The 53861-nt window shown below is 72.8% G+C and carries 41 protein-coding genes and 2 pseudogenes; 23 read left to right on the top strand and 20 right to left on the bottom strand.

What is annotated here, in order from left to right; all coding sequences use genetic code 11:
* The 4 genes from ABT381_RS12965 to ABT381_RS12950 form a co-directional block, all read right to left on the bottom strand.
* Positions 1–354: small ribosomal subunit Rsm22 family protein (locus ABT381_RS12965; protein ID WP_351592126.1), on the bottom strand; the 354-nt coding region annotated here is incomplete at its 3' end.
* A 66-nt stretch (positions 355–420) separates the two neighbouring features.
* On the bottom strand, positions 421–1071 hold the full coding sequence (locus ABT381_RS12960) for a hypothetical protein (RefSeq protein ID WP_351592123.1): 651 nt from the start codon (positions 1069–1071) through the stop codon (positions 421–423).
* Between the two features lie 119 nt (positions 1072–1190).
* A complete protein-coding gene (locus tag ABT381_RS12955) occupies positions 1191–2681 on the bottom strand; it encodes a sialate:H+ symport family MFS transporter (RefSeq protein WP_351592120.1) in 1491 nt (496 codons plus the stop codon).
* Complete coding sequence (locus ABT381_RS12950) at positions 2678–3637, bottom strand: dihydrodipicolinate synthase family protein (RefSeq protein ID WP_351592117.1); 960 nt, start codon at positions 3635–3637, stop codon at positions 2678–2680. The genes ABT381_RS12955 and ABT381_RS12950 overlap by 4 nt, the downstream gene beginning before the upstream one ends.
* A 188-nt stretch (positions 3638–3825) precedes the next feature.
* On the opposite strand from ABT381_RS12950, the gene ABT381_RS12945 reads away from it, so the two are divergent.
* From ABT381_RS12945 to ABT381_RS12915, 7 genes are all read left to right on the top strand, one after another.
* Positions 3826–4515: a FadR/GntR family transcriptional regulator gene (locus tag ABT381_RS12945; protein WP_351592114.1), complete on the top strand. Its 690-nt coding sequence runs from the start codon at positions 3826–3828 to the stop codon at positions 4513–4515.
* A 273-nt stretch (positions 4516–4788) separates the two neighbouring features.
* The gene (locus ABT381_RS12940; protein WP_351592111.1) at positions 4789–5892 is read left to right on the top strand and encodes a sialidase family protein; all 1104 of its coding nucleotides are present in this window, start codon (positions 4789–4791) and stop codon (positions 5890–5892) included.
* The gene (locus ABT381_RS12935) at positions 5889–7241 is read left to right on the top strand and encodes an ABC transporter substrate-binding protein (protein ID WP_351592108.1); all 1353 of its coding nucleotides are present in this window, start codon (positions 5889–5891) and stop codon (positions 7239–7241) included. Before ABT381_RS12940 ends, ABT381_RS12935 begins: the two co-directional genes overlap by 4 nt.
* Positions 7238–8155, top strand: coding sequence for a carbohydrate ABC transporter permease (locus ABT381_RS12930; RefSeq protein ID WP_351592105.1), 918 nt, complete (start codon positions 7238–7240; stop codon positions 8153–8155). Before ABT381_RS12935 ends, ABT381_RS12930 begins: the two co-directional genes overlap by 4 nt.
* Positions 8152–8997 carry a carbohydrate ABC transporter permease gene (locus ABT381_RS12925; protein WP_351592102.1) on the top strand — a complete coding sequence of 282 codons (846 nt, stop codon included), beginning with the start codon at positions 8152–8154 and terminating at the stop codon, positions 8995–8997. Before ABT381_RS12930 ends, ABT381_RS12925 begins: the two co-directional genes overlap by 4 nt.
* A gap of 58 nt (positions 8998–9055) precedes the next feature.
* The gene (npdG, locus tag ABT381_RS12920; RefSeq protein WP_351592099.1) at positions 9056–9796 is read left to right on the top strand and encodes an NADPH-dependent F420 reductase; all 741 of its coding nucleotides are present in this window, start codon (positions 9056–9058) and stop codon (positions 9794–9796) included.
* A gap of 101 nt (positions 9797–9897) precedes the next feature.
* Entirely contained in the window at positions 9898–10137 is a 240-nt protein-coding gene (locus tag ABT381_RS12915) for a hypothetical protein (protein ID WP_351592096.1), read from the top strand.
* On the opposite strand, the gene ABT381_RS12910 is transcribed toward ABT381_RS12915, so the two are convergent.
* Positions 10134–10922 (bottom strand): site-2 protease family protein, encoded by a 789-nt coding sequence (locus ABT381_RS12910; RefSeq protein ID WP_351592094.1) that lies wholly within the window; start codon positions 10920–10922, stop codon positions 10134–10136. The genes ABT381_RS12915 and ABT381_RS12910 overlap by 4 nt on opposite strands.
* Before the next feature lie 284 nt (positions 10923–11206).
* On the opposite strand from ABT381_RS12910, the gene ABT381_RS12905 reads away from it, so the two are divergent.
* Positions 11207–14677, top strand: coding sequence for an ATP-binding protein (locus ABT381_RS12905; protein ID WP_351592092.1), 3471 nt, complete (start codon positions 11207–11209; stop codon positions 14675–14677).
* A gap of 13 nt (positions 14678–14690) precedes the next feature.
* Here the strand turns inward: ABT381_RS12905 and ABT381_RS12900 are convergent, their stop codons facing one another.
* The 3 genes from ABT381_RS12900 to panB all read right to left on the bottom strand — a co-directional run bounded on the left by ABT381_RS12900 (position 14691) and on the right by panB (position 17607).
* Positions 14691–15521 (bottom strand): ABC transporter permease, encoded by an 831-nt coding sequence (locus ABT381_RS12900; protein ID WP_351592090.1) that lies wholly within the window; start codon positions 15519–15521, stop codon positions 14691–14693.
* Positions 15518–16546, bottom strand: a complete 1029-nt coding sequence (locus ABT381_RS12895; RefSeq protein ID WP_351592088.1) for an ATP-binding cassette domain-containing protein — start codon at positions 16544–16546, stop codon at positions 15518–15520. The genes ABT381_RS12900 and ABT381_RS12895 overlap by 4 nt, the downstream gene beginning before the upstream one ends.
* Before the next feature lie 191 nt (positions 16547–16737).
* On the bottom strand, positions 16738–17607 hold the full coding sequence (gene panB / locus ABT381_RS12890) for a 3-methyl-2-oxobutanoate hydroxymethyltransferase (protein WP_351592086.1): 870 nt from the start codon (positions 17605–17607) through the stop codon (positions 16738–16740).
* A 172-nt stretch (positions 17608–17779) separates the two neighbouring features.
* On the opposite strand from panB, the gene ABT381_RS12885 reads away from it, so the two are divergent.
* The 4 genes from ABT381_RS12885 to ABT381_RS12870 all read left to right on the top strand — a co-directional run bounded on the left by ABT381_RS12885 (position 17780) and on the right by ABT381_RS12870 (position 22849).
* On the top strand, positions 17780–19426 hold the full coding sequence (locus tag ABT381_RS12885) for an MFS transporter (RefSeq protein WP_351592084.1): 1647 nt from the start codon (positions 17780–17782) through the stop codon (positions 19424–19426).
* A 71-nt stretch (positions 19427–19497) separates the two neighbouring features.
* Complete coding sequence (locus ABT381_RS12880) at positions 19498–20184, top strand: TetR/AcrR family transcriptional regulator (RefSeq protein ID WP_467754053.1); 687 nt, start codon at positions 19498–19500, stop codon at positions 20182–20184.
* A gap of 303 nt (positions 20185–20487) precedes the next feature.
* Positions 20488–21408: an endonuclease/exonuclease/phosphatase family protein gene (locus ABT381_RS12875; protein WP_467754190.1), complete on the top strand. Its 921-nt coding sequence runs from the start codon at positions 20488–20490 to the stop codon at positions 21406–21408.
* A gap of 232 nt (positions 21409–21640) precedes the next feature.
* The gene (locus ABT381_RS12870; RefSeq protein ID WP_351592078.1) at positions 21641–22849 is read left to right on the top strand and encodes an MFS transporter; all 1209 of its coding nucleotides are present in this window, start codon (positions 21641–21643) and stop codon (positions 22847–22849) included.
* Between the two features lie 109 nt (positions 22850–22958).
* Here the strand turns inward: ABT381_RS12870 and ABT381_RS12865 are convergent, their stop codons facing one another.
* From ABT381_RS12865 to ABT381_RS12855, 3 genes are all read right to left on the bottom strand, one after another.
* Complete coding sequence (locus ABT381_RS12865) at positions 22959–23438, bottom strand: nuclear transport factor 2 family protein (protein WP_351592075.1); 480 nt, start codon at positions 23436–23438, stop codon at positions 22959–22961.
* Positions 23439–23508: 70 nt separating this feature from the next.
* Positions 23509–25260 carry an NAD+ synthase gene (locus tag ABT381_RS12860; RefSeq protein WP_351592072.1) on the bottom strand — a complete coding sequence of 584 codons (1752 nt, stop codon included), beginning with the start codon at positions 25258–25260 and terminating at the stop codon, positions 23509–23511.
* A 121-nt stretch (positions 25261–25381) separates the two neighbouring features.
* Positions 25382–26455, bottom strand: coding sequence for a trypsin-like serine peptidase (locus tag ABT381_RS12855; RefSeq protein WP_467754824.1), 1074 nt, complete (start codon positions 26453–26455; stop codon positions 25382–25384).
* 317 nt (positions 26456–26772) lie between these two features.
* On the opposite strand from ABT381_RS12855, the gene glnA2 reads away from it, so the two are divergent.
* Together glnA2 and ABT381_RS12845 are read left to right on the top strand one after the other, a co-directional pair.
* Complete coding sequence (gene glnA2, locus ABT381_RS12850) at positions 26773–28134, top strand: gamma-glutamylpolyamine synthetase GlnA2 (protein WP_030256929.1); 1362 nt, start codon at positions 26773–26775, stop codon at positions 28132–28134.
* Positions 28135–28153: 19 nt separating this feature from the next.
* On the top strand, positions 28154–31177 hold the full coding sequence (locus ABT381_RS12845; RefSeq protein WP_351592068.1) for a bifunctional [glutamine synthetase] adenylyltransferase/[glutamine synthetase]-adenylyl-L-tyrosine phosphorylase: 3024 nt from the start codon (positions 28154–28156) through the stop codon (positions 31175–31177).
* 6 nt (positions 31178–31183) lie between these two features.
* On the opposite strand, the gene ABT381_RS12840 is transcribed toward ABT381_RS12845, so the two are convergent.
* Positions 31184–31867 carry a TetR/AcrR family transcriptional regulator gene (locus ABT381_RS12840; RefSeq protein ID WP_351592065.1) on the bottom strand — a complete coding sequence of 228 codons (684 nt, stop codon included), beginning with the start codon at positions 31865–31867 and terminating at the stop codon, positions 31184–31186.
* 162 nt (positions 31868–32029) lie between these two features.
* On the opposite strand from ABT381_RS12840, the gene ABT381_RS12835 reads away from it, so the two are divergent.
* On the top strand, positions 32030–33508 hold the full coding sequence (locus ABT381_RS12835) for an APC family permease (RefSeq protein ID WP_351592062.1): 1479 nt from the start codon (positions 32030–32032) through the stop codon (positions 33506–33508).
* Between the two features lie 58 nt (positions 33509–33566).
* Complete coding sequence (locus tag ABT381_RS12830; protein ID WP_351592059.1) at positions 33567–35198, top strand: amidohydrolase; 1632 nt, start codon at positions 33567–33569, stop codon at positions 35196–35198.
* Positions 35199–35228: 30 nt separating this feature from the next.
* Here ABT381_RS12830 and ABT381_RS12825 read toward each other — a convergent pair whose 3' ends face one another.
* Genes ABT381_RS12825 through ABT381_RS12815 form a run of 3 tightly spaced genes read right to left on the bottom strand, consistent with a single transcriptional unit; the run spans position 35229 to position 38820 of the window.
* Positions 35229–36047: a phosphatase PAP2 family protein gene (locus tag ABT381_RS12825; protein ID WP_351592056.1), complete on the bottom strand. Its 819-nt coding sequence runs from the start codon at positions 36045–36047 to the stop codon at positions 35229–35231.
* 36 nt (positions 36048–36083) lie between these two features.
* Entirely contained in the window at positions 36084–37205 is a 1122-nt protein-coding gene (locus ABT381_RS12820) for a LacI family DNA-binding transcriptional regulator (RefSeq protein ID WP_351592053.1), read from the bottom strand.
* Positions 37186–38820 carry a glycoside hydrolase family 13 protein gene (locus ABT381_RS12815; protein WP_351592050.1) on the bottom strand — a complete coding sequence of 545 codons (1635 nt, stop codon included), beginning with the start codon at positions 38818–38820 and terminating at the stop codon, positions 37186–37188. The genes ABT381_RS12820 and ABT381_RS12815 overlap by 20 nt, the downstream gene beginning before the upstream one ends.
* A 228-nt stretch (positions 38821–39048) precedes the next feature.
* Between ABT381_RS12815 and ABT381_RS12810 the strand changes: the two genes are divergently transcribed.
* From ABT381_RS12810 to pulA, 7 genes and pseudogenes are all read left to right on the top strand, one after another.
* Positions 39049–40317: an extracellular solute-binding protein gene (locus ABT381_RS12810; RefSeq protein ID WP_351592047.1), complete on the top strand. Its 1269-nt coding sequence runs from the start codon at positions 39049–39051 to the stop codon at positions 40315–40317.
* Positions 40318–40415: 98 nt separating this feature from the next.
* On the top strand, positions 40416–41294 hold the full coding sequence (locus ABT381_RS12805; protein ID WP_351592132.1) for a carbohydrate ABC transporter permease: 879 nt from the start codon (positions 40416–40418) through the stop codon (positions 41292–41294).
* 2 nt (positions 41295–41296) lie between these two features.
* Positions 41297–42127, top strand: coding sequence for a sugar ABC transporter permease (locus ABT381_RS12800; RefSeq protein ID WP_351592044.1), 831 nt, complete (start codon positions 41297–41299; stop codon positions 42125–42127).
* Position 42128: 1 nt separating this feature from the next.
* Positions 42129–43745 (top strand): glycoside hydrolase family 13 protein, encoded by a 1617-nt coding sequence (locus ABT381_RS12795; protein WP_351592041.1) that lies wholly within the window; start codon positions 42129–42131, stop codon positions 43743–43745.
* Positions 43730–44800, top strand: a complete 1071-nt coding sequence (locus ABT381_RS12790; protein WP_467754823.1) for a LacI family DNA-binding transcriptional regulator — start codon at positions 43730–43732, stop codon at positions 44798–44800. The genes ABT381_RS12795 and ABT381_RS12790 overlap by 16 nt, the downstream gene beginning before the upstream one ends.
* 169 nt (positions 44801–44969) lie before the next feature.
* A pseudogene (locus ABT381_RS12785) lies at positions 44970–46349 on the top strand (alpha-amylase); the annotation flags it as partial.
* Between the two features lie 28 nt (positions 46350–46377).
* Positions 46378–49026, top strand: coding sequence for a pullulanase-type alpha-1,6-glucosidase (pulA, locus tag ABT381_RS12780; RefSeq protein WP_351592032.1), 2649 nt, complete (start codon positions 46378–46380; stop codon positions 49024–49026).
* A 19-nt stretch (positions 49027–49045) separates the two neighbouring features.
* Here the strand turns inward: pulA and ABT381_RS12775 are convergent, their stop codons facing one another.
* The 5 genes and pseudogenes from ABT381_RS12775 to ABT381_RS12755 all read right to left on the bottom strand — a co-directional run.
* On the bottom strand, positions 49046–49942 hold the full coding sequence (locus ABT381_RS12775; protein WP_351592129.1) for a PP2C family protein-serine/threonine phosphatase: 897 nt from the start codon (positions 49940–49942) through the stop codon (positions 49046–49048).
* Positions 49943–50106: 164 nt separating this feature from the next.
* Positions 50107–50805, bottom strand: coding sequence for a TetR/AcrR family transcriptional regulator (locus ABT381_RS12770; RefSeq protein WP_351592029.1), 699 nt, complete (start codon positions 50803–50805; stop codon positions 50107–50109).
* A 97-nt stretch (positions 50806–50902) separates the two neighbouring features.
* Positions 50903–51982, bottom strand: a complete 1080-nt coding sequence (locus ABT381_RS12765; RefSeq protein ID WP_351592026.1) for a PDR/VanB family oxidoreductase — start codon at positions 51980–51982, stop codon at positions 50903–50905.
* A gap of 1 nt (position 51983) precedes the next feature.
* Entirely contained in the window at positions 51984–52901 is a 918-nt protein-coding gene (locus ABT381_RS12760) for a metal-dependent hydrolase (RefSeq protein WP_351592023.1), read from the bottom strand.
* A gap of 118 nt (positions 52902–53019) precedes the next feature.
* Positions 53020–53861 (bottom strand): annotated as a pseudogene (locus tag ABT381_RS12755) (hypothetical protein); the annotation flags it as partial.

Raw genomic sequence — 53861 nt, 5'->3', positions numbered from 1 at the left:
TCGGTCGGCGCCCCCCCGCCGGCGGGGCTTCTTACACCCACCACACCCGCCGGGGCGCCCCCCCCCCCCCCGGCCCCCCGCGCCCGTACCGCCGCCGATGTCGAGGTGCGTGCCCGGCGCCCAGCCGGGCAGCCGCTCGCCGGCCGCGGCCAGCGCGGACCGTACGGCCTCGAACGTCGCAGGCATCCTGTACGCGGCGTACGCGGCGACGTCGGCGCGGTCCCTGAGCACCGGGGCGTCCGTCGGCGTGCGCCCGCGGTAGTTGGCGATCAGCCGCTCGACGGCGGCCGTGGCCTGCTTCGGCGGCAGCCCGTCGAGGACCCCGGCCAGGGCCCCGCGCAGTTCTTCGTGCATTCGAGCAATTCTACGGGGACCCGGCCGGACGCCCGGCGCGCACAGCACATGACGGAGGCTCGCAGGTCACCAGCGCGGCGGCGGAGGCGCCGTCAGCTGGTCGGCCAGCCGGGACAGCCGGTCGCGGAAGCGCCGGTGGCGGCGCGGCGCGGGCAGGCTGTTCTCGCCGGCCGCCGCGCTGACCAGGTGCTGCACGGTGTCCAGGTCCAGATCAGCGGCGGACGGGCCGGCCGGCCCGTCCACCGCGAGCTCCGCCGGCACCGCCGGTCCCGGCACCGTCAGCGCGTCGTGCGCCAGCGCCTCAAGATCCCGGTCGCCCGCGTCCAGCGCCAGCACCGTCGCGCCGTTCCGCCGGGCGTCGTGCACCCGCTCCAGCAGGCGGGGCCCCGGCGCGTCCGGCGCCACGACCAGCAGCGTCTCGCCCCGCCGCGCCGTCTCCAGCCGCCCGAGGCCCACCGAGAGGTGCGCCGGGACGCCCAGTGGGACGCGGTGCCGCACCAGCGTCGGCGAGAGCTCCGGCAGGCCCGACCACGCGGCCTCGTCGTCGAGGTGCGCCGCCAGATGCCACGGTTCGTACTCCGCGCTGCCGACCAGCAGCAGCCCGCCGCCGTGCGGTGCCACGGACGCGCGCAGCGACCCGGCGAAGCGGCGGGTGGCCTGGACCCATTCGGTACCGGCGAGGACTTCGCGCAGCAGCGCGACGCGTACGGCATCCATGGCTCCGCATCCTGCCGCCGCCCGCCCGCCGCCGGAGCGCCCTTCGAACGCCGTCACTCGTACGAGTCATGGCTGTTCGGTGCGCTGTCGCGAGCCCGGCATGATCCGTAAGACACCCCCTACGCCTCCTGCTGCACGCGCGCGGTACCCGGCCCCGCACCCGCCACCGCCGACTCCTCGCCGGCCAGGTGGTCGCTGGGCGCTTCCGGGTCCAGCAGCCGGTTCAGCCGGGCCGGCACGTCGAAGCCGACCAGCAGCACGACCAGGACCGTGCCGGCGAAGGTGAGCAGCGCCAGCGAGCTGCCCAGCGACCGGCCCTCGGCCAGGCTCGCGCCCAGTACCGGCGCCACCGCGCCGCCCAGCGCCCCCACGTTGTACGTGAAGCCCAGGCTTGCGGCGCGGTTCTCGGTGGGGAAGTGGCCGCCGATGTACCGCGGCAGCAGCCCGGAGATGCCGAAGCTGAGGGCCTGCAGGACGAACAGCAGGACGCCGAGCAGCAGCAGGCTGTTCCCCGCGGCGAAGACCGGGAAGACGAAGACCAGCGAGGCGAGCAGGGTGCACGCGTACGCCTTCTGCGTGCCGATCCGGTCGCCGACGAAGCCCGCCAGCCAGCAGCCCGCCATGGTGCCGAACCCGGCGAAGAACAGCACGTTGGTGACCTGGCCGGGGGAGTAGTGCAGCTCGGTCTTCAGGTACGTCGGCAGCAGCGCCTGGATGGGCCAGGTGTACAGGAAGGCGACGAAGACCGTCACGATCAGCGAGAGGTACAGCAGCCAGCCGCGGCGGCCGCCGAGCTGGACCGCGAGCGCGGCCAGGGTGACGCCCGAGAGGACGGAGAGGAGCGGTACCGCGCCCGCGCCCACCGGCGTGAAGACGCCGAAGAGGGACAGCGTGGCCACGACCGTCAGCACGGTGTTGACCGTCGCGCGCAGCGGTGTGGCGAACAGCGGCCGGAAGGGATTCGGCTTCGTCTCCCGCTCGGCGACCGCCGCGCTCCACTCCTCGGCCTCCGGCAGCGACCGCCGCACCCACAGCGCGATCACGATCGGGGCCAGCCCGATGTAGAACATCCAGCGCCAGCCGAGCGCGGGCACGACCCACTTGTAGCACTCGGCGGCCAGCACCGAGCCCATGGAGAAGCCGGAGATCAGGAAGCCGCTCGCCCGGCTGCGGACCCGGGCCGGCCAGCTCTCCAGCACGTACGTGGCGCTGGCGCTGTACTCGCCGGCCATGCCCATGCCGATCAGCAGCCGGGCCACGAAGAGGCTGGTGTAGTCCCACGCGAAGCCGCAGGCGAAGGTGCCGAGGGAGTAGAGCAGGATGCTCGCCACCATCGACGCCTTGCGGCCGAAGCGGTCGCCGAGCGCGCCGAGGACAGCGCCGCCGAGCCAGCGGGTGATGAACGCGCCGGAGATCAGGCTCGCGCCCTGCACCGTGCTCAGGTCGAACTCGGCGCTGATCTCGGTCAGCACGAGCGTGATCAGCACGAAGTCGAAGCCGTCGAGGACGTAGCCGATCCAGGCGGCGAAGAACGACTTCCACTGGGTCGGGCTCACCTCCCGGTACCAGGGGAGGGCGGCCTTGCGCGCCGGGCGCGCGGCGCCGGTCAACGGACCGGCTCCAGGCCCGCGGCGGTCAGCCGGCGGGCGACCTCGGCCACCGACTCGGCGCCCAGCGGGAGCTGCGGCGCCGCGGTGGCCGGGTGGTCGATGACGCCGAGCAGGTGCAGCGCGGCCTTGAAGGAGCCCAGCGCCGAGGAGCTGCGGCCCATCTCCGCCTCCGGCCCCGCGTCGACGATGCCGAAGAGCGCGACCAGCCGCTCCTGCTCGGCCGCTGCCGCCGCCCAGTCGCCCGCGCGGCAGGCGTCGTACAGGCGGACGTAGGCGGCCGGGTCGACGTTGCCGATGCCCGGGACCACGCCGTCGACCCCGGCGAGCAGTGCCGCGTCCACGGTCAGCTCGGAGCCGGTGAGGACCGCGAAGTCGGGAGCCGGGCCGGTGCGGCGGCCGGCCCTGCCGCCCAGCTCCACGAGGAGGCGGCGCAGCCCGCCCTCGTCGCCGCTGCTGTCCTTGAGCCCGGCCAGCGTGCCGTCCTCGGCCAGCTCCCGCACCAGCGCGCCGGGGAGCTTGCTGTGCACGGAGACCGGGATGTCGTACGCGAAGAGCGGCAGGTCCACGGCGGCCCGGAGCGCGCGGAAGTGCCCGGCGATCTCCTTGGGGTGCGTACGGGTGTAGAAGGGCGCGGTGGCCACGAGCGCGTCGGCGCCCAGTGCCTTCGCCGTACGGGCGTGGTCGAGCACCCGGGCGGTCGTGGTGTCGATGACGCCCGCCAGCACCGGCACCCGGCCGTCCGCCGCCTTGACGACGGCCTCCAGCGCGGTGGCCCGCTGCGCGTCGGTGAGGTAGGCGACCTCGCTGGTGGAGCCGAGGGCGAAGAGGCCGTGCACCCCGCCGCCGACCAAGTGCTCCACCAGCCGCCCGAGCGAGCCGGTGTCGACCTCGCCGTGCGGGTCGAGGGGGGTGCAGACCGGCGGTACGACGCCGTGCAGCGGGGTGGGCAGAGCCATGCGGTACTCCAGCGGTGTGGTGCGGGCCGGTCACGGGACTGCCGCCGATCGAGTGACGGGCGGTGGTCGGACGTGGGACATGGGATGTCCGATGTCTGGGTCACAATAGACCCGGCCCGGAGCGGTCGGTCAAGAGGTCGCCGGCCGGATCACCCGGATCCACCCCGGCGAGACGGAGAGGCAGACACATGGCGCGCGGCACGATGTCCGAGGACGTCCAGGCGCAGATCAAGCGGCTCATCCTGCGGCGGAAGCTGGTGCCCGGCGACCCGCTGCCCACCGAGGCCGAGCTGGTCGAGCTGCTCGACGTCAGCCGGAACTCGGTCCGCGAGGCGCTCAAGGCGCTGCAGGCCATGCGCATCGTCGAGATCCGGCACGGCTTCGGCACGTACGTCGGGACGCTCACCCTCGACCCCTTCGTGGAGGGCATCGCCTTCCGGGCCGCGGTCCGCCACCACCAGGGCGAGGCCAGCCTGTACGAGCTGATGGAGGTCCGCGAGGCGCTGGAGGCCGGGCTCGTCGGGGCGGTCGCGCGCAGCCTGCCGGCCGAGGACCTGGACGTACTGCGGGGCCTGGTCGACCGGATGGAGAAGGAGGCGGCGGCCGGCCGGGTGGAGAGCGGCACCGACCGCGCCTTCCACCTCGCGCTGTACCGCTCGCTCGGCAACCACCTGCTCAGCGAGGTGCTGGACGCCTTCTGGGACGCGCTGCGCCGGGTCCGCAAGGACCTGGACGACAGCAGCCAGGAACCGGAGGTGACGTGGCGTCAGCACGCGGAGATCGTCACCGCGCTGGAGACCGGCGACGGCGACCGCGCGGTCGAGGCGATGCACCGGCACTTCGACGGCATCCGGGAGCGGCTGAAGGGCGTCGCGTAGCGGCCGGTGGGGAGGTCGCGTGACGGACGGCGGGGCGGCCGTGAGGGCTGGCGGGGCAGCCGTGTAACGGGCCAGTGTCCGGCCCGCTCCAGAAGGTCCGCCACGCCCGTACGCCTTGCGTACAGCCGCAGTTCACCCGCAGTTCCGCTGTCTGTGGCATTCGCGCGAGGCGGGCGACACGGGCCATGTCGGGTGCCTTGACGCCCCGTTGGGCGCTCCCTATGGTCACCGCAGGACAAGGGACGTCCTACGTCTGGTCGTTAGGGGCTGCCCGTGGCGTACGAGACTTCGCAACCCTTCCGCGCCGGGACCGGCGGCTACGCCAGTTACCGCATCCCGGCCGCGGTCGTGACCCGGGCCGGCACCCTGCTGGCCTTCGCCGAGGGCCGCGTCGCCTCGTCGTCCGACACCGGCGACATCGACCTCGTCCTGCGGCGCTCCACCGACGGCGGCCGTACCTGGGGCCCACTGACCGTCGTCGACGGCAACGGCACCGGCACGGCCGGCAACCCGGCCCCCGTCGTCCTGCACACCGGCCCGCACCGCGGCCGCACGGTCCTCGTCCACGTACGCAACGCGGGCACCGCCACCGAGAGCGCCATCCTGCGGGGCGAGGTATCCGCCGCCGACGGCCGCCGCGTGTGGCTCCAGTACAGCGACGACGACGGGCTGACCTGGAGCACCCCGCGCGAGATCACCGCCCAGGCCAAACGCGCCGGCTGGCGGTGGTACGCCACCACCCCCGGCCACGCCCTCCAGATCCGCGAAGGCCCGTATGCCGGCCGGCTGGTGGTGCCCGCCAACCACTCCATCGCGCCCACCGTGCCCGGCGACACCGGTGCCGAGGGCCGCTACAACGGCGGCCACGTGCTGCTCAGCGACGACTCCGGCGCGACCTGGCGGATCGGCTACACCGACTCCAACCCCAACGGCTACATCAACACCAACGAGACCACCGCCGCCGAACTCCCCGGCGGCCGCCTCTACTTCAACGCCCGCAACGACTCCGACGCGCCCGGCACCCGCGTCGACGCCTACTCCGCCGACGGCGGCGCCCACCTGGAGAAGCCCTTCCGGGCCCAGGCCGGGCTCGCCGCGCCGGTCGTCCAGGGCAGCGTGCTGCACCTCGGCGCCCCGGACGTGCTGCTCTTCTCGGCCCCCGCCGACCGCGCCGCACGCGCCCTGATGACCGTGCGCGCCAGCCGCGACCGCGGCCTGACCTGGCAGAACGCCCACACCGTCAGCGGCCTCCCGGCCGCCTACTCCGACCTCGTCCGCATCGACCCCGACACCGTCGGACTGCTCTACGAAACCGGCGACTTCAGCGCCTACTCGACGATCACCTTCCGCCGCATCCCCGTGGAGGAGCTGGCATGAGGACGTACGACACGAGCCCCCTGAGTGGTGCGCGCCGCAGAACCGTGTTGGGCGGTGCCGCGGCCGTTGCCGCCGGCTTCGCGCTTGCCGGTTGCGGTGACGGTGCCGAGGACAAGAATGCCGCGCCCAAGGAGCGCAAGAAGGGGCAGAAGATCACCCTCACCTTCTGGTCCTGGGTGCCCGGCATCGACAAGCCCGTCGACCTGTGGAACAGCAAGAATCCCGAGGTCCAGGTCAAGGTCGAGAAGGTGTCGGCCGTCAACGGCGCCCAGTACGCCAAGATGCACGCCGCCATCAAGGCGGGCAACCCGCCCGACCTCGGCCAGATCGAATTCCCCGTCGTGCCGAGCTTCCTGCTGGACAACGGGCTGCTGGACCTGACCACCGTCGGCGGCGAGCGGTACAAGAGCAGGTTCGTCGGCTGGCAGTGGCAGCAGTCCGTCTTCGGCAAGGGCGTCTACGCCATCCCGCAGGCGTCCGGCCCGATGGGCCTCTTCGTCCGCCAGGACCTCTTCGACAAGTGGGACATCGAGCCGCCCGCCACCTGGGACGAGTACGAGGTCGCTGCCAAGAAGATCCGCACGAAGGGCGCCTGGATCGAGACCTTCGCGCCCACCAACGGCAACCGCTTCGCCGGGTACGCCTGGCAGGCCGGCGCCCGCTGGTACGCCGCCGACGGCGACACCTGGACCGTCCACCTCGACGACGACCCCACCCGCAAGGTCGCCGACTACTGGGAGGGCCTGGTCAAGCGGAAGCTGGTCAAGACCATCCCGGACCGGCAGAACGCCTGGTACAAGGACATCCAGACCGGCGCCATCCCCGCCTGGCTCGGCGCCAGCTGGGGCGACGCGCTGCTGGTCGGCAACGCGCCGGACACCAAGGGCAAGTGGCGCGCCGTGCCGCTGCCGCAGTGGACCAAGGGCGCGGACGCGCAGGCCAACTGGGGCGGCTCCACGACTGCCGTGTTCGCCGGCGCGACCTATCCCAAGGACGCCCTCGACTTCGCCGTCTGGCTCAACACCGACCCCGAGGCGATCGGGCTGCTCATCGACGGCGGCTACGGCTTCCCCAGCGCGAAGACCGGCTACGAGACCACCGACCTCGACGTCCACAAGGGCTTCTTCGGCGGGCAGGCGTACAGCACGGTCTTCAAGGAGGCCGGCGACCACGTCGACACCAGCTGGCAGTGGGGCCCCGGCGTCGACACCCTCTACCAGCGCCTGGGCGACGCCTTCACCGAGGCGCTGAGCAGCGGCGACTCCTTCCGCTCGGTGCTGAAGAAGGTCCAGGCGCAGACGGTGAGCGACCTCAAGGGCAAGGGCCTGAAGGTGGAGAGCGGCGGGTGAGACGGCCGACCCGTACGGAAGCCCGCAACGCGCGCGCCGCCGCGGGCTTCCTGCTGCCCTTCCTCGCCCTCTTCCTGCTCTGCTTCATCGTGCCCATCGCGTACGCGATCTGGCAGAGCCTGCACAGGACCGAGCGCACCGGGCCGCTCGGCCTCGGCGGCGCCGAACACGAGGTCTTCGCCGGACTGGCCAACTACGCCCAGGCGCTCTCCGACGACCGCTTCCTCGCCGGCTTCGGCCGGGTGCTGCTCTTCGGCGCCGTACAGATCCCGCTCATGATCATTCTGGCGACCGCCCTCGCGCTGCTCCTGGAGAGTGCGAGCGCCCGCTGGGTGACCTTCTTCCGCAGCGCGTTCTTCCTGCCGTACGGCGTGCCCGGCGTGATCGCCTCGATCCTGTGGGGCTTCCTCTATGTCCCCGGGATCAGCCCGCTGGTGAAGATGGCCCAGGAGGTCGGCTGGGACGTGGACTTCCTCTCCCGCGGCACGGTCCTGTGGTCCATCGCCAACATCGTCACCTGGCAGTTCACCGGGTACAACATGCTCGTCCTGATCTCCCAGCTCAAGGCCGTGCCACAGGAGCTGTACGAGGCCGCGCGCATCGACGGCGCGAACGCGCGCCAGGTAGCCCTGCACATCAAGATCCCGCTGATCCGCCCGGCCCTCGTCCTGACCTGCGTCTTCTCCATCATCGGCACGCTCCAGCTGTTCGCCGAGCCGATGGTGCTGCGGCCGCTCGCCTCCTCCATCGACTCCGGTTACACGCCCAACCTGCACGCCTACAGCGAGGCGTTCGTCGGCAACAACCAGCACCTCGCGGCGGCCGAGGCGGTCCTGCTCGCGCTGGTCGCGTGTGTCCTCTCCTTCGGCTTCCTGCGGCTGGTCGGACAGCGCGGAAAGGAGGACGGCCGGTGACCCCCTCGGCGCTCCGCTACCGCATCCTCACCTGCTCCCTGCTGACCGTCGCCGCCGTCTACTTCCTCGTACCGGTGTACTGGCTCGTGGTCTCCGCCACGAAGAGCAGCGGCGACCTCTTCGGCAGCTTCGGCTTCTGGTTCGCGAACCCGCGGCCGCTCCAGTACCTCGGCGACGTCCTGACCTACGACCACGGCATCTACGTCCGCTGGTTCGCCAACTCCCTGCTGTACGCGGGCGTCGGCGCGCTCGCCGCGACGCTGCTGTCCGCGGCGGCCGGCTACGCGCTCGCGAAGTTCCCCTTCCCGGGGCGGGAAGGGATCTTCAACGTCATCCTGGCGGGCGTGCTGATCCCCGGCACCGCCCTCGCCCTGCCGCTGTACTTCCTCTTCAGCGGCTTCGGGATGTCCAACACCTACTGGGCGGTGCTGATCCCCAGCGTGGTCAGCCCCTTCGGCGTCTACCTGTGCCGGATCTACGTGGCCGCCGCCGTGCCCGACTCGCTGCTGGAGGCGGCCCGGATCGACGGCGCGGGGGAGTGGCGGATCTTCTCCGGCCTCGGGCTGCGGCTGATGATCCCCGCGCTGGTCACCGTCTTCCTGTTCCAGTTCGTGCACATCTGGAACAACTACTTCCTGCCGCTGGTGATGCTCTCCGACTCCGACCTGTACCCGATCCAGCTGGGCCTGACCTCCTGGACGGGCTACGCCGACCGGCAGCCGGAGCTGTACCAGTACACCGTCGGCGGCGCGTTCCTCTCCGTACTGCCGCTGATGATCCTGATGACCGTGCTGCAGCGGTACTGGCGTACGGGGCTCACCGAGGGCAGCGTGAAGGCGTGATCACCGGCACGCCGCGCCCGGCTGCCCGGGCCGCACCAGGCGTGCCAGTATCGCTGGCATGACTACTCCTGACGATGCGAAGCCCGCGACTCCCGTGAATGTCGCGACCGAAGCCAAGAAGGCGCTCAAGCGGGACCCTTGGGACCTGCCGGATGTCGCCGGCCTGGTCGTCGGCGTGCTCGGCGGCACCGGTGACCAGGGCCGCGGCCTGGCGTACCGGTTCGCCAGGGCGGGCCAGAAGGTGATCATCGGCTCGCGCGCGGCGGAGCGGGCGCAGGCCGCGGCGGACGAGCTCGGCCTCGGCGTCGAGGGTGCGGACAACGCGGAGTGCGCGCGCCGCTCCGACGTCGTGATCGTGGCGGTCCCGTGGGAGGGTCACGCCAAGACCCTCGAAGCGCTGCGCGAGGAGCTGGCCGGCAAGCTCGTCGTCGACTGCGTCAACCCGCTCGGTTTCGACAAGAAGGGCGCGTTCGCGCTGAAGCCCGAGGAGGGCAGCGCGGCCGAGCAGGCCGCCGCGCTGCTCCCGGAGTCGCGCGTCACGGCCGCCTTCCACCACCTCTCGGCGGTGCTCCTCCAGGACCCGTCGGTCGAGAAGATCGACACGGATGTGATGGTGCTGGGCGAGAAGCGGGCCGACACGGATGTGGTGCAGGCGCTGGCCGGCCGCATCTCCGGCATGCGCGGCGTCTTCGCCGGCCGGCTGCGCAACGCGCACCAGGTCGAGTCCCTGGTCGCCAACCTGATCTCGGTCAACCGGCGGTACAAGGCACACGCGGGGCTGCGCACCACGGACGTGTGAGCTCCGGCCGGGGCGAGCGGCGGGCCGGAGTCGGGCGGAGCGGGGCATGGGGGACACTGGAGGGGACCGCATACGCAGTACCCCGACAGGAGCCCCCTCCCATGCCCGCCCTGCCCCCGTCCGGCCCGGCCCGGCGCCTCGCCGTCTTCGCCCTCGTCGTCTGCGTCCTGGCGGTCGTCGCGGCCGTCGTCTCCTTCGTGGCGGGCAACCTCATCGGCATCGCCTGGGTCCTGGTGGCCGGCGTCTCCAGCAACATGGCGTGGTTCTACCTGCGCCGGGCCAAGCTGGAGCGGGAGGCCGCGCAGGCGGCGGACGGGGCCCCGGAGGGCTCGCCCCGCTAGAACAGCTGCGGCTCGCCCCGCCAGAAGCGGAAGAGCTCCTGCCCGAGGTAGCTGTCGATCTGGGAGACGCCCAGCACCCGCAGGACGGCGTCCACCGCCTCGAAGAACACCTGGTTCACGCCCGGCGCCCAGAGCAGTCCGAAGACCGCGAGCAGGCCGAACGGCGCGAACGGCTCCACCTGCCGCCGCAGCTTGTGCGACAGCCACGGCTCGATCACGCCGTACCCGTCCAGCCCCGGCACCGGGACGAAGTTCAGGATCGCGGCCGTCACCTGCAGCAGCGCGAGGAACGCGAGCGCGTACCGGAACGGCTTCGGCACGCCGTCCATCGCGCCCAGCCAGAACGGCGCGGTGACCACGGCCGCGAACAGGATGTTCGTCAGCGGGCCCGCCGCCGAGATCAGGCTGTGCCGCCAGCGGCCCCTGATCCGGCCGCGCTCGATGAACACCGCGCCGCCCGGCAGGCCGATCCCGCCCAGGATCACGAAGATCACCGGCAGCACGATGCTGAGCAGCGCGTGCGTGTACTTGAGCGGGTTGAGCGTCAGATAGCCCTTCGCGCCGATCGAGATGTCGCCGCTGTGCAGCGCCGTACGGGCGTGTGCGTACTCGTGCAGGCACAGCGAGACGATCCACCCCGAGACCACGAACAGGAACACGGCGACGCCGGTGTTCTCGGCGAGCTGGTCCGTCCACACGTACCAGCCCGACGCCGCCATGACGGCGACGAGCGCGAGGAAGACGGGACTGACGCGCCGGTCCGCGCGCCGTACTGCGGTGGTCATCGTGCGGTGCTCCTGAGGGGTGGGCGGGTCGTGCGGGGCGGGTCGTGCGAGAGGGGTCGTGCGCGGAGGGGTGCGGTCGTGCGTGAGGTCGTCTGTGGGCGGGCGGCGGATCGTACACCGGAAAACGAGGAGCGTATGCCGGTGGTTCCAGGCAGTCTGGACCCGTGTGCGTGCCCGTACCCCTCGGGAAGACGAGAATGTCCGGGACGGGGGCGACGGGGGAACGAGTGGGGACAGTGGTGGGGGACGGGCGGGGCGTGCGGGACGTGGACGACAATGGGCCGGTGCGCTACGGAATCCTCGGGACGACCCAGGCACGCCAGGACGACGGGACCGACGTCGCCCTCGGCGGTGCCCGCCTGCGCGCACTCCTCGCCGCCCTCGCGCGCACGCCGGGGCGCCCCCGTACCCCCGACACGCTGATCGCGGAGGTCTGGGGGCCGGATGCGGAGCCGCGGGACGCGGGCGGCGCGCTCCAGGCGCTCGTCGGACGGCTGCGGCGGGCCCTCGGCCATGCCGCGGTCGTCTCCGTGACCGGCGGTTACTACCTGGCCGCCGACCCCGACGACGTCGACCTGCACCGCTTCGAGCGGCTGGCGGGCGAGGGCGAGCGGGCGCTGGCGGACGGCGACCCGGCGAAGGCCGCCGCGCTGCTGGACGACGCGCTCGCGCTGTGGCGCGGGCCCGCCCTCGCCGACCTCCCGGACGCGGTCGCCGAGGCGGCCGGGGCCGAACGGCTGCGCCTGGACGCGCGGCGCACCCGCCTCGCCGCCGATCTCGCGCTCGGCCGCGCGGAGGAGGCGCTGCCCGCGCTCACCGCGCTGTGCCGCCGCCATCCCCTCGACGAGCCGCTCCACCTCCTGCGGCTGCGCGCCCTGCGCGCCACGGACCGCACGGCCGAGGCGCTGGACGCGTACGCGGCCCTCAGCGCCGACCTCGCCGACCGCCTCGGCACGGACCCGTCACCGCCGCTGCGCGCCTTGCACGCGGAGCTGTTGGAGGCGGCGTCCGGGACGGCGTCCGGAGCGGCTGCCGGTACCGGTACCGGTACGGCTTCCGGCGCCCGCGTGGAGCCCGGCGGCGTCGCCGGCGGGTGGCGGCCGGCCGGGAATCTTCGGGCGCGGCTGACCTCGTTCGTCGGGCGTGAGGCGGAGCTGGGCGCGCTCCGCGCCGACCTGGCCGCGCACCGCCTCGTGACGCTGCTCGGGCCCGGCGGTGCCGGGAAGACGCGGCTGTCGCAGGAGGGCGCGGAGGCCGCGGCGGCCGGCGCGCCCGGGGCCTGGCCGGACGGCGTGTGGTTCGCGGAGCTGGGCCCCGTCGCGGACCCCGGCACGGTGCCGGAAGCCGTACTCACCGCGCTCGGCGCCCGCGAGACCGTGGTCCGCGGCAGCGCGGCCGAGGGGCTGCGCGCTGCCGCCGACCCGCTGGCCTTCGACCCGCTCGCGCAGCTCGCCGAGCACTGCGCGGGCCGCCGGATGCTGCTCGTACTGGACAACTGCGAGCACGTCGTCGACGCGGCGGCCCGGCTCGCGGAACGGCTGCTGGCCGAGTGCCCGGGCGTGAGCGTGCTGGCCACCAGCCGGGAGCCGCTCGCCGTACCGGGTGAGCTGGTCCGGCCGGTGGAGCCGCTGCCCGACCCCGTCGCACTGCGGCTGCTGGCCGACCGGGGCGCCGCGGCCCGGCCCGGCTTCCGCATCGAGGACGACCCGGAGGCGTGCGCCGAGATCTGCCGCCGGCTGGACGGCCTGCCGCTGGCCGTCGAACTGGCCGCCGCCCGGCTCCGCTCGCTCGCGCCGCGTCAGCTCGCGGACCGCCTGGACGACCGCTTCCGGCTGCTGACCAGCGGCAGCCGTACCGTACTCCCGCGCCAGCAGACCCTGCGCGCGGTCGTCGACTGGTCCTGGGACCTGCTCGACGCGCCCGAGCGCGCGGTCCTCCGCCGCCTCTCCGTCTTCTCCGGCGGCACGGACCTCACCGCCGCGGAATCGGTCTGCGCGGACGCCCCGGAGAACACGCCCGGCCTCCAGGAGCCGATCGGCGCCGGCCTCCAGGAGCCGATCGGCGTCGGCCTCCAGGAGCCGGCCGGCGCCCGGAACACGGGCCGGGCCGCCGGGTCCGCCGGACTCGTCGCCCCCGGCGACATCGCCCCGCTGCTCGGGTCGCTTGTCGACAAGTCGCTCGTCGTGGCCGTGCCGTCGGCCGGTGGCGAGATGCGGTACCGGCTGCTGGAGACCGTGCGGGAGTACGCCGGGGAGCGGCTGGACGAGGCGGGGGAGCGGGCCGCCGCCGAGCGCCGCCACCTCGTGGCCTACCGCGAGCTCGCCCGCGCCGCCGACCCCCTGCTCCGCGGCCCCGAGCAGCGCCACTGGCTGGACCGGCTGGAGCGGGAGCACGACAACCTCCGCACCGCCCTGCGCCGCGCCGTCGCCGCGCGCGACGAGCACGAGGCGCTCTGCCTCGTGCTGTCCCTGCAGTGGTTCTGGACGCTGCGCGACCACCGCGGCGACGCCCGTACCTGGTCGACGGCGGCCGCCGCGCTCGGCCCGAACCCCTTCCTGCCGCCGGTCACCCCGGCCCCGCCGCTGTCCGCCCGGCCGATCGACGCCCCGCCCCCGATGCCGCCCGAGCAGTTCCTCGAAGCCCGCCGGGAGGTCCGGCTGGTCGCGCTGGCCAGCGTGGACAGCGACATGCAGGCGCTGCAGCGCTTCGAACAGCAGGAGGAGCTGCGGGGCATCGTCAGCGCCTACCGCGGCGGGCTGCCGCAGACCTGCCGCGTGCCGGGCGTGCTGTGGTTCTACGCCGTCATGCTGACCGGCTGCTTCGTCGACCTGGTCGGCATGGTCGACGAGACCGTGCGCGGCTGCCGGGAGTTCGGTTACGACTGGGAGCTGGCGTTCATCCTCCAGCTGCGGGCGAGAATCCAGAACGACCGGCCCGGCGGCCTGGATCAGGCGAGCCGCGACGCCGACGAGGCGCTGGAGATCTTCCGCAGGCTCGGCGACGCCTGGGGAGTCGCCGAGGCGCTGGCCGGGCGCGGCGAGACCCACGAGGGGCACGGCGCGTACGGCCCGGCCGCCGACGACTACCGCGCCGCGATGCGGTACGCGGCGGAGCTCGGCGCGCACGGCCAGCTCCCGCTGCTCAAGACCCGGCTGGGCGGTGTACTGATCGAGGCGGGCGACGTCGAACAGGGCGAGCGGCTGCTGCACGAGGTGCTGGCCGAAGGGCGGCACAACCGCGACGCCGTGCCGTTCGCCCGCGTCCAGCTGGCCACCTGGCTGACGACGGCCGGCCGGATCGGCGAGGCCCGGCACCATCTCCAGCTCGTGCGGGAGGAGTTCGACGAACGGTCGGCGCCGGAGATGTTCCTCGGCATGGTCGAGGGGGCGCTGGCCGCGCTGGACGTGGAGGAGGGGCGGTACGACGGTGTACTGGCGGCCGTGCGCGGGGCCGTCGCCAAGATGCGCTCCCCGCTCACCCACGCCGTCGCCCCCGACCTGCCGCTGTCCCAACTGCTCGTCGCGGCCCGGGTGCTGGCCCTGACCGGCGGCCCGGACGGCGCCACGGACGGGGCCCGGCTGCTGGGCGCCTTCGACACCCTGCGCGCGCCCCGGCAGCACGCGCAGCGCATCACCCGCACCTCCCGCGAGGCGGCCGAGGAGGCCGTACGCGCCGTCCTCGGCGCGGCGGACTACGCGTCCGCCCACGCCGAGGGCGCCGCCCTCCCCCTCGACGAGGCCCTCGACCTCATCTGACATCCCCCTCGCGTCAGGTCTTCGACCGGAACTTCCGGACCGCCAGCGGCATCGTGACGGCCGTGATGCCTATCGCCCAGGCCAGCGTGATCAGGGTCGGATGGGCCACCGGGCCCTGGCCGCCCAGCAGGCCGCGGGCCGCGTCGGCGAGGTTGGAGAGGGGGTTGACCTTCGTGAACGCCTCCAGCCAGCCGGGCATCGACGTGGGCGGCGTGAAGATCGACGAGCCGAACTGCAGCGGCATCAGCACCAGCATCGCCATGCCCTGTACGGCCTGCGGCGTCTTCACCGTCAGCCCCAGCAGGACGAAGATCCACATCAGTGCCGCGCCGAACACGGTCGACAGCGCGATCGCCCCGACGAACTCCAGCGCCGACCCCTTGATCTGCAGGCCGAGCAGGAAGCCCATGCCCAGCAGGATCGCGGTGGCGATCAGCATCCGGCCGATCTCGACGACGATCTTGGCTATGAGGACCGAGGACCGCGCGATGGGCATCGTGCGGAAGCGGTCCATCACGCCCTTGCGGAAGTCCTCGTTGACGCCCGTGCCGACCGCCATGGCGATGTTCATGCCCATCATGGCCATCATGCCGGGGACCAGATACTGGACGTACTGCTGCTGATTGCCCTTGCCGGCGATGGCGCCGCCGAAGACGTACACGAACAGCAGGATGAAGATGACGGGCATCAGCAGGACGTCGAACATCGACTCCGGGTCCTGCTTGATCTGCAGGGCGTTGCGCCGGACCAGCGCGCCGATGTGGCGGAAATTGGCCCGCAGGCCGATCCGGCCCTCGGCGGCCCCGGGCTTCGCGGCCGGCGCCGTGATCGTTGCGGCGCTCATGCCGCGACCTCCTCGTACTGGGCGGCCGCCGGCTCGGCGGCCGTGTCGGCCTCGGACGTCTTCTGGCCGGTGATGGCCAGGAAGACCTCGTCCAGGCTGGGCAGATGGGTGTTGATGCCGGCGAGCGCGAAGCCGCGCTCGCCGAGGACGTTGACCACCGCGGTCAGCTGCTCGTCGCTGACGATCGGGACGTTCACCACGCCGTCCTCGTGGTCCGCCGTGGCGCCCGCCATGCCGTCCAGGCCGGCCTGCGCGATCACGCCGACCATGCGGTCCAGCTCGCCGCGGACCGCCGGGCGGATCTGCAGCGTGCGCCCGCCGACCTTGGCCTTCAGCTCGTCCACCCGGCCCTCGGCGATCACCCGGCCGCGGTCGACGACGGTCAGCTCGTCGGCCAGCCGCTCGGCCTCTTCCATGTACTGCGTGGTCAGCAGCACCGTCGCGCCCTCGCGGACCATGTGGTTGACCTCGTCCCAGACCTCGTTGCGCGTGCGCGGGTCGAGGCCGGTCGTGGGCTCGTCCAGATACAGCACCGCGGGGCGGCCGATCATCGAGGCGGCCAGGTCGAGGCGGCGGCGCATGCCGCCCGAGTACTTGCCCGCGGGGCGCTTGGCGGCCTCGGTGAGCGAGAACCGCTCCAGCAGCTCGTCCGCGCGCGCCCGGGCGTCCTTGCGGGAGAGGTCGAGCAGCCGCCCGATCATGTAGAGGTTCTCCCGGCCGGAGAGCTTCTCGTCGACGGAGGCGTACTGCCCCGTCAGGCCGATCGTGCGGCGCAGCGCGCGCGGCTGGCGCACGACGTCGTACCCGGCCACGATCGCCGTGCCGGCGTCGGGGACGAGGAGCGTGGACAGGCAGCGCACGAGCGTGGTCTTGCCCGCGCCGTTCGGCCCGAGCACGCCCATGACCGTGCCTTCCCGCACGTCCAGGTCCACTCCGTCGACGGCCTTGACATCGCCGAAGTGCTTGACCAGGCCACGGACTTGGACGGCCGCGCGGCCGTCGGCGGAGTGTGTCTTCTGCGTCATGGATCCACAGTGACAGGCACCACTGACAACGCCCCGACAGAGCACCGACAGCGCAGGTCGGGCGCCGATGGGCCACCGACAGACCGCCGACACGGATCGCCGACGCGGCTCGCCGGCAGGCCGCCGGCGCGGATCGCCGCCGGACATGCGCGAGGCGCTGCCGGACCACCGGCAGCGCCTCGCGGGGATCCTCAGTGGAAGGTGTGCTCCTCCGCCGGGAACGTGCCGCCCACGACCTCCTCGGCGAACGCCTGCGCCGCGCCGCCCAGCGCCTCGCGCAGCTGCGCGTACTGCTTCACGAAGCGCGGCACCCGGCCCTTGGTGAGCCCTGCCATGTCCGTCCAGACCAGGACCTGCGCGTCGCACTCCAGGCCCGCGCCGATGCCGACGGTGGGGATGTGCAGCGAGCGGGTGACCTCGGCGGCCAGCTCGGCCGGTACCGCCTCCAGGACCACGGAGAACGCGCCCGCGTCCTGCACCGCCTTGGCGTCCCGCAGCAGCTGCTGGGCCGCCTCCTCGCCGCGGCCCTGCACGGGGTAGCCGCCGAAGGCGTTGACGGACTGCGGGGTCAGCCCGATGTGGGCCATGACCGGGATGCCGGCGTCGACCAGCAGCTTGATCTGCTCCGCCGAGCGCTCGCCGCCCTCCAGCTTCACCGCGCCCACGCCGGCCTCCTTGACCAGCCGGGTGGCGTTGCGGAGCGCCTGGACGGGGCCTTCCTGGTACGTGCCGAAGGGCAGGTCGGCGACGACGAGGGCGCGCTTCGTGCCGCGTACGACGGCGGCGGACAGCAGCGTCATCTCGTCCATGGTGACCGGGACGGTCGACTCGTACCCCAGGTGGCAGTTGCCCATGGAGTCGCCGACGAGCAGGACGGGGATGCCCGCCTCGTCGAAGACGGACGCGGTCATCGCGTCGTACGCGGTGAGCATGGGCCACTTGTCGCCGCGGGCCTTGGCGGAGGCGATGTCGCGGACGGTGACACGGCGGGATCCCGTGCCGCCGTACAAGGACTTTTCGGTACTTTTCGCAGGACTCTGCGCAGGCGAAAGCTGCGTCATGACGACGGCTCCTTGTTCATCATCTCGAGGCGCCCTGACGGCGTCCCCGGACTCACCACCCATGCTGACACGCCCGCGCGCGGCGACGGAAGAGGGCCGGGCCGTGATGCGTGCTCAGTACAATCAACGATACGGAACGGTGCCGTATCGAAAAGGGCGTACGCTGGTTCGTATGGCACGTTCATCCGATTCTTCGCCCGGTGCGGGCATAGGCGCCGCGCCGGCCGGCGCGCGGCACGTCTCCGAGGCCGTCCACCGCCGCCGGTGGGCGATCCTCGCCGTGCTGATGCTCAGCCTGCTGATCGTCGTGCTGGACAACTCGATCCTGAACGTGGCGATGAAGACGATCGCCACCCCGGCCCCGACCGGCCTCGGCGCCAGTCAGAGCCAGCTGGAGTGGGCGATCAACTCCTACACGCTGGTCTTCGCGGGCCTGCTGTTCACCGCCGGTCTGCTCGGCGACCGGCTGGGCCGCAAGAAGGTCCTGTTGACCGGCCTGGTGGTCTTCGGCCTCGGTTCCGTACTGGCCGCGATCTCCGGCTCGCCCGGCCAGCTCATCGCCTTCCGCGCCGTGATGGGCCTGGGCGGCGCGCTGGTCATGCCGGCCACCCTCGCCATCCTCATGAACGTCTTCGAGCGCGACGAGCAGCCGAAGGCCATCGGCATCTGGGCCGGCGGCGTCGGCCTGGCCATCGCGATCGGCCCGATCGCCGGCGGGCTGCTCCTGGCCCACTTCTGGTGGGGCTCGGTCTTCCTGGTCAACGTGCCGATCGTGCTGATCGCGCTGGCCGCGATGGTGCTCCTGGTACCGGACAGCAGGGATCCCCGGCCCGGCAGGCTGGACCCGGTGGGCGTGCTGCTGTCCGTCGTCGGCCTCGTGCTCCTGGTGTACGGCATCATCAAGGGCGGCCAGCTCGCCGACTTCACCGACCCGCAGGTGCTCGGTACGGTCCTCGCCGGGCTGCTCGTACTGGCCGGCTTCGTCCTGTACGAGAAGCGCATCGATCATCCCTCGATCGACATCAGTTACTTCCGCAAGCCCGCCTTCTCCGCCGCCGTCGCCGCGATCGCGCTGGTCTTCTTCGCGCTGATGGGCGTCACGTTCTTCATGGTGTTCTACATCCAGAGCGTGCGCGGCTACACCCCGCTCCAGGCCGGCCTGCTGATCCTGCCGCTGGCCGCCGCCCAGATGATCTTCGCGCCGCGGGCCCGGCACGTCGTCGACCGCTTCGGAGCGAAGGCCGTCTGCACGGTCGGCATGCTGCTGGTCGCCGTCACGATGTCCGGCTTCCTCCTCATGGACACCGACACCCCGATCTTCGTGCTGGAGGTGCTCTTCTTCCTCCAGGGCACGGGCATGGCGCACATCATGCCGCCGGTCACGGTCTCGATCATGCAGTCCCTGCCGCGCGAGAAGGCCGGCTCCGGCTCGGCGCTGAACAACACGTTCCGGCAGGTCGGCGGCACGCTCGGGGTCGCCGTGCTGGGCTCGCTGCTGTCCGCGAGCTACCGCGACGGCATCCAGGGCACGCTGGACTCCGTACCGGGCCTGCCGGCGGGCGCGCGGCACGCGGCGGGCGAGTCCATCGAGGCCACGCTCGGCGTCGCGGAGAAGCTGGGGCCCGCGGGCCGGCAGCTGGCCGCCGCCGCCAACGACGCGTTCGTGCACGCCATGCACGTCACCGCGCTCGGCTCCGCCACGGTCGCCGTCGTCGGCGCGCTGGTCGTCGGGTTCTTCCTGCCCGGGAAGGCGGCCGACCGGGCTGCCGGCCAGGGCCGGGAGACGTCGCGAGAGACTTCTCCCGCGGGGAAGCCGTAGCGGCCGACGGCACTCCTGACGGCACTCCTGACGGCACTCCTGGCAGTACGGAACGAGAGGCGGGCCGGCGCGTGACCAGCGGAAAACGGAACGGGACGGCGGCCGGCGGGGGCGAGCCCCCCTGTGCAGCGGCGGCCACCCGCAGGCCCGGGCGGCCGCGCAACGAAGCGCTGGAGTCCACGATCATCGAGAGCGTGCTGGACCTGCTGGAGCGCGACGTCCCGCTCGCCGACCTGTCGATGGAGCGCATCGCCAAGGAGGCGGGCGTGGGCAAGGCCACGGTGTACCGGCGCTGGTCCGGCAAGGCCGGGCTGATGCTCGACGTGATGCGCTCGCTGGAGGAGGAGAATCCCGAGCTGCCCGGGGAGTCGGTCCGCGACGACCTGGTACTGCTGCTGGAGTTCCTGCGCCGGCGCGGCCTGGCCAAGCGCAACTCCGCCCTGCTGCGGACGGTGATCACCCAGGTCAAGGCGCAGCCCGAGCTCTGGCGCGAGTACCACGACACGGTCGTGCGGGCGCGCCGCGACGCGCTGCTGGCCGTCCTGCGGCGCGGCATCGCGGGCGGCGAGATACGCGCCGACTGCGACGTCGACGTCCTGGCCGACCTCTTCGTGGCGCCGATGCTCTCCCGGGCGCTGCTGCACGAGTGGCAGGAACTGCCCGAGGGCCTCGCCGAGCAGATCGTCGACACGGTCCTGGACGGCGTCCGGCCGCGTACACCCGACGTTGCGGGCCGTTCGGGGTGGCGGGCAGAATGATCTTCCCGCCGCCCGAATCCGACCGCTCGATGAGCGGTTCATGCCCGTTCTGTCACAGCACCTGTCGGCGCGGGCGCCGGCGGAACCCTGGCCATCCGCGCTTCGTCCCCTGAGGGGACAGCACAGGCTGAGCATCGCCTATGGTCAAGGCCCTAGGGTCGGGGGCCAGGCGGGGCGCACGAGCACGGCAGTGAGGGCATCGGGATGACGCAGGCGTACATGTCGGAGGCGGGGCGGGGCGCGGGCCCCGACGGGACCGGCCGCCGGACGGGCCGCCTGACCGGGTGGTGGCAGCGCGAGGGCATGTGGCGGCGCGGCCTCCTGCTCGCCGTACTGGCCGTGGCGCTGGGCCTGCTGATGGTGCTGCACGCCGACGTGCCGAACTCCATCGGCAATCTCGGCAGCCTGCTGGAGACGTTCCTGCCGTGGGTGGGCCTCGGCATCCCGCTGCTGCTCGTCGCCGCGCTGCTGCGCCGCTCGGCGACCGCGCTGATCGCGCTCGTGCTGCCGGCGGTCGTCTGGGCCAACCTCTTCGGCGGCCAGCTCACCGACAAGTCCGGCGCCACCGGCAATCTGACGGTCGCCACGCACAACGTCGACGCGGCCAATCCCGACCCGGCCGGCACCGCCCGGAAGGTCGCGGCCTCCGGGGCCGACGTGATCGCGCTGGAGGAGCTGACCGCCAAGGCGCTGCCCGCGTACCGCGCGGCGCTGGCGAAGCAGTATCCGTACCGCACGATCGAGGGCACGGTCGGCGTGTGGAGCAAGTACCCCCTCTCCGACGCCCGCCCGGTGGACATCAAGATGGGCTGGACGCGGGCGCTGCGCGCCACGGTGACCGCCCCCGACGGGCAGCGGGTCGCGGTCTACGCGGCGCACCTGCCCTCGGTACGGGTGAAGGTCAAGGCCGGGTTCACCGCGAACCAGCGGGACAACAGCGCCGAGGCGCTGGGCGAGGCCATCGCGGACGAGCCGCTGTCCAAGGTCGTGCTGCTGGGCGATCTGAACGGCACGATGAACGACCGGTCGCTGGCGCCGGTCACCTCGCAGCTGCGGTCGGCGCAGGGCGCGGCCGGTGACGGGTTCGGCTTCAGCTGGCCGGCCGCGTTCCCGATGGCCCGGATCGACCAGATCATGGTCAAGGGCGTGGACCCGACCACCGCGTGGACGCTGTCGTCCACCGGCAGCGACCATCTCCCACTGGCGGCGTCCTTCAAGGTCTGAGCGAGGAGGACGCAGGGGCCGTACGGCGGCGGGGCGGGGTCACGGAAGGTGGCCCCGCCCCGCCGCGTTTCCCTCATTTTCCCCTCATCGGGCCCAGGACTTCCGCCCGTAACGTCCCGTTCGCGCGGCGGAATGAATTTCCTGAGAGACTTTGTTCCCGTAGAGAACTTAAGGCTGTCCCTGTCTCCGCGCGCCACTACGGGCGCGCCCCTTTGATCCTGAAAGGTCACTCATGCCCTTGGCTCTGCTCGCGCTCGCGATCTCGGCCTTCGGTATCGGCACCACTGAGTTCGTGATGATGGGCCTGCTGCCCAACGTCGCGAACGACCTGGGCACCAGCGTGCCCACCGCCGGCTACCTCGTCTCCGCCTACGCCCTCGGCGTCGTCATCGGCGCCCCGCTGCTGACCGCGCTCGGCTCGCGCATCCCCCGCAAGCGGATGCTGCTGCTGATGATGGCGGTCTTCACGGCCGGCAACCTCGCGTCCGCGCTCGCCCCGAACTTCGGCATGCTCATCGCGGGCCGGCTGCTGGCCGGTCTGCCGCACGGCGCGTTCTTCGGTGTCGGGGCGGTCGTCGCCGCCCGGCTGGTCAAGGAAGGCCGGCAGGCCCGCGCGGTCGCCACGATGTTCCTCGGCCTGACCATCGCCAACATCGTCGGCGTGCCCGCCGCGACCCTGCTCGGCCAGCACCTCGGCTGGCGCGCGACCTTCCTGGTCGTCGCCGCCATCGGGCTGGTCGCCATGGCCTCGCTGGCCAAGCTCGTCCCGTACGTGCCGCGCGACGAGCAGAACGGCGTGAGGCAGGAGATCCGGGCGCTGGGCAACCGCCAGGTACTGCTCGGCCTGCTCACCGCGGTCTTCGGCTTCGCGGGCGTCTTCGCCGTCTACAGCTACCTCGCGTCGATGATGACCAAGGTCACCGGCTTCACCGAGTCGACCGTCCCGGTGGTGCTCGCCCTCTTCGGCATCGGCATGACCCTCGGCGCGCTCGCCGCGGGCCCGCTGACCGACCGGGCGCTGCGCCCGACCCTGTACGGCTCGCTCGGCGCGCTGGCCGTCACGCTCGTCGTCTTCGACTTCACCGTGCATGTGAAGTGGGCGGCCCTGGTCACCGTCGTCGTCCTGGGCGCGGTCGGCTTCATGACCACCACGCCCCTGCAGATGCTGGTCATGCGCAAGGCCGAGCACGCCCCGACGCTCGCCTCCGCCTCCAACCACTCCGCGTTCAACCTCGCGAACGCGGGCGGTGCCTGGCTCGGCGGCGTCGCGATCGCCGCGCACTGGGGCTGGACCTCCCCGACCCTCGTCGGCGCGGTCCTCGCGGTCGTCGGCCTCGCCATCGCGGTGACGGCCGGTGTCATGGACCGCGACCCCGGCCGCTCCCGCATCATCGCCACCAGCGACGACAAGGCCCGCCACGAACCTGCCCGGCTCGGCTGAGCACCGCGGTTCCGACGGCCCGGCCGGCGGGGCGCCCCCGTGGCGTCCCGCCGGCCGTTCCCGTTTCCGCGGCGCGTCCCGCTTCCGGCGGCCGGATGACCGTGCCGGGTCATCGGGGCAGTACCGGCTCCACGCCCTCGGGGAGGACCGGGGGCTGCCCCGTGGTCCAGATCGCCTCGACGGCCATCCGGGAGATCCGCCAGCCATCCGCCGTGCGGCGCAGGCGGGCCTCCCAGCGGCCGCCGACCGTGAACAGGGGGTCGGCCCCAGGGCCGCGCCGCTCCAGGGTGGCGGGGTGGTGCACGTGGGTCATCAGCGCGTTCCAGGACGCGGTGGCCTCCTCCGACGCGGCGTCGGCGTCGACGAGGACATCGGCGGAGACGTGCTGGGTGCGCGCGAACCGCCCGATCGCCTCCTCGGTGTGTCGCACCACGTCGGCGCCCTCGGCCGTACCGATGGGCGTCACCGTACGGACGTCGTCCGTGACGTAGGAGCGGGCCCACCCCGCGTCGAACTTGCGCTCGTCCAGGGCGCGGAAGAAGCGGCTGACGAGCAGGGAGATCTCGGCGTGGTCCTGTGATGTGGTCATGACCCGAGCCTGCTGCCTCAAGCGCACTTGAGGTCAAGCGCCGGTACCAGGAGGGCTCAAGCAGCGGCGCTCACCCCTCCCGCCACCGGTTGGTGGTCGGGAGGCGGCGGTCCTTGCCGAAGCCCTTTGCGGAGATCTTGGTGCCCGGCGGGTACTGGCGGCGCTTGTACTCGGCGGTGTCGACGAGCCGGAGGACGCGCGTGACCAGCTCCGGGTCGAAGCCGCGCGCGATGATCTCCGCGTGGCCGAGATCGCGGTCGACGTAGAGGTCCAGGATGGCGTCGAGGGTGGGGTAGTCGGGGAGGGAGTCGGTGTCGACCTGGCCCGGGCGCAGCTCCGCGCTGGGCGGCTTGGTGATCGAGTTCTCCGGGATGGGCGGGGTCTCGCCGCGGGCGACGGCCGCCCGGTTGCGCCAGTTCGCGAGCTGGAAGACGACCGTCTTGTAGACGTCCTTGATCGGGCCGAACGCGCCCACGGAGTCGCCGTAGAGCGTGGAATAGCCGCACGCCAGCTCGGACTTGTTGCCGGGGGCGAGGACCAGGTGGCCCTCCTGGTTGGAGATCGCCATCAGCGTCGTGCCGCGGATGCGGGACTGGAGGTTCTCCTCGGCCAGCCCCGTGAGCGGGAGGGCTCCCATGTACGCGTCGAACATCGGCCCGATGGGGACCGTGCGGTAGTGCAGTCCGGTGCGGTGGGCCAGTTCGGCGGCGTCGTCCTTGGAGTGCCCGGAGGAGTACCGGGACGGCATGGAGACGCCGTGCACGTGCTCCGGGCCGAGCGCGTCCACGGCGAGCGCCGCGACCAGCGCCGAGTCGATGCCCCCGGAGAGGCCGATCACCACGCTGCTGAAATTGTTCTTGGTGATGTACGCCCGCAGGCCCATCACCAGCGCGCCGTAGATCTCCTCGGAGGCGTCCAGCCGGGGCGCCTCGGCGGGCAGCGGCAGCGGGTCGTAGGCCGGGAGCGGGCTGTCGGAGAGGGTGACGTGGTCGACGCGCAGGCCGTCGTCGACGGTGCCGGACGGCGGCTCGGGCGCCGCGGCCGGCAGCTCCAGATCGAGGAGGAGGCACCGCTCGGTGAACTGCGGGGCGCGGGTGAGCACCTCGCCCGCCGCGTCCACCACGATCGAGTCGCCGTCGAAGACCAGGTCGTCCTGGCCGCCGGTCATCGCCAGATACGCCGTCGTACAGCCGGCCTCCTGGGCGCGCTTGCGCACCAGCTCCAGCCGGGTGTCGTCCTTGTCCCGCTCGTACGGGGAGGCGTTGATGGACAGCAGCAGCCCGGCACCGGCGGTACGGGCCGCGGGCACCCGGCCGCCGTCCTGCCACAGGTCCTCGCAGATGGCGAGGGCGATGTCGACGCCGTGCAGCCGGACGACGGGGAGCGTGTCGCCGGGCACGAAGTAGCGGTACTCGTCGAAGACGCCGTAGTTGGGCAGGTGGTGCTTGGCGAAGGTGAGCGCGACCCGGCCGCGGTGCAGCACGGCCGCGGCGTTCTGCGGGGCACCGGCGGGCCGCCCGTACAGCGGCTGGGCCCGGTCGCAGCGGTCCAGATAGCCGGTGACGACGGCGGTCTCGCCGAGGCCCTCGTCGGCCAGCCGGGCGGCCAGGGCGCGCAGCGCGCTACGGCTCGCCTCGACGAAGGAGGGCCGCAGCGCGAGGTCCTCGACGGGGTAGCCGGTCAGCGCCATCTCGGGGAACGCCGCCAGATGCGCGCCCTGCCCGGCTGCCTCCCGGGTACGGCGCACGATCGTCTCGGCGTTCCGGGCGATGTCGCCCACACAGAAATCGGTCTGATGCAGAGCGAGGCGAAGTTGAGGCACGCGGCCGAGTGTAATCGTCGTACTGACGTTATGTGGGGCGGTCGTGTTCCGGGGGTGTTGCCGGGGCGGGTCCCGGGTCTGTGCCGCCGGTTTCGGGGCCCGCCCCGCCGCTGCGGAGGGCTCAGCTCCCCTGCGCCCGGTTGTACAGCTCCTTCGCGTCGTCGCCGAAGTACGGACCGAACATCGTGTTGGGCAGGAAGGTGTAGCCGAAGCTGTTCACCGAGGACTGCAGCCCGGTGCCGGTGGCCTCGTCGAACTGGGTGAACCACGGCCCGCCGCTGGAGCCGCCGGTCATGTTGCAGGCCAGCCCGTGGTCCTTGGAGAAGGTCGGGTCCTTGATGGTGGTGCCGCTGCAGTAGATGAGCTTGCTGCCGTCGTAGGGGGCCGCGGCCGGGTAGCCGAACGCGTACATCTTCTTGAGGTAGCCGGTGTTGAAGGCGACGCCCTGGCCGCCGACCTCGTCGGTGAGGCGCTTGCCGTCCACGGGGGCGACGACCGCGGCGCCGACGTCGTAATTGATGTCCTCGCTCGCGGTCCACTGCGGGGTGGAGAGGGTCTTGGTCGCGGCCCACTTGCCGTGCGGTGCCTGGCCGTCCTTGTAGCCGGGCACGAAGACCCAGTTGGTGTGCCAGGCGCCCTCCAGCTTCACGCAGTGCCCCGCGGTGAGGACCGTACTGCCGTTCTTGCTGTTCACCGCGTCACCGGAGCAGGACGCCTGGCGGCCCTTGTACGTGAAGAAGACCCGGCCGGTGGTACTGGTGACCTTGCCGCCGCCGGTCCACGGGCCGCCGGCCTGCGGGAAGGACGTCACGGCGGGTAATGGCAGGGACGGGGGCACGGCCGCCTTCTTGCCGCGCGGCACGGCGTGCGCGGGCGGGCCGGACGCCGCGCGGGCGGCCGCGGCGGTGAGCTTCTTCCGGGCGCCGGACAGCAGATCGAGCGGCTTCGCCGCGCGCATACGGTCCGCCGTCCAGAAGGCGGCCGCTTTCTTCGCGTTCTGCGCGGCGGAGGTGCCGGGCGGTTCGGCGGCGCCGGCCGCGGGGGCCTGCAGCGCCGTGGCGCAGAGGGTGCCGGCGGCGAGCAGCGCCGCGGCGGTGATCCGGGCGGACGCCCGGCCGGATATCGCGGCGCCGGACGTGCGGGAGCGGTGGCGCCGGCCGGTGCCGGTGCCGGTGCCCTGGACGGTGTGTCTCACGCGTACCCCCTGATGCGATGGTCCCGCGGGTGCGCGGACCACGACGTACGGACCGCCGGCCGGCGGCCCGGAGCGGAGCGGATGTACAGCGATGTGCAGAGGCAGCGTCCCACCGCCCGGACACCGCTGTCAGGGGCGCGTCAAGGGTTTGGCCGGAACCGCCGGGGAACGCGAAACCCCGTACGGCCCCCGGGCCTGCCCGAAGGGGCCGCGACAACGTAATGTGACGGTAACCCCCGCACGCGATACTGGCGTGCCGCGCCCCGCTCAGGGCGATGGGCGTGGACAGGCCGTTCGACCTGCAAGGATTGGTGAACATGGACAAGCAGCAGGAGTTCGTGCTCCGCACGCTGGAGGAGCGCGACATCCGCTTCGTACGGCTGTGGTTCACCGATGTGCTCGGCTTCCTGAAGTCCGTTGCGGTGGCCCCCGCCGAGCTGGAGCAGGCCTTCGACGAGGGCATCGGCTTCGACGGCTCGGCGATCGAGGGCTTCGCGCGGGTCTACGAGTCCGACATGATCGCCAAGCCCGACCCCGGCACCTTCCAGATCCTGCCGTGGCGCGCCGAGGCCCCCGGCACCGCCCGGATGTTCTGCGACATCCTCATGCCGGACGGCTCCCCGTCCTACGCCGACCCGCGCTACGTCCTCAAGCGCATTCTGGCCAAGACCTCCGACCTCGGGTTCACCTTCTACACCCACCCCGAGATCGAGTTCTTCCTGCTGAAGGACAAGCCGGTGGACGGCGGCCGGCCCACCCCCGCCGACTCCTCCGGCTACTTCGACCACACCCCGCAGAACGTCGGCATGGACTTCCGGCGCCAGGCGATCACGATGCTGGAGTCCATGGGCATCTCGGTGGAGTTCAGCCACCACGAGGGTGCGCCGGGGCAGCAGGAGATCGACCTGCGCTACGCCGACGCGCTCTCGACCGCCGACAACATCATGACCTTCCGCCTGGTCATGAAGCAGGTCGCGCTGGAGCAGGGCGTGCAGGCGACCTTCATGCCGAAGCCGTTCTCGGAGTTCCCCGGCTCCGGCATGCACACCCACCTCTCGCTCTTCGAGGGCGACCGCAACGCCTTCCACGAGTCGGGCGCCGAGTACCAGCTCTCCAAGGTCGGCCGGTCCTTCATCGCGGGCCTGCTGCGGCACGCGGCGGAGACCTCCGCGATCACCAACCAGTGGGTGAATTCCTACAAGCGGATCTGGGGCGGCGCCAACCGCCCGGCGGGCGCCGGCGGCGAGGCCCCCTCGTACATCTGCTGGGGCCACAACAACCGCTCCGCGCTGATCCGGGTCCCCATGTACAAGCCCGGCAAGATGGGCTCGACGCGGGTCGAGGTGCGCTCCATCGACTCCGGCGCCAACCCGTACCTGACGTACGCGGTGCTGCTGGCCGCCGGGCTCAAGGGCATCGAGGAGGGGTACGAACTCCCCGCCGGCGCCGACGACGACGTGTGGGCCCTGTCGGATGCCGAGCGGCGCGCGATGGGCATCGAGCCGCTGCCGCAGAACCTCGGCGAGGCCATCTCCCTCATGGAGCGCAGCGAACTGCTCGCGGAGACCCTGGGCGAGCACGTCTTCGACTTCTTCCTCCGCAACAAGAAGCAGGAGTGGGAGGAGTACAGGTCGGAGGTCACCGCCTTCGAGCTGCGCAAGATGCTGCCTGTGCTCTGACCCGAGAGGCCCCCGCCCGATGGCACTTCCCGCTCCGCAGGGACGGCGGAGCAGCACGTTCACCCGGCTGCTGCGGTACGGATTCACCGATCCGCAGGCGGCCGGGCGGCTGCTGGACGCCCCCGCACTGTCCTCCGTACGGTCCGACTCGGTGCTCCTCGAAGCGCTCGGGGCCACCGCCGACCCGGACCAGGCACTCGTGAGCCTGGTCCGGCTGGCCGAGGCGCAGCCGGAGGAGGACCAGCAGCGGCTGCTGTCCACGCTGGTCACCGCCAAGCCGCTGCGGGACCGGCTGCTGGGCGTGCTGGGGGCCTCGGAGGCGCTCGGCGACCACCTCGTGCGGCACCCCAGGGACTGGGAGTCGCTGGCCACCTACGAGTCGGCCGACCTGCACCCCACCACCCCGGAGTTCGAGCAGGCGCTCGCCGAGGGCGTCTGGGGCGAGCGGGGCGCCGGGCTGTCCCGGGAGGACGCGCTGCGGGCCGCGTACCGGCGCGCGCTGCTGGGCATCGCGGCGCGTGACGTGTGCGGCACGATCGACGTGGCGCAGACCGCGGCGGAGCTGGCGGACCTGGCCACCGCCACGCTGCGGGCCGCGCTGGAGATCGCCTCCGAGGAGCAGCCGGGGGACGCGGCCGTCAGCCGGCTCGCCGTCATCGGCATGGGCAAGTGCGGCGGCCACGAGCTGAACTACGTCTCCGACGTGGACGTCATCTTCGTCGCCGAGCCCAAGGACGGCGTCGAGGAGGCCCCGGCGCTGCAGGCCGCGACCCGGCTCGCCGCCCGCATGATGCGGGTCTGCTCCGACGTCACGCCCGAGGGCACGATCTGGCCCGTCGACGCCAACCTCCGCCCCGAGGGCCGCAACGGCCCGCTCGTCCGGAGCCTGAGCAGTCACCTCGCGTACTACCAACGCTGGGCCAAGACCTGGGAGTTCCAGGCGCTGCTGAAGGCCCGCACGGTGGCCGGCGACCCCGTCCTCGGGCAGGAGTACGTCGACGCCGTCACCCCGCTGGTCTGGCAGGCCGCCGAGCGCGAGAACTTCATCGTCGACGTCCGCCAGATGCGCCGCCGGGTCGTCGCCAACATCCCCGCCGGGCAGGTCGACCGCGAGCTCAAGCTCGGCCCGGGCGGCCTGCGGGACGTCGAATTCGCCGTGCAGCTCCTGCAGTTGGTGCACGGCCGCAGCGACGCCACGCTGCGCAGCGCCACCACCCTGGACGCGCTGAAGGCGCTCGCCGCCGGCGGGTACGTCGGCCGCCAGGACGCCACCGCGCTGGACGCCGCGTACCGCTTCCTGCGCACGCTGGAACACCGCATCCAGCTGTACAAGCTGCGCCGCACGCACCTGATGCCCGAGGACGAGCACGACCTGCGCCGGCTCGCCCGCTCGCTCGGCATGCGCACCGAGCCGGTCGACACCCTCCGCAAGGAGTGGAAGTGGCACGCGCGCGAGGTGCGCCGGCTGCACGAGAAGCTGTTCTACCGCCCGCTGCTGGACGCCGTCGCCGTCCTGGAGCCGGGCGAGATCCGGCTCTCCGCGAAGGCCGCCGGGCAGCGTCTGGAAGCGCTCGGCTACGAGGACCCGGTGGGCGCGCTGCGCCACCTGGAGGCGCTGGCCTCCGGCGTCTCCCGCAAGGCCGCCATCCAGCGCACCCTGATGCCGGTGCTGCTGGGCTGGTTCGCCGACTCCGCCGACCCGGACGCCGGGCTGCTGGGTTTCCGCAAGGTCTCCGACGCGCTCGGCAAGACGCCCTGGTACCTCCGGCTGCTGCGCGACGAGGGCGCGGCCGCCGAGAACCTCGCCCGGGTGCTGTCGGCCGGCCGGCTCGCCCCCGACCTGCTGCTGCGTGCCCCCGAGGCGGTCGCGCTGCTCGGCGCGCCGGACGGCCTCAAGCCGCGCGCCCGTGCCGCGCTGGAGCAGGAGGTGCTGGCCGCGGTCGGCCGCGCGGACGGCGCGGAGCAGGCGGTGGCGGCGGCCCGCGGGGTGCGCCGCCGCGAGCTGTTCCGCACCGCGGCCGCCGACCTGATCGGCGCGTACGGCACGGAGGCCAGTCCCGCCGAGGAGGACCACGGGCAGGCCGTGGACGCGGTCGGCTCGGCGCTGACCGACCTGAACGCCGCGACGGTCGCGGGCGCGCTGCGGGCCGCGGTGCGCGAGCGGTGGGGCGACACGCTGCCGACCCGCTTCGCGGTGATCGGCATGGGCCGCTTCGGCGGCCACGAGCTGAACTACGGCTCGGACGCGGACGTGCTGTTCGTGCACGAGCCGCGCGAGGGGGCCGACGAGCAGGAGGCCGCCAAGGCCGCGTTCGGGGTGGCCAACGAGATGCGCCGGCTGCTTCAGCTGCCCTCCTCCGACCCGCCGCTGGTGATCGACGCGGACCTGCGCCCCGAGGGCAAGACCGGCCCGCTGGTCCGGTCGCTCGCCTCCTACGCCGCGTACTACCGCCGCTGGGCGCTGACCTGGGAGTCCCAGGCGCTGCTGCGCGCCGAGCCGGTCGCGGGCGACGCGGAGGTCGGGCGGCGGTTCACCGAGCTGGTGGACCCGCTGCGGTATCCGCGCGCGGGGCTGGGCGAGGACGCGGTACGCGAGATCCGCCGGCTCAAGGCGCGGATGGAGTCCGAGCGGCTGCCGCGCGGCGCCGACCCGACGATGCACACGAAGCTGGGGCGCGGCGGCCTCAGCGACGTGGAGTGGACGGTACAGCTGCTCCAGCTGCGGCACGGCCACGAAGAGCCGGCGCTGCGGACGACCCGGACCCGCCCGGCGCTGGCCGCGGCGCGGGACGCCGGGCTGATCGGCGCGGAGGACGCGCGGACGCTGGACGAGGCGTGGGTGCTGGCGACGCGCGTGCGCAACGCGGTGATGCTGGTGCGCGGCCGCCCGGGCGACACCTTCCCCGGCGACGGCCGGGAGCTGGCCGCGGTGGGCCGCTACCTCGGGTACGAGGAGGGGCACGTGGGGGAGATGCTCGACGACTATCGGCGGATCACGCGGCGGGCGCGGGGGGTCGTCGAGGAGCTGTTCTACGGAGGGTGAGTCCCTTTACGACGCCCCGTCTGCCCCGTTCTCGCCGCGCCCGTCCGCGGCGCCGCTGTGGTTGCTCGCGCAGTTCCCCGCGCCCCTGACGGGGCGCAGGTTTCTGCAGTACTCCAGGAACCCCGCCAGGGTCAGGTCGAATGCCTGGTCGGCGCGGTCCGGGCCGGTGGCGGCCTGTGCCGCCGCCAGGCGGGGCACGGCGGTGCCTGCTTCGACGTCCCACATCGTGTCCGGCGCCGACATGTCCAGCGCCGAGCCCAGGACGAGGTTGTCCAGCCCCGTGATGACCGGCAGCACGAGGGCCGGCGGGAAGCCCGCGGCCAGCAGCAGCCCGGCCACGGACTCGTACTGCGCGAGCACCCGCGGGGCGCGCACCGGTGAGGTCATGAGCATCGGGATCGTCCGCGGGTGGGCGGCGAAGGCGGCCCGGTAGGAGCGCGCCCAGCGCTCCAGGGCGGTGTCCCAGGGCACGCCGCTCAGCGTGTCCAGTTCGATGGCGTCGGTGACGCGCTCCCGCAATAGTTCGATCACGCCGGCCCGGCCGTCCACATGGTGGTACACCGAGGCGGTCTGCACACCCAGCCTGCGGGCCACCTCCGGCACGCTGAAGTCGCCTTTTTCATCGACGAGTTCGAGCGCCGTGGCACCGATGCGCTCCCGGTCCAGCAGGGCCTTCCGCGGCCGCCCCATGTTCTGATCTCCCGCCCGTGAGGTCTTCCCGAATCGTACGGCGGCGACTACATTGCCGAAAACCGAAAGGCTTTAGGTTTTCGCCCGCGGTCATGCTGCCGTTCCACCTGTGTACGTGCCGGACCGCCCCACCCCTCTCCCGCAGCAGAAGGGCAAGAGCGCATGGCCGTAGAGTCCGGGACCCGCGACGGGTCGCCACAGCACGACACAGCACCACCCGGCGAGAGCGCCCCCGCCCTCCGCAAGGGCACCCTCGGCGTCGCCGACATCGCCTTCTTCGTGGTCTCCGCAGCCGCGCCGCTCACCGTCATGGCCGGCGTCGCGCCGCTCGCCATCGGCATCGGCGGCATCGGCGCCCCCGTCGGCTACCTCCTCGCCGGTGCCACCCTCGCCCTCTTCGCGGTCGGCTTCACCGCCATGACCCGGCACGTGAAGCACGGCGGCGGCTTCTACGCGTTCATCACCCGGGGCCTCGGCCGCCCGGCCGGCTTCGGCGCCGCCACGCTGGCCCTGCTCGCGTACAACGGCATGCAGATCGGCGTGTACGGACTGCTCGCCACCGGCACCCAGGACGCGCTCGAAGCCCTGTGGGGCATTCATGTGCCCTGGCCGCCGATCGCGCTCGGCGGCGTCTTCGTCATCTGGTACCTGGGCTACCGCTCCATCGACTTCGGCGCCAAGGTGCTCGGTGTCCTGCTGGTCGCCGAGACCGGCATCCTCGTGCTGCTGGCCGGCGGGGTGCTGCTGGACGGCGGCGCCGAGGGCCTGGCGCTGGACTCCTTCACCCCCGGCAACGTCCTGGTACCCGGCACCGGGGCGGTACTGGCCTTCGCCTTCGCCGCCTTCACCGGCTTCGAGTCCACCGCCATCTACCGCCGCGAGGCCCGCGACCCCGGCCGCACCATCCCGCGCGCCACCTACTTCGCCGTCGGCTTCCTCGGCCTCTTCTACGCCTTCAGCGTCTGGGTCGTCATCCAGGCGTACGGCGGCACGAAGGTCCTGAAGGCGATCGCCGCCGACCCGGCCGGGCTCTTCTTCACCGCCACCACGCACTACGTCGGGGCGTGGGCCGCCGACCTGATGCACGTCTTCATCGTGACCAGCATCCTCGCCTCGCAGCTGGCCTTCCACAACGCGATCAACCGTTACGGGCTGGCGCTCGCCCAGGAGGGCGTGCTGCCGCCGGCGCTCGGCAGGGTGCACCCCAAGCACCGCTCCCCGTACGTCGCCGGGGTGCTGCAGAGCATCCTCGCGCTGCTGGTCGTCGCGGGCTTCGCGCTCGCCGGCGCCGACCCGTACCAGCAGCTGCTGCTGTGGATGAACACTCCTGGAATGCTGGGCCTGTTGACCCTCCAGGGGATCACCGCGGTCGCCATCCCGTTCTTCTTCCGCGGCATCCGGCACCAGGAGGGCCGCTGGCGCACGCTCATCGCGCCGATCGCCGCCACCGTGCTGATGGCGGGCGCGCTCTGGCTGGTCATCGCCAAGATCGGGCTGATGACCGCGGCCCCCCTCGCGACCAACACCGCCCTGGTCCTCACCGTCCCCGCCGCCTTCGCCGTCGGCGTCCTGATCGCCGTGCGCTTCCGCCGCAGCCGCCCCGCGGTGTACGCGGAGTTCGCCGCCGAGCCCGCCGACTGACCACGACGGCCGCACCGCCACAACCCCCCGCACCCGTTTCGCAAGGAGATCCGAAGCAGTGTCCGAGCCCCGCAGCGCCGCCGCCGACACCGTCCTGACCGGCGCCCGCATCCGCACCCTCGATCCCGCCCGGCCCTGGGCGGGCGCCGTCGCCGTCAAGGACGGCCGGATCGCCGCCGTCGGCGAGGAGCACGACGTACGGGACTGGCGCGGCCCGGACACCGAGGTGATCGACCTGGCCGGGGCCACCCTCACCCCCGGTCTGGTCGACGGCCACAGCCACCCCGTCTGGGGCGGCGAGATGGCCACCGGACTCGACCTCTCCGGCTGCCGGGACCTGGACGCGCTGCGGGACGCGCTCGCCGGCGCGGCGCGCGCGGCCGGCCGCGGCGCGTGGGTCATGGGATACGGCCTGGACCACAACACCTTCGGCGGCCGGCCCGTCCACCGCGACCTGATCGAACCGGCCCTCGGCGGCGTGCCCGCCTTCCTCCGCCTCTACGACGGGCACTCCGCGCTGGCCACGGGCCCCGCGCTGGCCGCCGCCGGCATCGACGGGCCGCGCGCCTTCGCGCAGCGCGCCGAGATCGTGTGCGACCCGGACGGACGGCCCACCGGGTACCTCGTCGAGCACGCCGCGATGGACCTCATGCTGCCCGTGGTGCCCCGCCCCGGCGCCGCCGAGCGGAGCACCCGGCTGCTCACCGTGCTGCGCGGGATGGCGGCGACCGGCCTGACCGGCGCGCACGTCATGGACCTGGAGGGCCAGGACGTACTGGACCTGCTGACCGGCATCGAGGCCGACGGCGAACTGCCGGTGCGGCTGCGGAGAGCGCCCTGGTGCATGCCGGGCACGGACACGGCGGGCCTGGACGACCTGATCGCGCTTCAGCGGCGGGCCGGGCGGCACTGGCAGGTGGGCGGCGTGAAGTTCTTCATGGACGGCACGGTCGAGGGCGGCACGGCCTGGCTGGAACACGCCGACTGCCACGGCCAGGGCACCGAGGCGTTCTGGCCGGATCCCGCCGCGTACACCCGCGCCGTGCACCACCTCGCGCGGGCCGGTGTACGGACCGCCACGCACGCCATCGGAGACGCGGCGGTCCGGCACGTCCTGGACACGGTCGAGGCGCTGGGCGACCCGGCGCAGCGCGGGCTCCACCGCATCGAGCACATCGAGACCGTGCCGAGCGAGCAGCTGCCGCGGTTCGCCGCGCTCGGGGTGGCCGCCTCCATGCAGCCCACCCACACCGCGTACACCCGCGCCGACCACACCGACGAGTGGTCCAAGCGGGTCGGCGAGGAGCGGGCCGCGCGCGCCTGGCGCTGCCGCGACCTGCGGGACGCGGGCGCCGTACTGGTCCTCGGCTCCGACTGGCCGATCGCGCACTACGACCCGCGGGGCGTGCTCGCGACCGCCCGGCTGCGCCGCCCGGCCGGGTCGCCGGAGACCGCGCCGGTCACCGTCGAGCAGGCGCTGACGGGGGAGATGGCGCTGGAGGGCATGACCTCGCACGCGGCGCTCGCCGTTGGCGAGGAGTCGTACGGGGGGCGCGTCGCACCCGGGTTCCGGGCGGATCTCACCGCGCTCGGCGTGGACCCGGTCGAGGCCCCGGCCGACGAGGTGGGGCAGGCACCGGTGGCGCTCACCATGACCGGTGGGTTTGTCGTGCACCGCGCGGTGGGCTGATGCGCTGAGCCCGGCTTCGCCGGGCTGTCCTCAAACGCCGGACCGGCTTGATTTGTACCAGAGGTGGGCGGCTGCGAAGGCCAACGCCAGGCAGAGCACGCCGCCCACCGCGTCCAGCCAGAAGTGGTTGGCGGTGGAGACGATCACCAGCAGGGTCAGCACGGGATACAGCGCGCCCAGCACCCGTACCCACGTGTGCCGCGCCAGCAGCGCGAGGGTGAGGCCGCACCACAGGGACCAGCCGATGTGCATCGAGGGCATCGCCGCGTACTGGTTGGACATGCTCGCCAGGTTCCCCGAGGCCATCGAGCCCCAGGTGTCGTGCACCATGACCGTGTCGATGAAGTGCCCGCCGGGCATCAGGCGGGGCGGCGCGAGGGGGAAGAAGTAGTAGCCGAGCAGGGCGACCGCGGTGGTGAGGAAGAGGACCAGCCGGGAGGCGGCGTAGCGGCCGGGGTGCCGGCGGTAGAGCCAGACCAGGACGCCGACGGTGACGATGAAGTGCAGCGTGGCGTAGTAGTAGTTCATCGCGACGATCAGCCAGGTCACGGCGTTCATCGCGTGATTGACGGTGTGTTCGACCGCGATGCCGATGCTGTGCTCGGCCCGCCAGACCCAGTCGGCGTTTCTCAGCGCCTGCGTCTTCTGCTCCGGCACGGCGTTGCGGATCAGGGAGTACGTCCAGTAGCTGACCGCGATCAGCAGGATCTCGAACCACAGTCGAGGTCTTGCGACGCCGCGCACCCGGGCGGCGGCCGCCCGTCCGCGAGGCGGGCCGGAACGCTGCGCAGGGGGTGTCGGTGCTGCGCTCGTCCGGCCGTCCAGGATCCTCGCGTTGGCATCACCCATAGCCCGACAGTCTGCCAGAAATCGGGTGAGACCCGATCATCCTGGAGTCGGGTCCTGGACAGCCTTTCTCGCCCCGTAGGGGGACGCCGCACCCCCACCGCCGTCGGGGTCGGTGCGCCGCGCCGAGGCCGTCGAACCGCGCACCACGAGCTCCGGATGGAAGACGAACTCGGTACGCAACGGGGCCCGCGACGACTCCGGCGGGCCCTCCGGCAGGCCGGCGCCGACCTCCTCCAGCAGGGCCCGCACCGCCGCCTGCCCCATGGCCTGCACCGGCTGCCGGATGGTGGTCAGCGGCGGGTCGGTGAACGCGATCAGCGGGGAGTCGTCGTACCCCACCACCGAGACGTCGTCGGGCACCTCCAGGCCGCGCTGCCGGGCCGCCCGGATCGCGCCGAGCGCCATCATGTCGCTCGCGCAGACCACCGCCGTGCAGCCGCGCTCCAGCAGCGCGCCGGCCGCGGCCTGCCCGCCTTCGAGCGTGTAGAGGGAGTGCTGCACCAGCTCCGCGGCCTCGTCGGCGGCCATCCCCAGCTGCTCCCGCATGCTGCGCAGGAAGCCCTCGATCTTCCGCTGTACCGGCACGAAGCGGCGCGGGCCGAGCGCGAGGCCGATCCGCTCGTGGCCGAGGGCCGCGAGGTGGGTGACCGCGAGGGAGATCGCCACGCCGTCGTCCGGCGAGATGAAGGGCGCCTGCACCTTGTCCGAGTAACCGTTGATCAGGACGAACGGCACGCCCTGGCCGCGCAGCGCCTCGTACCGGCCCATGTCCGCCGTGGTGTCGGCGTGCAGCCCGGAGACGAAGATGATGCCGGCCACGCCGCGGTCCACCAGCATCTCGGTCAGCTCGTCCTCGGTCGAGCCGCCGGGGGTCTGCGTGGCGAGCACCGGGGTGTACCCCTGGCGGGTCAGGGCCTGGCCGATGACCTGCGCGAACGCCGGGAAGATCGGGTTCTCCAGCTCGGGCGTGATCAGCCCGACCAGCCCGGCGCTGCGCTGCCGCAGGCGTACCGGGCGCTCATAGCCCAGGACGTCCAGTGCGGCGAGTACGGACTGGCGGGTGGTGGCGGAGACGCCGGGCTTGCCGTTGAGCACCCGGCTGACGGTGGCCTCGCTGACACCCGCCTGTGCTGCGATGTCAGCCAGGCGCGCGGTCATGGAAGGCGACCTTACCGGTCGGGATCCGGCTTGCCCACCACGCGCAGGATTCGCCGGGAAGGCACACCCTGCCGTCCTCGGTGCGCAGCGGCGCGCTCGCGAGCAGCGGGCGGCCCGCGCCCGACACCTCCACCGGCCGGGCGCGGGTGTTCAGTACGCACACGAAGCCGTGCCGGCGCAGCGCCAGTACGCCGTCCGGCGCGTCCAGCCAGCTCATCCGCCCGTCGCCGAGGCCGGGCAGCGCGCGGCGCCAGGCGAGCGCGGCACGGTACAGCTCCAGGGTGGAGCCGGGGGTGCCGGTCTGCGCCTCGACGGTCAGCTCCGCCCAGCCCGCGGGCTGCGGCAGCCAGCTCCCGCCGGGCCCGAAGCCGTACGGCGCCTGCGTACCGGACCAGGGGAGCGGCACCCGGCAGCCGTCGCGGAAGCCGTCCTGGCCGTCGCCGCGGAAGAACGCCGGGTCCTGGCGGACCGCGTCGGGCAGTTCGGTGACCTCCGGGAGCCCCAGCTCCTCCCCTTGGTAGAGGTAGGCGGAGCCGGGGAGGGCGAGCATGAGGAGGGTGGCGGCGCGGGCGCGCGCGAGGCCGCCGAGCCGGGTGGTGTGGCGGACGACGTCGTGGTTGGAGAGCACCCAGGTGGTGGGCGCGCCGACCAGGGAGGTGGCGGCCAGCGAGTCGTCGATGACGGCGCGGAGCGCTGCGGCGTCCCAGTCCGCTTGCAGGAAGTGGAAGTTGAACGCCTGGTGCAGCTCGTCGGGGCGTACGTAGCGGGCCAGCCGGCGGGCGTCGGGGGCCCAGGCCTCGGCGACGCCGATGCGCTCGCCCGGGTAGGAGTCGAGCAGGCGGCGCCAGTGGCGGTGGATTTCGTGCACGCCGTCCTGGTCGAAGAAGGGGAGCACGTCGGTGCCGATGAGGCGGGCCTGCTGGCGGCGGCCGACGTCGGGCAGGCCCGGCGCCTTGACCATGCCGTGCGCCACGTCGATGCGGAAGCCGTCGACGCCGCGGTCCAGCCAGAAGCGCAGGATCGCGTCGAACTCCGCGCGCACCTCGGGGCGCTCCCAGTCCAGGTCGGGCTGTTCGGGCGCGAAGAGGTGGAGGTACCAGTCGCCGCGGTCGGTGCGGGTCCAGGCGGGGCCGCCGAAGACGGACTCCCAGTCGTTGGGCGGCAGCTCGCCGTGCGGGCCGCGGCCCGGCCGGAAGACGTATCGCTCGCGGGCGAGGTCCGGGTCGCGGAACCACGGGTGCCGGTCGGAGGTGTGGTTCGGGACGATGTCGACGATGACCCGCAAGGCCAGGTCGTGGGCGGTGCGCAGGAACGCCTCGGCGTCGGCGAGGGTGCCGAAGAGGGGGTCGACGACGCGGTGGTCGGCGACGTCGTAACCGCCGTCGGCCTGCGGTGACGCGTAGAACGGCGTCAGCCACACCGCGTCGACGCCCAGCTCCTTCAGATACGGCAGGCGGGCGCGGGCGCCGGGCAGGTCCCCGACGCCGTCGCCGTCACCGTCCCCGAAGGACCGTACGTAGATCTGATAGATGACGGCGTCGCGCCACCAGCCCGTGCCGGGGCGGTCCGGGGCCGGCGGCGCGGCGGGGGAGGGAAAGGTCAGCTCATCGGTCATCGGCCGTCCTTCGGTCGATCGGGCTACTGATGATCAACGCCCCGGCGGGCCGGGGGTGACGGGTCGAGGTAACCGGGCTGCAACATCTTCCGGTGGTCTTGCAGAAATTTGCCGCAAGCTCTTTCGGTTTCTTTTCGCCGCTGTTACGTTCCTGACGCCCTCTCGGGCGAATTCCTACGTACCTCGTGCGTATCTCGGCGTATCTCGGGCTTTCCAGAAGGAGTTCACATGCGACGTGGCATAGCGGCCACCGCGCTGGTCGCGGGTCTGGCACTGACGGCGACCGCGTGCGGCGGTGACGGCGGCGGGAGCGACCAGAAGAGCGGCGGCAAACTGTCGGGCACCGTCACCTTCTGGGACACCTCGAACGACGCCGAGAAGGCGACGTACAAGAAGCTCGCCGAGGGCTTCGAGCGCGAGCACCCCGGCGTCGACGTCAAGTACGTGAACGTCCCCTTCGGCGAGGCCAACGCCAAGTTCAAGAACGCGGCCGGCGGCAACTCCGGGGCCCCGGACGTGATGCGGACCGAGGTCGCCTGGGTCGCGGACTTCGCCAACCTCGGCTACCTGGCGCCGCTGGACAACACCCCCGCGCTGGACAAGAACGAGGACTTCCTGGAGCAGGCGGCCGGCAGCACCCGCTTCAAGGCCAAGACCTATGCCGCGCCGCAGGTCATCGACACCCTCGGGCTCTTCTACAACAAGAAGCTGCTGAAGGAGGCGGGCGTCGGGGTCCCCAAGACCTTCGAGGAACTGCAGGCCGCGGCCAAGAAGATCAAGAGCAAGACCGGCGCCACCGCGCTCTACCTGCGCGGCGACGACCCGTACTGGTTCCTGCCCTACCTCTACGGCGAGGGCGGCGACATGGTCGACGACAAGACCAAGAAGGTCGCCATCGACGACCCGGCCGGCGTCCGGGCGTTCAAGACGATCAAGGACCTGGTGGACTCCAAGGCCGCCGTCACCGACGCCACCGACGGCCAGGAGAACCAGCTCAAGGCCCTCAAGGACGGCGACGTCGCGATGGCGATCGACGGGCCCTGGGACATCGAGGGCGCGCTGGCCGGCAAGGAGTTCAAGGACCGCGGCAACCTCGGCGTCGCGCCCGTCCCCGGCGGCAGCAAGGCCCAGGGCTCCCCGCAGGGCGGCTGGAACCTCTCCGTCTACGCCGGGTCCAAGAACCTCGACGCCTCTTATGAGTTCGTGAAGTACATGAGCTCCGCCAAGGTCCAGCAGCAGACCACCGAGAAGCTGAGCCTGCTGCCGACCCGTAAGTCCGTCTACGCCGTGCCGTCCGTCAAGGACAACACGATGGTGAAGTTCTTCCGGCCGGCGGTCGAGAAGGCCGTCGAGCGCCCCTGGATCGCCGAGGGCAACTCGCTCTTCGAGCCCGTCAAGGTCCAGATGAACAAGGTCCTCACCGGCGGCGCCACCCCGGAGCAGGCCGCCAAGAACACCGGTGACGCCTACCGGAAGCTGCTCAAGGACTACAAGTGACGGTACTCGCCCCCACGAAGCCGTCCGGCAAGGCGGCGCGCACCGCGCCGCCCGGCCGCGTCCGCCGGGCCCTGAGCACCCACTGGTACGCCTGGACCATGGTCGCCCCGGTGGTGCTCGTCCTCACGGTCATCATCGGCTACCCGCTGGTCCGCGGCCTGTATCTCTCGCTCACCGACGCCACCGAGGCCAACGTCGCCCGGGACATCGGCATGAACCACATCCCGGCGACGTACAAGTTCACCGGCCTGGCGAACTACCAGGCCGTGCTGAGCGACAGCGTCTTCTGGAGCCGGCTGGGCTGGACCGTGGTGTGGACCGTCGCCTGCGTCGGGCTCACCTTCACCCTCGGCCTGGTCCTCGCCAACCTCCTCAACCGGAAGCTGAAGGGCCGCACCTTCTACCGGCTCGCGCTGATCCTGCCCTGGGCGATCCCGGCCTTCATCTCCGTCTTCACCTGGCGGATGCTCTACAACGAGAAGAACGGCCTCCTCAACAAGCTCCTCCAGGGCGGCGGCATCGACGCGGTCCCCTGGCTCAACGACCCGACCTGGGCGAAGCTCTCCGTCATCGCCGTCAACGTCTGGCTCGGCGTGCCCTTCATGCTCGTCGCGCTGCTCGGCGGGCTCCAGTCCATCCCCGGCGAGCTGTACGAGGCCGCCGAGATGGACGGCGCGAGCGCCTGGCAGCGGTTCCGCAACATCACCGTGCCGTCCCTGCGCTCCGTCTCCAGCACGGTGATCCTGCTCAGCACGATCTGGACCTTCAACATGTTCCCGGTGATCTTCCTGCTGACGCGGGGCGGGCCCGGCGACGCCACCGAGATCCTCGTGACGTACGCCTACCGGCTCTCCTTCGTCGACAGCCCGCGCAACTTCTCGGAGTCGGCCGCCTGGGGCGTGCTGATCCTGCTGCTGCTCTCGGCCGTCGCGATCGTCTACCGGCGCGCGCTGCGCAAGCAGGGAGAGGTGTGGTGACCATGCGCGACAGGAAGAGAAGCCCGCTGGCCTCCACGGGCCTGCACGCCACCTTGCTCGTCGCCGCCGCCGTCGCGGTCTTCCCGCCGCTGTGGCTGCTGGTGACGTCCTTCAAGCCGAAGGACGACGCCTTCACGACCGAGCCGGTCACCCACTTCACGCTCGCCAACTACACCCATGTACTGGCCGACACCTCGTTCCTGACCTGGTTCTGGAACTCCACGCTGATCGTCGGCGTGACCACCGTCCTCGGCGTCTTCCTCGCCGCCACCACGGGCTACGCCGTCAGCCGCTTCCGCTTCCCCGGGATGCGCCCGCTGATGTGGCTGCTGCTGATCACGCAGATGTTCCCGGTGGCCGTGCTGATCGTGCCGCTGTACAACCTGATGGCGAGCCTGGGGCTGCTCAACCAGCCGGCAGGGCTTGTCATCACGTACCTCACCATCGCCGTGCCGTTCTGCGCCTGGATGATGAAGGGGTTCTTCGACACCATCCCGGTGGAGATCGACGAGTCGGGCCGGGTCGACGGGCTCAACCCCTTCGGCACCTTCTGGCGGCTCGTACTGCCGCTGGCCCGGCCGGGCCTCGCCGTCACCGGCTTCTACACCTTCGTCACGGCCTGGGCCGAGGTCGCCTACGCGTCGGCCTTCATGACCGGCGAGGAGAACCTCACCCTCGCGGGCGGCCTGCAGACCTTCGTCAGCCAGTACAACAACGACTGGGGGTCGATGACCGCCGCCGCCGTGATCGTCGCGGTGCCCGCAGCCCTCGTCTTCGCCTTCGCCCAACGCCACCTCGTCTCCGGCCTGACCGCCGGCACGACCAAGGGATGACATGACACAGCAGCACGCCGTCACTCCTGCCACTCCTGGCACCCCTGCCACCGGCTGGTGGCGCGACGCGGTGATCTACCAGGTCTACCCGCGCAGCTTCGCCGACGGCAACGGCGACGGCATGGGCGACCTGGCAGGCATCCGCGGCCGCCTGCCGTACTTGAAGGAGCTGGGCGTCGACGCCGTCTGGCTCAGCCCCTTCTACGCCTCGCCGCAGGCCGACGCCGGCTACGACGTCGCCGACTACCGCGCCATCGACCCGATGTTCGGCACCCTCGACGACGCCGAGGCCGTGATCCGCGAAGCGCACCGCCTGGCCCTGCGCGTCATCGTCGACATCGTCCCCAACCACTGCTCCGACCAGCATGAATGGTTCCGCCGCGCGGTGGCCGAAGGCCCCGGCTCGACGCTCCGGGACCGCTTCCACTTCCGCAAGGGCCGCGGCGAGAACGGCGAGCAGCCGCCCAACGACTGGGAGTCCATCTTCGGCGGCCCCGCCTGGACCCGGCTCCCGGACGGCGAGTGGTACCTCCACCTCTTCGCCCCCGAGCAGCCGGACTTCGACTGGGACCACCCCGCCGTCCGCGACGAGTTCCGCTCCATCCTGCGCTTCTGGCTGGACCTGGGCGTCGACGGCTTCCGCGTCGACGTCGCGCACGGCCTGGTCAAGGCGGCCGGGCTGCCCGACATGGGCCACGGCGAACAGCTCAGGCTGCTCGGCAACCAGGTGCTGCCCTTCTTCGACCAGGACGGCGTGCACGAGATCTACCGCTCCTGGCGGCAGGTCCTGGAGGAGTACGCGGGGGAACGGATCGCGGTCGCCGAGGCGTGGACGCCCAGCGCCGACCGCACGGCCCTGTACCTGCGCCCCGACGAGCTGCACCAGGCGTTCAACTTCCACTACCTCAACACGGGGTGGGACGCGGCCGCCCTGCGCGAGGCCATCGACTCCTCGCTGGACGCCATGCGCCCGGTCGGCGCGCCGACCACCTGGGTGCTCTCCAACCACGACGTCGTACGCCACCGCACCCGGCTCGGCGGTGGCCTGCGGCGCGCCCGTGCCGCGGCCCTGCTGATGCTCGCGCTGCCCGGCTCCGCGTACGTCTACCAGGGCGAGGAGCTGGGGCTGCCGGAGGTCACCGAGCTGCCCGACGAGGTCCGCCAGGACCCCTCCTTCTTCAAGGAGAACGGGCAGGACGGGCTGCGGGACGGCTGCCGGGTGCCGCTCCCGTGGTCCGGTACGGAAGCGCCGTACGGCTTCGGGACCGGCGGCAGCTGGCTGCCGCAGCCGGCGGAGTGGGCGTCCCTGAGCGTCGCGGCGCAGACCGGGGACCCGGACTCCACGCTGGAGCTGTACCGCACCGCGCTCGCCGTGCGCCGGGAGCACCCCGCGCTCGGCGCGGGCGACGCGGTCGAGTGGCGGCCGGCGCCCGAGGGCGTGCTGCACTTCCGCCGCCCCGGCGGCTTCACCTGCGCGGTGAACACCACGGAAAAGGCCGTGCGGGTGGCCGTTCCCGGACGGCCGCTGCTGTCCAGCGGCGCGCTGCCGCAGGAGATCCCCGGCCGTACCGGCGCCTACGAGCTGGCCGCCGACACGGCCGTGTGGTGGACCGAGTGACGCTGCCCCCCAGGCTCGCCGACATCGCCGCGCAGGCCGATGTCAGCGAGGCGACCGTCAGCCGGGTGCTCAACGGGCGGACCGGGGTGGCGGGCGCCACCCGGCAGCGGGTGCTGGCCGCACTGGACGTGCTCGGGTACGAGCGTCCGGTGCGGCTGCGGCGGCGCAGCGCGGGCCTGGTCGGGCTGGTCATCCCGGAGCTGACCAACCCGATCTTCCCCGCGTTCGCGCAGATCATCGAGCAGGCGCTGGCCGGGCACGGCTACACGCCCGTGCTCTGCACGCAGATGCCGGGCGGCGCGACGGAGGACGAGCTGGTCGAGCAGTTAGAGGCGCGGGGCGTCACCGGGATCGTGTTCCTCTCGGGGCTGCACGCGGACACCGGCGCGGACCCGTCCCGCTACACCCGCCTCACCGCGCGCGGTGTGCCGTACGTCCTGATCAACGGCTACAACGCGGACGTCCACGCGTCGTTCGTCTCGCCCGACGACCACGCGGCGGCCCGGATGGCCGTCACCCACCTCGCCGCGCTGGGGCACACCCGTATCGGGCTGGCCGTCGGCCCGTCCCGGTACGTGCCGTCCCGGCGCAAGGCGGAGGGGTTCACCGCGGTCATGGAGGAGCTGTTCGGCCTGCCACGGGGGGAGGCCCAACAGCTCGTCCAGCACACGCTGTTCAGCGTCGAGGGCGGGCACGCGGCGGCCGCCGCGCTGCTGGACGCGGGCTGTACGGGCGTGGTGTGCGGCAGCGACCTGATGGCGCTGGGCGTCGTGCGGGCCGCCCGGCAGCGCGGCCTCGCCGTGCCGGGACAGCTGTCGGTGGTCGGCTTCGACGACTCGCAGCTGATCGCGTTCGCCGACCCGCCGCTGACGACCGTCCGGCAGCCCGTGCAGGCGATGGCGACCGCGGCGGTCGGCGCGCTGATCGAGGAGATCCAGGGAAACCCCGTACAGCGCACGGAGTTCGTCTTCCAGCCGGAGCTGGTGGTGCGGGGGTCGACGGGGCCGGTCCCGGGGGGACCGGTCCGGCCGGCCGGGCGCGTGGGACCCGCGTGACGCCGGGTCCCCGGCCGGCCGGACCGGGGTGCTGCACGCTGAAGTTAACACCGTTGCAATGTCTTGCGTAAGGTCTTGCAACAACGGATTACGGCGGATACAACAGCAACAGCCTTACGGGAATGGCGCGTTGCCGGGCAAGGCTTCGATCTCCCCCTCAGGAGGAACCATGCCCCACCGCAGAACCCTGGTTCGCTCTGCCGCGGCGGCCGCCCTGGCACTCGCCTCGGTGGCCGCCGGCGCGCCCGCCGAGGCCGCGCCGCCCGGCACCAAGGACGTCACCGCCGAACTCTTCGAGTGGCGCTACGACTCGGTCGCCCGGGAGTGCAAGGACGCTCTCGGCCCGGCCGGCTACGGCTACGTCGAGGTCTCCCCGGCCACCGAGCACATCCAGGGCGGCCAGTGGTGGACCTCGTACCAGCCCGTCAGCTACCGGATCGCCGGCCGGCTCGGCGACCGCACGGCCTTCAAGAACATGATCGACGCCTGCCACACGGCCGGTGTGAAGGTGGTCGCGGACGCCGTCGTCAACCACATGTCGGCCGGGTCCGGCACCGGCACCGGCGGCTCCTCGTACAGCAAGTACACCTACCCCGGCATTTACCAGCCGCAGGACATGGACGACTGCACCGCCCAGGTCGGCAACTACCAGGACCGCTGGAACGTGCAGCACTGCGAGCTGGTGGGCCTGGCCGACCTGGACACCGGCGAGCCGTACGTCCGCACCCGCCTCGCGCAGTACCTCAACGACCTGCTCTCGCTCGGCGTGGACGGCCTCCGCATCGACGCCGCCAAGCACATACCGGCCGAGGACCTGGCCGCGATCAAAGGGCAGTTGAGCAATCCCGGCGTGTACTGGAAGCAGGAGGCCATCTACGGCGAGGGCGAGGCCGTCTCGCCGAGCGAGTACCTCGGCAACGGGGACGTGCAGGAGTTCCGCTACGGCCGCGACCTCAAGCGGGTCTTCCAGAACGAGAAGCTCGCGTACCTGAAGAACTTCGGCGAGGGCTGGGGATACATGGCGAGCGCCAAGTCCGGCGTCTTCGTCGACAACTGGGACACCGAGCGCAACGGCTCCACGCTCAGCTACAAGAACGGCGCGGACTACACCCTCGCCAACGTCTTCATGCTGGCCTGGCCGTACGGCTCCCCGGACGTGCACTCCGGCTACGAGTTCACCGACAACGACGCGGGCCCGCCCAACGGCGGCACGGTGAACGCCTGCTGGCAGGACGGCTGGAAGTGCCAGCACAAGTGGCCCGAGATCAAGGCCATGGTGGCCTTGCGCAACACCGCACGCGGCGCCGCCGTCACCGACTGGTGGGACAACGGCAACGACGCCATCGCCTTCGGGCGCGGCGACAAAGCGTACGTCGCGCTCAACCACGAGGGGGCAGCGCTGAGCCGTACGTTCCAGACCTCGCTGCCCGCCGGGAACTACTGCGACGTGCAGAGCGGGCGGACCGTCACGGTCGACGGCGCGGGCCGCTTCACCGCCACGCTCGCTCCGAACACCGCCCTCGCCCTGCACGCCGGCGCCCGCACCTGTGGCTGATCCCCTGAAGGAGAGCACCTCCGTGACCGGCACCCTCCGCCGAACCGTCACCGCGCTCGCCGCGGCGCTCTGCGCCGCGGCGGCCGCCGCCCTGCCCGGCGCCGCCCCCGCGAGCGCGGCCCCGCCGCCCTACCCCGCCAAGGCCGAGGCCCAGTGGATCGACCGGGACACCGTCGTCTGGAAGGGCGCGCCCGACCCGGCCGGCGGCACCCTCCAGCTCGAATCCGGCCCCGACGGCGACCGGCGGCTGCGGCTCGCCCCCGGCGCCCTCACCCCCGACGAGCGCGCCAAGTACCCGCATCTGACGGGCTTTCCGGCCTTCACCGTCGACCCGCGCGACCGCGCCGAAGCCGCCACCGCGCTGCGCGACCGCCTCGTCGCCACCCGCCGGGCCGCCGACGGCACCCTGCGTGAGGCCACCGGCGTGCAGATCCCCGGCGTCCTGGACGACCTGTACGGCACGGCCGCGGCGGACGCCCGGCTCGGCCCGGTCTTCGACCGCGGCCGTCCCACCCTCTCCGTCTGGGCACCCACCGCGCGCACCGTCGCCCTCGAACTGGACGGCCGTACGGTCCCGATGACGCGCGACGACCGGACCGGCGTATGGAGCGTGCGCGGCGAGCGCGGCTGGACCGGCAAGCCGTACCGCTACGCCGTCACCGTCTTCGCGCCCGCCGCCGGGCAGACCGTCACCAACAAGGTCACCGACCCCTACGCCACCGGCCTCACCGCCGACTCCGAGCGCAGCCTCGTCACCGACCTCGCCGACCCGCGGCTGGCCCCCGAGGGCTGGGACCGGCTGAAGAAGCCGGCCGCGGTGCCGCTGCGCTCGTACGCCCGCGTCCAGGAACTGCACATCCGCGACTTCTCGATCGCGGACCGCACCTCGAAGCACCCCGGGCAGTACCTCGCCTTCACCGACCGCTCCTCCGACGGCATGAAGCACCTGCGCGCCCTCGCCCGCGCCGGCACCACCCACGTCCATCTGCTGCCCGCCTTCGACTTCGGATCCGTCCCCGAGCGCCGCGACCGGCAGGCCGCGCCGGACTGTGACCTCGCGTCCTACCCGCCGGACTCCGAGAAACAGCAGGAGTGCGTCGGAAAGACCTCCGCGAAGGACGCGTACAACTGGGGATACGACCCGCTGCACTACACCGTCCCCGAGGGCTCCTACGCCTCCGACCCCGACGGCACGGCACGCACCGTGGAATTCCGCCGCATGGTGCAGGGCCTGAACGGCGCCGGGCTGCGCACCGTCATGGACGTCGTCTACAACCACACCCTCGCGAGCGGCCAGGACCCCCGGTCCGTACTGGACCGCATCGTCCCCGGCTACTACCACCGGCTGCTGGACGACGGCACCGTCGCCACCTCCACCTGCTGCGCCAACACCGCGCCCGAGCACACCATGATGGGCAAGCTCGTCGTCGACTCGCTCGTCACCTGGGCGAAGCGGTACAAGGTCGACGGCTTCCGGTTCGACCTGATGGGGCATCACCCCAAGGCCAACATCCTCGCCGTGCGCAAGGCCCTGGACGGCCTCACCGTGCGCAAGGACGGCGTGGACGGCAAGGCGATCGTCCTCTACGGCGAGGGCTGGAACTTCGGCGAGGTCGCCGACGACGCCCGCTTCGTGCAGGCGACGCAGAAGAACATGGCCGGGACCGGCATCGCCACCTTCGACGACCGCACGCGCGACGCGGTGCGCGGCGGCGGCCCCTTCGACGGCGACCCGCGCGTCCAGGGCTTCGCCTCCGGCCTGTTCACCGACCCCAACCCCTCGCCCGCCAACGGCACCCGCGAGGAACAGCGCGCCCGGCTGCTGCACTACCAGGACCTCATCAAGGTCGGCCTGACCGGCGGCCTCGCCGACTACACCTTCACCGACAGCGCGGGCCGCCACGTCACGGGCTCCCAGGTCGACTACAACGGCGCGCCCGCCGGATACGCGGCGGCGCCCGGCGACGCGCTGGCCTACGCCGACGCGCATGACAACGAAACCCTCTACGACACGCTCGCCTACAAGCTCCCGCAGGGTACGAAGCCCGCCGACCGGGCCCGTATGCAGGTCCTCGCGCTGGCCACCGCCACCCTCTCGCAGGGCCCGGCGCTCTCCCAGGCCGGCACCGACCTGCTGCGCTCCAAGTCGCTGGACCGCAACTCCTTCGACAGCGGCGACTGGTTCAACGCGCTGCACTGGAACTGCGCCGACGGCAACGGCTTCGGGCGCGGCCTGCCGCCCGCCGCCGACAACAAGGACAAGTGGCCGTACGCGCGTCCGCTGCTCGCCGACCCCGCGCTGCGCCCCGGCTGCGACGAGATCACCGGCACCTCGGCCGCGTACCGGGACCTCACCCGCATCCGCGCCACCGAGCCGGACTTCGGCCTGGCCACCAGGGCGCAGGTGCAGCGGGCGCTGTCCTTCCCGCTGTCGGGTCGGGACGAGACGCCCGGCGTGATCACCATGCGCCTCGGCCGGCTGGTCGTGGTCCTCAACGCCACGCCGGACCGGCAGGCGCAGACCGTACGGGACGCGGCCGGGCAGCCGTACGCGCTCCATCCGGTCCAGGCCCGGGGCGCCGACCCGGTCGTACGGACCTCGTCCTACGAGAAGGGCGCCGGCACCTTCACCGTCCCGGGCCGTACGGTCGCGGTCTTCACCCGCGGCTGACCCGGCGGCCGCCCGGCCCTCAGGCCGGCTCGCCCGTCCGTTCCCCCGGCTCGCACACCGCGGGAACGGACGGCAGCAGGGCCTGGACGCCCGGCTGACACAGCATCAGCGCCAGGTCGTCCCGGAGCGGCGCCGTCGTGTGCGCCATGAGCAGGGCGTGCAGCGCTTCCACCGCGTCGTCCAGCGTGGGACGGGTCAGCGCCTCGTGGACCCGCTCGTCCATCGGAAAGGGGTCGCCGCCCGGGTCCAGCGCCTCGATGAGCCCGTCGGTGTAGAGCAGCAGCCGCTCGTTGGCGGCCAGCCGGACGCGCTGCGGGAACGGGGTCGGCTGCAGGCCGAGCGGCAGTCCCGGCTCGTCGGGGGCCAGCGGCTCCAGCCGTTCGCCGATCCGCAGCGGGGCCGGGTGGCCGCAGTTGACCAGCCGCACCTCGCCCGGCGCGAACTCGGCCAGCACGGCCGTGACGAACCCCTCGGCGTCCAGCTCGGGCGCGAGCCGGGCGTCCAGCGTCCTGGCCAGCTGGACGAGGTCGGGCATGGTGAAGGCGTGGTCGCGGAAGCAGCCGATCGTGAGCGTCGCGAGCCGCGCCGCCTCCAGGTCGTGGCCGCGCACGTCACCGATCAGCACCCGCAGGCCGAACGGGGAGTTCGCCACGTTGAGCAGGTCGCCGCCGATGGCGGCATCCGCCGCGGCGGGGCGGTAGCGGCCGGCGAGGCCGACGCCGCCCAGTTCGGCGGAGAGGGGCTGCAGGAGCGCCTGCTGGGCCGTGTACGCGACCGCGGCCAGCGCGGCGCCGCGCGCGTCGTGGGCGTGGGGCGCCGGAGGCGGCGTGCGCAATCGGCGCACCGTGAGCGCGCCGCAGGCCAGGCCGGTGAGGAAGCCGCAGCCGTACCCGAGCAGCGCGCCGATGAACTCCATTGCGGTCAACCCACGTCCCTCCCACGCCCGGCGGTGGGACGGCCACTCTGGCACCGCCGCGGAACCGCACGGAAGCGGATGCCAGAAGCTGGTGGCAGGCGATCGTGCAGCGACGGGAAGTGTCGGGTGGTGACGCGAAAACGGTCGTCAACGGAGCCCGGTGGTCACGCGTCGCCCGGTACCAGCGCGAACAGGCGGGCCGCCAGCTCCGCGAACGGGCCGTCGATCGGCTCGGCGGCGAGGATCGTGCGCAGCGTGTCCGCCGTCTCCTCGTCGTACGCGGCGCTCACCGCGGCCAGCGCGGCGAAGTCGTGCACCAGCTGCCGCTCCAGCTCGGCGCGCGGGATGCGCTTGCCGTCCAGCCACTGCAGCGCGGTGGACTCCGCGAGCGAGATCCAGGAGCGGATCACCAGCTCCATGCGCGGGGCCGGGGAGTCCAGGCCGAGATGGGCGACGATCTGCTCGTACGCGGACTGCCGCACGCCGTTGATCATCGCGCTGGTGCGGCTGGACCCGACCGCCGGGCCGCCGCGCATCAGCGCCGAGAAGCCGGGGCCGTGCTCGTCGACGAAGTCGAAGAAGCGGCCCATGACCCGCAGCAGGCGGGAGCCCAGCGGCCCTTCGCGCGGCTCGACGAAGCGCGCGGCGAGCTCGTCGGCGGCCCGGCCGAGCGCCGCTTCGTACAGGCTCTGTTTCCCGGGGAAGTAGTGGTAGACCAGCGGCCGCGAGATGCCCGCGGCCTCGGCTATCTCATCGATGGAGACGTCCTCCGGGGCACGGTGGCTGAACAGGCCCAGAGCCACGGAGATCAGTTGGTCACGGCGTTCCTCGACGCCCATCCTGCGGCGCACCCCGGTCGTCATGCGAACACCCTAACGACCGGGGTACGGCAGCGGTATGCCACCGCCACCGGGCCCGCACCGCTTCGGCCCCGGAGCCGGTGTCCGGGGGCACGGCCTCCTACAGATCCAGCACCAGCCGCTCCCCGTGGCAGCGCGAGACGCAGATCAGCATCTGGTCGTGGCGCTCGGCGTCGGTCAGCAGCTCGTCGCGGTGGTCGATGTCGCCCTCGACCACGTTCTGCAGGCAGGTGCCGCAGAAGCCCTGCTCACAGCTGTACGGGAGGTTCGGCAGCGCCTGCTCGCGGATGGCCCGCAGGATGCTCTGGTCCGCCGCGACCGCGACCGTGCTGCCCGTGCGCCGCAGCTCCACCTCGAAGGCGCCGCCCGCCGTGCCGGCCGCCGGCGCGAACGCCTCGGTGTGCAGTTCCAGCCCTTCCGGAAGCAGCTCGGCGACCGCGTCCATCAGGGGCTGCGGGCCGCAGCAGTACACGGCGGAGTGCGGCGGCGCGTCGGCGAGCGCGGCGGCCAGGTCCGGCTGCCCGTCCTCGTCCTCGGCGACGACCGTCACCCGGTCCCCGCCGGCCCCCGCCAGCTTCTCGATCTCGGCCAGGAACGGCATCGACGCGCGCGACCGCCCGCCGTACAGCAGCCGCCACGGCACGCCCTCGCGCTCGGCCTGGCGGACCATCGGCAGGATCGGCGTGATCCCGATGCCGCCCGCGACGAAGAGGTACGCGTGGCACTCCTCCAACCGGAAGCGGTTGCGCGGCCCGCGCACCTCCACGACCGTGCCCTCCTGGAGCTGCTCGTGCACCTCGCGCGAGCCGCCCCGGCCGTCCTCGATGAGCCGGGTGGCGATGGTGTACGTACCGCCGTCGGCGACGTCACCGCAGAGCGAGTACTGGCGCACCGCACCCGAGGGCAGCACGAGATCGATGTGCGCGCCCGGCTCCCAGCCCGGCAGGCCCTCGCCCTCCAGGCGCAGCCGGACGACGCCCTCGGCCTCCTCGGCGCGCTCGATGACCAGCAGTTCGCGGCGGCCGGGGCGCCCGGTGCCCGATATCGGCTCCTCCAGGGCGGGCATCGGCCACAGCGGGGACTTCTCGACCCGGCGGCGCAGGGCGCGGCCGACGAGGAGGGCCGCGCCGGTGGCGACCACGAGGGCGCGGAGACGGCGGGAGCGGAAGATGGCGGTCATGTCAGGCGGCTCCGGGAGAGGTGCGGGACTCTGCCGCGGTCGCGGCGGGGGAGGCGGCGAGGTAGGCGGCGGCCTGCGAGGTGCTGCCGTACTGCGAGGGGTGGTACGTGCGGTGCAGGTACTGCGGGATCGTGCGGGCCACGGCGCCGGTGGTGGGCAGCACGCCCTGCCGCCCGGCCCGGAAGAACTCCTTGAACGACGCCTTGCCGTCCAGCAGGGTCGGGTCGTTCGCCATGAAGAAGCGGACGCCGCGCTGCCACAGGAAGACCAGTGCGGCGAAGGCGGTGGCCCAGGTGCGGGCGCGGCGCCGGTAGCCGCCGTCGAGGTGCATGAAGAGGTCGAAGGCGACCGAGCGGTGCTCGACCTCCTCGGCGCCGTGCCAGCGCAGCAGGTCCAGCATGGTGGCGTCGGCGCCCTTGGCGTCCAGCTCCCCGGCGTTGAGCACCCAGTCCCCGAGGAACGCCGTGTAGTGCTCGATCGCGGCGATCAGCGCGACCCGCTCCAGCAGCCACCAGTGGCGCGCGCGGCCCGGCGGCAGGGTGCGGTCGCCGAGCAGCTTCTCGAAGAACCAGTCGACCTGCGCGGTGTACGGCGTGGGGTCCAGGCCCTGCCGCTTGAGGTGCGGCAGTACGTCGTCGTGCGCCTGGGAGTGCATCGCCTCCTGGCCGATGAACCCGATGACGTCGGCGCGCAGCCGCTCGTCCCGGATGTACGGCAGCACCTGCTTGTAGACGTGCACGAACCAGCGCTCGCCGGCCGGCAGCAGCAGGTGCAGCACGTTGATGGTGTGCGTGGTGGACGGATCGCCGGGGACCCAGTGCAGCGGGGTCTCGGCCCAGTCGAAAGCGACGTTGCGGGCCTTCAGCGGTATGTGTTCGGACGCGACCGGCGCGGGCCGCAACGAGGCCTTGTTAGACATGGCGTCAATGTACTGGGCGGTAAGGACGAGGGACAGACCCTTGCACGAGGTTTTCCCGCTCCATGCCGAAGGGGGTACGAGCGCATGCCCGTACCCCCGTTTCGCGGTCCTCCAGCGCTCAGTGCAGCGCCGTGAGCCGGCCGCCGTCCGGCAGCCGCGCCGTGAGCCGCGCCCGCTCGCCCGCCTCCGCGCGCACCGCCAGCAGCCGCCCCTTCGCGCGGCCGGTCACCCCGCCGCCCGCCGTCACCCGGCGCAGCTCCGCGCTGCCCGCCGCCACCAGCCACCAGTGCCCGGCCGCCGACTTCCACAGCACCCCGGCCAGCGCGTGCGGCGACCGCGGCCCGCAGGCCCGGCCGCCCTCCGCCCGCGCCGCTACCGCACCCGGTGGATACCGCCGCGCCCCCGACCCGCCGCCGTCGCCCGCCACCGGCGCCTGGAACTGCGCCATCGTCCGGCTCCCGGGCCCGCGCCAGGTCTCGGCCCGCGTGCACAGCCACGCCGCCGTCCCGCCGTGCTCGGGCAGCCGCTGGCGCGCGTACTCCCAGGCGTTCACGCTCCGCACGCCCAGCGACCGCACGGCCGCGAGCCGGCAGGCCGTGCGCGCCCAGGCCGTCAGCGCCGCGCCGCCCGCCGGCTCGCCCGCTCGGCCCGGAGCGCCGTACGTCAGCCGGGCCGGGGTCAGCTCGCCCAGGTCGGTGTAGAGGTGCCCGGCCATCCGCAGCGCGGGCCAGCGGGCGCAGGACGCGCCGGGCGCGGGCGCGGGCGCCGGGGCCGTCACGCCGTCCGCCGTGCGGCGCAGCGCGGTCGCCCGCGCCTTCGGGCCGACGGTCAGGTCCGCGAGCGCGACCGCGCGCACCCAAGGGGCCGTCAGGTAGCGGACGTTGCCGTCCGTGCGGCTGACCACCAGCGCCGCCGACCCCGCCGCGTCGGCGCCGTCCGTGCGCGCGAAGTCCAGTGCCG

The sequence above is a fragment of the Streptomyces sp. NPDC000151 genome (assembly GCF_040301705.1).
GTDB lineage: Bacteria > Actinomycetota > Actinomycetes > Streptomycetales > Streptomycetaceae > Streptomyces.
Note: the sequence above shows the minus strand (reverse complement) of the source record. Positions and strands in the feature narration are given on the sequence as shown.

Coding starts and splice junctions, on each gene's coding strand:
- ABT381_RS12960 (WP_351592123.1), bottom strand. CDS start 1,071: ATGGATGCCGTACGCGTCGCGCTGCTGCGCGAAGTCCTCGCCGGTACC.
- ABT381_RS12950 (WP_351592117.1), bottom strand. CDS start 3,637: ATGGCTCTGCCCACCCCGCTGCACGGCGTCGTACCGCCGGTCTGCACC.
- ABT381_RS12945 (WP_351592114.1), top strand. CDS start 3,826: ATGGCGCGCGGCACGATGTCCGAGGACGTCCAGGCGCAGATCAAGCGG.
- ABT381_RS12935 (WP_351592108.1), top strand. CDS start 5,889: ATGAGGACGTACGACACGAGCCCCCTGAGTGGTGCGCGCCGCAGAACC.
- npdG (WP_351592099.1), top strand. CDS start 9,056: ATGACTACTCCTGACGATGCGAAGCCCGCGACTCCCGTGAATGTCGCG.
- ABT381_RS12915 (WP_351592096.1), top strand. CDS start 9,898: ATGCCCGCCCTGCCCCCGTCCGGCCCGGCCCGGCGCCTCGCCGTCTTC.
- ABT381_RS12910 (WP_351592094.1), bottom strand. CDS start 10,922: ATGACCACCGCAGTACGGCGCGCGGACCGGCGCGTCAGTCCCGTCTTC.
- ABT381_RS12900 (WP_351592090.1), bottom strand. CDS start 15,521: ATGAGCGCCGCAACGATCACGGCGCCGGCCGCGAAGCCCGGGGCCGCC.
- ABT381_RS12895 (WP_351592088.1), bottom strand. CDS start 16,546: ATGACGCAGAAGACACACTCCGCCGACGGCCGCGCGGCCGTCCAAGTC.
- panB (WP_351592086.1), bottom strand. CDS start 17,607: ATGACGCAGCTTTCGCCTGCGCAGAGTCCTGCGAAAAGTACCGAAAAG.
- ABT381_RS12885 (WP_351592084.1), top strand. CDS start 17,780: ATGGCACGTTCATCCGATTCTTCGCCCGGTGCGGGCATAGGCGCCGCG.
- ABT381_RS12875 (WP_467754190.1), top strand. CDS start 20,488: ATGTGGCGGCGCGGCCTCCTGCTCGCCGTACTGGCCGTGGCGCTGGGC.
- ABT381_RS12870 (WP_351592078.1), top strand. CDS start 21,641: ATGCCCTTGGCTCTGCTCGCGCTCGCGATCTCGGCCTTCGGTATCGGC.
- ABT381_RS12865 (WP_351592075.1), bottom strand. CDS start 23,438: ATGACCACATCACAGGACCACGCCGAGATCTCCCTGCTCGTCAGCCGC.
- glnA2 (WP_030256929.1), top strand. CDS start 26,773: ATGGACAAGCAGCAGGAGTTCGTGCTCCGCACGCTGGAGGAGCGCGAC.
- ABT381_RS12845 (WP_351592068.1), top strand. CDS start 28,154: ATGGCACTTCCCGCTCCGCAGGGACGGCGGAGCAGCACGTTCACCCGG.
- ABT381_RS12840 (WP_351592065.1), bottom strand. CDS start 31,867: ATGGGGCGGCCGCGGAAGGCCCTGCTGGACCGGGAGCGCATCGGTGCC.
- ABT381_RS12835 (WP_351592062.1), top strand. CDS start 32,030: ATGGCCGTAGAGTCCGGGACCCGCGACGGGTCGCCACAGCACGACACA.
- ABT381_RS12825 (WP_351592056.1), bottom strand. CDS start 36,047: ATGGGTGATGCCAACGCGAGGATCCTGGACGGCCGGACGAGCGCAGCA.
- ABT381_RS12820 (WP_351592053.1), bottom strand. CDS start 37,205: ATGACCGCGCGCCTGGCTGACATCGCAGCACAGGCGGGTGTCAGCGAG.
- ABT381_RS12815 (WP_351592050.1), bottom strand. CDS start 38,820: ATGACCGATGAGCTGACCTTTCCCTCCCCCGCCGCGCCGCCGGCCCCG.
- ABT381_RS12810 (WP_351592047.1), top strand. CDS start 39,049: ATGCGACGTGGCATAGCGGCCACCGCGCTGGTCGCGGGTCTGGCACTG.
- ABT381_RS12805 (WP_351592132.1), top strand. CDS start 40,416: ATGGTCGCCCCGGTGGTGCTCGTCCTCACGGTCATCATCGGCTACCCG.
- ABT381_RS12800 (WP_351592044.1), top strand. CDS start 41,297: ATGCGCGACAGGAAGAGAAGCCCGCTGGCCTCCACGGGCCTGCACGCC.
- ABT381_RS12795 (WP_351592041.1), top strand. CDS start 42,129: ATGACACAGCAGCACGCCGTCACTCCTGCCACTCCTGGCACCCCTGCC.
- ABT381_RS12775 (WP_351592129.1), bottom strand. CDS start 49,942: ATGGAGTTCATCGGCGCGCTGCTCGGGTACGGCTGCGGCTTCCTCACC.
- ABT381_RS12770 (WP_351592029.1), bottom strand. CDS start 50,805: ATGACGACCGGGGTGCGCCGCAGGATGGGCGTCGAGGAACGCCGTGAC.
- ABT381_RS12765 (WP_351592026.1), bottom strand. CDS start 51,982: ATGACCGCCATCTTCCGCTCCCGCCGTCTCCGCGCCCTCGTGGTCGCC.
- ABT381_RS12760 (WP_351592023.1), bottom strand. CDS start 52,901: ATGTCTAACAAGGCCTCGTTGCGGCCCGCGCCGGTCGCGTCCGAACAC.